Origin of the sequence: Actinotalea soli (assembly GCF_017565425.1) — a bacterium.
In the GTDB taxonomy this organism is placed as follows: domain Bacteria; phylum Actinomycetota; class Actinomycetes; order Actinomycetales; family Cellulomonadaceae; genus Actinotalea; species Actinotalea soli.
Genome location: NZ_JAGEMK010000004.1, coordinates 1 through 57,671 on the forward strand (window position 1 = coordinate 1; position 57,671 = coordinate 57,671).

48 protein-coding genes and 1 tRNA gene are annotated in these 57,671 nt (G+C 73.3%); 15 read left to right on the forward strand and 34 right to left on the reverse strand.

Translation table 11 applies throughout. The features are described from left to right. Positions 1–108: 108 nt before the first annotated feature. The 5 genes from pntB to mfd form a co-directional block, all read right to left on the reverse strand. Positions 109–1,515, reverse strand: coding sequence for a Re/Si-specific NAD(P)(+) transhydrogenase subunit beta (gene pntB / locus J4G33_RS09145; protein ID WP_208055663.1), 1,407 nt, complete (start codon positions 1,513–1,515; stop codon positions 109–111). Position 1,516: 1 nt separating this feature from the next. Beyond that, entirely contained in the window at positions 1,517–3,073 is a 1,557-nt protein-coding gene (locus tag J4G33_RS09150; protein WP_208055664.1) for a Re/Si-specific NAD(P)(+) transhydrogenase subunit alpha, read from the reverse strand. Positions 3,074–3,237: 164 nt separating this feature from the next. Next, positions 3,238–3,948: a nucleoside triphosphate pyrophosphohydrolase gene (gene mazG, locus J4G33_RS09155; RefSeq protein ID WP_307793834.1), complete on the reverse strand. Its 711-nt coding sequence runs from the start codon at positions 3,946–3,948 to the stop codon at positions 3,238–3,240. Positions 3,949–3,951: 3 nt separating this feature from the next. Then, on the reverse strand, positions 3,952–4,470 hold the full coding sequence (locus J4G33_RS09160; RefSeq protein WP_208055665.1) for a hypothetical protein: 519 nt from the start codon (positions 4,468–4,470) through the stop codon (positions 3,952–3,954). A gap of 96 nt (positions 4,471–4,566) precedes the next feature. Continuing rightward, on the reverse strand, positions 4,567–8,265 hold the full coding sequence (gene mfd, locus J4G33_RS09165; RefSeq protein ID WP_208055666.1) for a transcription-repair coupling factor: 3,699 nt from the start codon (positions 8,263–8,265) through the stop codon (positions 4,567–4,569). 129 nt (positions 8,266–8,394) lie between these two features. Here mfd and J4G33_RS09170 point away from each other — a divergent pair, with 129 nt between their 5' ends. Next, on the forward strand, positions 8,395–10,248 hold the full coding sequence (locus tag J4G33_RS09170; RefSeq protein ID WP_208055667.1) for an ABC transporter ATP-binding protein: 1,854 nt from the start codon (positions 8,395–8,397) through the stop codon (positions 10,246–10,248). Positions 10,249–10,269: 21 nt separating this feature from the next. Here J4G33_RS09170 and J4G33_RS09175 read toward each other — a convergent pair whose 3' ends face one another. The 4 genes from J4G33_RS09175 to J4G33_RS09190 all read right to left on the reverse strand — a co-directional run bounded on the left by J4G33_RS09175 (position 10,270) and on the right by J4G33_RS09190 (position 13,254). Continuing rightward, positions 10,270–11,241 carry a phosphoenolpyruvate carboxykinase (ATP) gene (locus tag J4G33_RS09175; protein WP_208055668.1) on the reverse strand — a complete coding sequence of 324 codons (972 nt, stop codon included), beginning with the start codon at positions 11,239–11,241 and terminating at the stop codon, positions 10,270–10,272. Continuing rightward, on the reverse strand, positions 11,238–11,723 hold the full coding sequence (locus J4G33_RS09180; RefSeq protein WP_208055669.1) for a lasso peptide biosynthesis B2 protein: 486 nt from the start codon (positions 11,721–11,723) through the stop codon (positions 11,238–11,240). The genes J4G33_RS09175 and J4G33_RS09180 overlap by 4 nt, the downstream gene beginning before the upstream one ends. Positions 11,724–11,827: 104 nt before the next feature. Continuing rightward, entirely contained in the window at positions 11,828–11,989 is a 162-nt protein-coding gene (locus J4G33_RS09185; protein ID WP_208055670.1) for a lasso RiPP family leader peptide-containing protein, read from the reverse strand. A gap of 101 nt (positions 11,990–12,090) precedes the next feature. Next, on the reverse strand, positions 12,091–13,254 hold the full coding sequence (locus J4G33_RS09190) for a nucleotidyltransferase family protein (protein ID WP_208055671.1): 1,164 nt from the start codon (positions 13,252–13,254) through the stop codon (positions 12,091–12,093). 104 nt (positions 13,255–13,358) lie between these two features. Between J4G33_RS09190 and J4G33_RS09195 the strand changes: the two genes are divergently transcribed. From J4G33_RS09195 to asnB, 3 genes are all read left to right on the forward strand, one after another. Next, positions 13,359–13,610: a PqqD family protein gene (locus J4G33_RS09195; protein ID WP_208055672.1), complete on the forward strand. Its 252-nt coding sequence runs from the start codon at positions 13,359–13,361 to the stop codon at positions 13,608–13,610. A gap of 179 nt (positions 13,611–13,789) precedes the next feature. Beyond that, positions 13,790–15,934: a glycosyltransferase gene (locus J4G33_RS17775; RefSeq protein WP_208055673.1), complete on the forward strand. Its 2,145-nt coding sequence runs from the start codon at positions 13,790–13,792 to the stop codon at positions 15,932–15,934. A gap of 1 nt (position 15,935) precedes the next feature. Further along, positions 15,936–17,888 (forward strand): asparagine synthase (glutamine-hydrolyzing), encoded by a 1,953-nt coding sequence (asnB, locus tag J4G33_RS09205; protein ID WP_208055674.1) that lies wholly within the window; start codon positions 15,936–15,938, stop codon positions 17,886–17,888. Between the two features lie 81 nt (positions 17,889–17,969). On the opposite strand, the gene J4G33_RS09210 is transcribed toward asnB, so the two are convergent. Genes J4G33_RS09210 through J4G33_RS09235 form a run of 6 tightly spaced genes read right to left on the reverse strand, consistent with a single transcriptional unit; the run spans position 17,970 to position 23,059 of the window. Next, positions 17,970–18,506 (reverse strand): acyltransferase, encoded by a 537-nt coding sequence (locus J4G33_RS09210; RefSeq protein ID WP_243758897.1) that lies wholly within the window; start codon positions 18,504–18,506, stop codon positions 17,970–17,972. Continuing rightward, positions 18,503–19,354: a glycosyltransferase family 2 protein gene (locus J4G33_RS09215; RefSeq protein WP_208055675.1), complete on the reverse strand. Its 852-nt coding sequence runs from the start codon at positions 19,352–19,354 to the stop codon at positions 18,503–18,505. Before J4G33_RS09215 ends, J4G33_RS09210 begins: the two co-directional genes overlap by 4 nt. A 45-nt stretch (positions 19,355–19,399) precedes the next feature. After that, the gene (locus tag J4G33_RS09220; RefSeq protein ID WP_243758898.1) at positions 19,400–20,677 is read right to left on the reverse strand and encodes an NAD(P)H-dependent oxidoreductase; all 1,278 of its coding nucleotides are present in this window, start codon (positions 20,675–20,677) and stop codon (positions 19,400–19,402) included. Positions 20,678–20,691: 14 nt separating this feature from the next. Continuing rightward, positions 20,692–21,237 (reverse strand): dTDP-4-dehydrorhamnose 3,5-epimerase, encoded by a 546-nt coding sequence (gene rfbC / locus J4G33_RS09225; RefSeq protein ID WP_208055677.1) that lies wholly within the window; start codon positions 21,235–21,237, stop codon positions 20,692–20,694. Continuing rightward, on the reverse strand, positions 21,234–22,262 hold the full coding sequence (locus J4G33_RS09230) for an NAD-dependent epimerase/dehydratase family protein (protein ID WP_208055678.1): 1,029 nt from the start codon (positions 22,260–22,262) through the stop codon (positions 21,234–21,236). Before J4G33_RS09230 ends, rfbC begins: the two co-directional genes overlap by 4 nt. Positions 22,263–22,264: 2 nt before the next feature. Further along, the gene (locus J4G33_RS09235; protein WP_208055679.1) at positions 22,265–23,059 is read right to left on the reverse strand and encodes a glucose-1-phosphate cytidylyltransferase; all 795 of its coding nucleotides are present in this window, start codon (positions 23,057–23,059) and stop codon (positions 22,265–22,267) included. 229 nt (positions 23,060–23,288) lie between these two features. Here J4G33_RS09235 and J4G33_RS09240 point away from each other — a divergent pair, with 229 nt between their 5' ends. The 3 genes from J4G33_RS09240 to J4G33_RS09250 are packed head-to-tail and all read left to right on the forward strand — an operon-like array spanning position 23,289 to position 26,571. Further along, positions 23,289–24,260, forward strand: coding sequence for a hypothetical protein (locus J4G33_RS09240; RefSeq protein ID WP_208055680.1), 972 nt, complete (start codon positions 23,289–23,291; stop codon positions 24,258–24,260). 8 nt (positions 24,261–24,268) lie between these two features. Continuing rightward, positions 24,269–25,684 carry an O-antigen ligase family protein gene (locus J4G33_RS09245; protein ID WP_208055681.1) on the forward strand — a complete coding sequence of 472 codons (1,416 nt, stop codon included), beginning with the start codon at positions 24,269–24,271 and terminating at the stop codon, positions 25,682–25,684. Further along, positions 25,681–26,571 carry a right-handed parallel beta-helix repeat-containing protein gene (locus J4G33_RS09250; RefSeq protein ID WP_208055682.1) on the forward strand — a complete coding sequence of 297 codons (891 nt, stop codon included), beginning with the start codon at positions 25,681–25,683 and terminating at the stop codon, positions 26,569–26,571. The genes J4G33_RS09245 and J4G33_RS09250 overlap by 4 nt, the downstream gene beginning before the upstream one ends. Before the next feature lie 3 nt (positions 26,572–26,574). Here the strand turns inward: J4G33_RS09250 and J4G33_RS09255 are convergent, their stop codons facing one another. Further along, a complete protein-coding gene (locus J4G33_RS09255; protein ID WP_208055683.1) occupies positions 26,575–27,708 on the reverse strand; it encodes a glycosyltransferase family protein in 1,134 nt (377 codons plus the stop codon). 167 nt (positions 27,709–27,875) lie between these two features. On the opposite strand from J4G33_RS09255, the gene J4G33_RS09260 reads away from it, so the two are divergent. The 4 genes from J4G33_RS09260 (at position 27,876) to J4G33_RS17785 (ending at position 33,207) form a co-directional block, all read left to right on the forward strand. Then, positions 27,876–28,706, forward strand: a complete 831-nt coding sequence (locus J4G33_RS09260; protein ID WP_208055684.1) for a glycosyltransferase family 2 protein — start codon at positions 27,876–27,878, stop codon at positions 28,704–28,706. Further along, positions 28,703–30,169: a lipopolysaccharide biosynthesis protein gene (locus J4G33_RS17780; RefSeq protein ID WP_208055685.1), complete on the forward strand. Its 1,467-nt coding sequence runs from the start codon at positions 28,703–28,705 to the stop codon at positions 30,167–30,169. The genes J4G33_RS09260 and J4G33_RS17780 overlap by 4 nt, the downstream gene beginning before the upstream one ends. A gap of 241 nt (positions 30,170–30,410) precedes the next feature. Beyond that, on the forward strand, positions 30,411–31,502 hold the full coding sequence (locus tag J4G33_RS09270) for a right-handed parallel beta-helix repeat-containing protein (RefSeq protein WP_208055686.1): 1,092 nt from the start codon (positions 30,411–30,413) through the stop codon (positions 31,500–31,502). Positions 31,503–31,758: 256 nt separating this feature from the next. Next, positions 31,759–33,207, forward strand: a complete 1,449-nt coding sequence (locus tag J4G33_RS17785; protein ID WP_208055687.1) for a right-handed parallel beta-helix repeat-containing protein — start codon at positions 31,759–31,761, stop codon at positions 33,205–33,207. Between the two features lie 15 nt (positions 33,208–33,222). On the opposite strand, the gene J4G33_RS09280 is transcribed toward J4G33_RS17785, so the two are convergent. The 8 genes from J4G33_RS09280 to J4G33_RS09315 form a co-directional block, all read right to left on the reverse strand. Further along, complete coding sequence (locus tag J4G33_RS09280) at positions 33,223–34,410, reverse strand: glycosyltransferase family 4 protein (RefSeq protein WP_307793835.1); 1,188 nt, start codon at positions 34,408–34,410, stop codon at positions 33,223–33,225. Further along, entirely contained in the window at positions 34,407–35,516 is a 1,110-nt protein-coding gene (locus J4G33_RS09285; protein WP_208055688.1) for an alpha-hydroxy acid oxidase, read from the reverse strand. The genes J4G33_RS09280 and J4G33_RS09285 overlap by 4 nt, the downstream gene beginning before the upstream one ends. Then, entirely contained in the window at positions 35,506–36,873 is a 1,368-nt protein-coding gene (locus tag J4G33_RS09290) for a sugar transferase (RefSeq protein WP_243758899.1), read from the reverse strand. The genes J4G33_RS09285 and J4G33_RS09290 overlap by 11 nt, the downstream gene beginning before the upstream one ends. A gap of 268 nt (positions 36,874–37,141) precedes the next feature. Then, positions 37,142–37,738, reverse strand: a complete 597-nt coding sequence (pth, locus tag J4G33_RS09295) for an aminoacyl-tRNA hydrolase (protein ID WP_208055690.1) — start codon at positions 37,736–37,738, stop codon at positions 37,142–37,144. Positions 37,739–37,844: 106 nt separating this feature from the next. Beyond that, a complete protein-coding gene (locus tag J4G33_RS09300) occupies positions 37,845–38,468 on the reverse strand; it encodes a 50S ribosomal protein L25/general stress protein Ctc (RefSeq protein WP_208055691.1) in 624 nt (207 codons plus the stop codon). Positions 38,469–38,739: 271 nt separating this feature from the next. After that, positions 38,740–39,723, reverse strand: a complete 984-nt coding sequence (locus tag J4G33_RS09305) for a ribose-phosphate diphosphokinase (protein WP_208055692.1) — start codon at positions 39,721–39,723, stop codon at positions 38,740–38,742. Positions 39,724–39,727: 4 nt separating this feature from the next. Beyond that, on the reverse strand, positions 39,728–41,323 hold the full coding sequence (glmU, locus tag J4G33_RS09310) for a bifunctional UDP-N-acetylglucosamine diphosphorylase/glucosamine-1-phosphate N-acetyltransferase GlmU (RefSeq protein WP_208055693.1): 1,596 nt from the start codon (positions 41,321–41,323) through the stop codon (positions 39,728–39,730). An 88-nt stretch (positions 41,324–41,411) separates the two neighbouring features. Continuing rightward, positions 41,412–41,483 (reverse strand) — tRNA-Gln (locus tag J4G33_RS09315). A gap of 97 nt (positions 41,484–41,580) precedes the next feature. Here J4G33_RS09315 and J4G33_RS09320 point away from each other — a divergent pair. After that, positions 41,581–42,189 (forward strand): TetR/AcrR family transcriptional regulator, encoded by a 609-nt coding sequence (locus J4G33_RS09320; protein WP_208055906.1) that lies wholly within the window; start codon positions 41,581–41,583, stop codon positions 42,187–42,189. Next, positions 42,186–42,674, forward strand: coding sequence for a MarR family winged helix-turn-helix transcriptional regulator (locus J4G33_RS09325; RefSeq protein WP_208055694.1), 489 nt, complete (start codon positions 42,186–42,188; stop codon positions 42,672–42,674). Before J4G33_RS09320 ends, J4G33_RS09325 begins: the two co-directional genes overlap by 4 nt. A gap of 54 nt (positions 42,675–42,728) precedes the next feature. On the opposite strand, the gene J4G33_RS09330 is transcribed toward J4G33_RS09325, so the two are convergent. The 7 genes from J4G33_RS09330 to metG all read right to left on the reverse strand — a co-directional run bounded on the left by J4G33_RS09330 (position 42,729) and on the right by metG (position 51,959). Beyond that, on the reverse strand, positions 42,729–44,630 hold the full coding sequence (locus tag J4G33_RS09330) for an ABC-F family ATP-binding cassette domain-containing protein (RefSeq protein ID WP_208055695.1): 1,902 nt from the start codon (positions 44,628–44,630) through the stop codon (positions 42,729–42,731). Further along, the gene (locus tag J4G33_RS09335) at positions 44,630–45,583 is read right to left on the reverse strand and encodes a 4-(cytidine 5'-diphospho)-2-C-methyl-D-erythritol kinase (protein ID WP_208055696.1); all 954 of its coding nucleotides are present in this window, start codon (positions 45,581–45,583) and stop codon (positions 44,630–44,632) included. Before J4G33_RS09335 ends, J4G33_RS09330 begins: the two co-directional genes overlap by 1 nt. Next, complete coding sequence (gene rsmA / locus J4G33_RS09340) at positions 45,580–46,449, reverse strand: 16S rRNA (adenine(1518)-N(6)/adenine(1519)-N(6))-dimethyltransferase RsmA (protein ID WP_208055697.1); 870 nt, start codon at positions 46,447–46,449, stop codon at positions 45,580–45,582. The genes J4G33_RS09335 and rsmA overlap by 4 nt, the downstream gene beginning before the upstream one ends. A 107-nt stretch (positions 46,450–46,556) precedes the next feature. Further along, a complete protein-coding gene (locus J4G33_RS09345) occupies positions 46,557–47,900 on the reverse strand; it encodes a resuscitation-promoting factor (protein WP_208055698.1) in 1,344 nt (447 codons plus the stop codon). Positions 47,901–48,094: 194 nt separating this feature from the next. Next, positions 48,095–49,228, reverse strand: a complete 1,134-nt coding sequence (locus J4G33_RS17475; protein WP_208055699.1) for a resuscitation-promoting factor — start codon at positions 49,226–49,228, stop codon at positions 48,095–48,097. A 170-nt stretch (positions 49,229–49,398) separates the two neighbouring features. Continuing rightward, positions 49,399–50,340, reverse strand: a complete 942-nt coding sequence (locus J4G33_RS09355; RefSeq protein WP_208055700.1) for a TatD family hydrolase — start codon at positions 50,338–50,340, stop codon at positions 49,399–49,401. After that, positions 50,337–51,959 (reverse strand): methionine--tRNA ligase, encoded by a 1,623-nt coding sequence (metG, locus tag J4G33_RS09360; protein WP_208055701.1) that lies wholly within the window; start codon positions 51,957–51,959, stop codon positions 50,337–50,339. Before metG ends, J4G33_RS09355 begins: the two co-directional genes overlap by 4 nt. A gap of 50 nt (positions 51,960–52,009) precedes the next feature. On the opposite strand from metG, the gene J4G33_RS09365 reads away from it, so the two are divergent. After that, positions 52,010–52,609, forward strand: a complete 600-nt coding sequence (locus tag J4G33_RS09365; RefSeq protein WP_208055702.1) for an isochorismatase family protein — start codon at positions 52,010–52,012, stop codon at positions 52,607–52,609. A 37-nt stretch (positions 52,610–52,646) separates the two neighbouring features. Here the strand turns inward: J4G33_RS09365 and J4G33_RS09370 are convergent, their stop codons facing one another. Further along, entirely contained in the window at positions 52,647–53,840 is a 1,194-nt protein-coding gene (locus tag J4G33_RS09370; RefSeq protein WP_307793837.1) for a PQQ-dependent sugar dehydrogenase, read from the reverse strand. A 66-nt stretch (positions 53,841–53,906) separates the two neighbouring features. After that, the gene (gene rsmI, locus J4G33_RS09375) at positions 53,907–54,749 is read right to left on the reverse strand and encodes a 16S rRNA (cytidine(1402)-2'-O)-methyltransferase (protein ID WP_208055703.1); all 843 of its coding nucleotides are present in this window, start codon (positions 54,747–54,749) and stop codon (positions 53,907–53,909) included. Between the two features lie 41 nt (positions 54,750–54,790). Here rsmI and J4G33_RS09380 point away from each other — a divergent pair, with 41 nt between their 5' ends. After that, positions 54,791–56,359 (forward strand): dolichyl-phosphate-mannose--protein mannosyltransferase, encoded by a 1,569-nt coding sequence (locus tag J4G33_RS09380; RefSeq protein ID WP_208055704.1) that lies wholly within the window; start codon positions 54,791–54,793, stop codon positions 56,357–56,359. 6 nt (positions 56,360–56,365) lie between these two features. Here J4G33_RS09380 and J4G33_RS09385 read toward each other — a convergent pair whose 3' ends face one another. Further along, positions 56,366–57,667, reverse strand: a complete 1,302-nt coding sequence (locus J4G33_RS09385) for a glycoside hydrolase family 20 zincin-like fold domain-containing protein (protein ID WP_208055705.1) — start codon at positions 57,665–57,667, stop codon at positions 56,366–56,368. Positions 57,668–57,671 lie beyond the last annotated feature (4 nt).

Below are 57,671 nucleotides of genomic sequence, written 5' to 3' on the forward strand. Positions count from 1 at the left end.
GGGGGGGGGGGGGGGCCCCCCCCCCCCCCCCCCCCCCCCCCCCCCCCCCCGCTACCGCCCCGGAGGGCTCCCCGAGCGCCGCGAGCGCACCGGACGGACGCCGACGGCTCAGTGCACGGGGACCGCGGCGGCCGTGAGGGCCTGGGTGATCTGCTCGACCTGGTCCTTGGCGTCGCCGAAGAGCATCGCGGTGTTCTCGCGGAAGAACAGCGGGTTCTGCACCCCCGCGTACCCCGTGGCCATCGAGCGCTTGAACACGACCACCTCGCGCGCCTTCCACACCTCGAGCACCGGCATGCCGGCGATCGGCGAGCCCGGGTCCTCGAGGGCCGCCGGGTTGACGGTGTCGTTGGCGCCGATGACGAGCACGACGTCGGTCTCGGCGAGGTCGTCGTTGATCTCGTCCATCTCCAGGACGATGTCGTAGGGCACCTTGGCCTCGGCCAGCAGCACGTTCATGTGCCCGGGGAGCCGCCCCGCGACGGGGTGGACGCCGAACCGCACGTCGACCCCGGTTGCCCGCAGCCTGGCCACGAGCTCGGCCACCGGGTACTGGGCCTTGGCCACGGCCATGCCGTACCCCGGGGTGATGACCACCGTCCGTGCCGACGCGAGGGACTCCGCGACCTCGACCGCCGTCGTCTCGCGGTGCTCGCCCTGCTCGCCGCTCGCGGCCGAGACGGTGCCGCCCTCGGCCCCGAAGCCGCCGAGGATCACCGAGACGAAGGACCGGTTCATCGCCCGGCACATGATGTACGACAGGATCGCGCCCGAGGAGCCGACCAGGGCACCGGTCACGATGAGCAGGTCGTTGCCGAGCATGAACCCGGCGGCAGCCGCGGCCCAGCCCGAGTACGAGTTGAGCATCGAGACGACGACGGGCATGTCCCCACCCCCGATCGAGGCCACCAGGTGCCAGCCGACCAGCAGGGCGATGACCGTCATGACGACCAGCGGCACCAGCGCGTTCTGCGCGACGAACCAGGCCATGAGGCCCAGGGACGCCACGACGGCGACCAGGTTGAGCAGGTGCCGGTGGGGCAGCATCAGCGGCGAGGAGGACATCTTCGCGGAGAGCTTGAGGTACGCCACGACCGAGCCGGTGAAGGTGATCGCGCCGATGAAGACCCCGAGGAAGACCTCGATCTGGTGCACCGTGTCGGGGGCGGCCGTCAGGTAGGAGTTGAAGCCCACCAGCACCGCGGCGAGCCCGACGAAGCTGTGCAGGATCGCGATGAGCTCGGGCATCTGCGTCATCTCGACGCTGCGGGCCCGCCACACGCCGACGCTCGCGCCGATCGCGAAGACCAGGGCGATGAGCACGGCGGTCACCAGCAGCGACCGCTCGGCGTGCTCGAGGGCCAGCACGACGGTCGCCCCGAGGGCCAGCACCATGCCGATCATCCCGAGGAGGTTGCCGCGGCGGGCCGAGGCCTGCGTGGACAGGCCCGCGAGGCTGAGGATGAACAGGACCGCCGCGACGAGGTACACGGCCTGCACGAGGGAGGTGAGCACGTCAGGAGTCCTTCCGGAACATGCCGAGCATCCGGTACGTGACCAGGAACCCGCCGAAGATGTTGATGCTCGCGACGGAGGCCGCCACGAACGCGATGGTCGACACCACGAGGTCGGCCGAGCCGATCTGCAGCAGCGCGCCGACCAGGATGATCCCCGAGATGGCGTTGGTCTGGGCCATCAGCGGGGTGTGCAGCGAGTGGGTCACGTTGAAGATCACGTAGTACCCGATGATCACCGCGAGGCCGAAGACCGTGAGGTGCTGCTGGGTCTCGGCCGGGGAGACCGTGAGCAGCAGCATGGCCAGCACGGCCCCGAGGCCTGCGGTGACCGTGCGGCGGGTCCGACGACGGCGTGCGGCCTCGTGGGCGATCCGGGCCTGCTCGGCCGGGTCGACGTGAGGGACGACCTCCTGCGTGGGGGCCGGGGCCGCCGAGACCTGCACCGGTGGCGGGGGCCAGAGCACCTCCCCCGTGCTGACCACCGTCATGCCGCGCTGGACCGGGTCGGTCAGGTCGAGGGTCAGCTCGCCGTTGCGCTCGGGGGTCAGCAGGGCCATGAGGTGCACGATGTTGGTACCGAAGAGCTGCGAGGTGTGCCGGGGCAGGCGGCTCGTCAGGTCCGTCCAGCCGAGGATCACCACACCGTTCTCGCTGACGACCCGCTCCCCCGGGACGGTGAGCTCGCAGTTGCCGCCCCCCGAGGCCGCGAGGTCGACGATCACGCTGCCCGGGCGCATCGCGGCGACCATGGCCGCCGTGATGGTCGTGGGGGCCGTGCCGCGGACCAGGGCCGTGGTGATCACGACGTCGGCCTGGGCCGTCTCCTGGGAGTACATCTGCTCGGTGAGCCGCTGCTGCTCGGCGGTCAGCTCCCCGGCGTACCCGTCGGCACTGACCTCCTGCTGGGCGGCCGCGGCCTGCACGAACTGCGCACCCATGGACTCGATCTGCTCGCCGACCTCGGGTCGGACGTCGAAGGCCCGGACCTGGGCGCCCAGGCTGCCCGCGGCGCCGATCGCTGCCAGCCCCGCGACCCCGGCGCCGATGACGAAGACCTTGGCCGGCGGGGTCTTGCCCGCCGCCGTGACCTGGCCGGTGAACATGCCGCCGAACTCCTCGGCGGCCTCGATCACCGCGCGGTACCCGGCGACGTTCGACAGGGTGCTCAGCACGTCGATGGACTGCGCACGCGAGATCCGCGGCACGGCGTCCAGCGCGAGGGCCGTCAGCCCGCCGGCGGCCAGGGCCTCGACCCGCTCGGGGTGGGTCGAGGGGGCCATCATCGAGATGAGCGTGGTGCCGGGGGCCAGGGCAGCGACGCGCTCGGCCGGAGCGGCGTCGATGGTGGTGACGACGTCAGCCGCCCACGCCTCGGCCGCCTCGACCACGGTCGCCCCGGCCTCGGCGTAGGCCTGGTCGGGATAGCTCGCGCCGGCACCGGCCCCGGCCTGGACGACGACGTCGTAACCCAGCTTGCGCAGCTGGGTGACGGTTGCGGGGGTGGCGGCGACGAGCCGCTCGCCCGGGCGGGACTCCCGGGGCACACCGATCTTCATCAGGTCTCTCCTCGTTGATCGCGCCGGGGCCAGGAACCCGGTGCACGCTTCGACGGTAGTCCCGGAAAGCGCTTTCTAGGAGGACGTAGGTCTCAGTCCACCTGATGGACAGGCAGGATGACGGGCCGGGGGCGGGCGGTGGTGCCCTGGGGCCTCGAGGCGGCTCAGGCCTGCTCGGCCCGGCGCAGCTCGCCCTCGAGCCGGCGGACGGCCCCGCGCAGGGCACCCTCGGCATCAAGACCACGCTCGTGAGCCTCGGCGACCAGGGCGAGGATCCGCGCACCGAGCTCGGCCTCACCCTGGTCGCCCGCGTCCGCGACCACGGCCCCGCCCGGTACCTCTCGTCCCGGGCCGCCCGTCTCGAGCCCCGCGCGGCTGGCCCGGCTGAGCACCTTCTGCGCACGGGCCAGGGCCGGGAGCCCGGCGGGGATGCCGTCGAGCACCGAGGCGCGGTTCTTCTCGGTCTTCTTGATGCGTTCCCAGCGGGCGTGCTGGTCCTCGCTGCCGGCCGGGGCGTCCCCCGAGCCACCCTCGCGGGCCTCGCCGACCTCGAAGACGTGGGGGTGCCGGCGCCGGAGCTTGGCGGTGATCCCCGCAGCCACCTCGGCGATGCCGAACGGCTCCTCGGGGTGCTCCTTGGCCACGCGGGCGTGGAAGACCACCTGGAGGAGCAGGTCACCGAGCTCCTCGCGCAGGTCCTCCCGGTCCCCGCTCTCGATCGCCTCGACGACCTCGTGGACCTCTTCGATCGCGTACGGCACCAGCGAGGCGTGGGTCTGCGCGGCGTCCCACGGGCAGCCACCGGGCGAGCGCAGCAGGTCCATCACGGCGACGAGCTCTCTCAGCTCGGCCGTCCCGTCACCGGTCGACGGCACGGGTCACTCCCCGACGTGGAGCCAGGGCAGGGTCTCGGCGGTGATCTGGCCGGTCTCGGGGTCCAGCTCGCCGTACCGCGGGTTGATCGTGACGTCCGCCTCGAAGATCTCCGCCTCGACCTCGCTGATGATCGCGGGGGCGTCCTCGAGCTGCTGCAGGCTCTGGGAGGCCAGCGAGAAGCGGAGCACCTCGAGGGCACCCTCGCTCAGCTCGGGCAGCTCCTGGCCGCTCTCGGCGAGCCCCTGGTTGACGACCTCGACGGCCTGCTCCTCCGAGACCGCCACGCCGTTCTCCGCGGCCGCCTCGAGGAAGTACGGGGCGACGATGAGCCCGACGAGCACCGTGCGCGCGTCGACCCCCTGGAAGATCGGCGCGAGGTCCTGCTGGGCCGCGTCGAGGGTGGACTGGGTGATCGTGCGCCCCTCGACCACGGCCGCCGCGCCCGGGGTCGTCGAGCACCCCGCCACGAGCATCGCCGTCGTCGTCGCTGCTGCGACCGCTGCTGCCGTCCGCACCCTCACGTGCACGCCTCCCTCGTCAGGGCACCTGGCGGCACCCGCGCCGAACATCGTAGGCGACCCGGGCCCCGCGCCGGGCGCGCCGGTCCGTGGTGGACCTCAGAACCCCTCGGCCGCCCGCGTCCCGACGGCGGCGGCCGCCGCGACGTCGCCCCCGAGGACGGCCTCGATGAGCTCGGTCGCCCAGGCCAGGACCTCCGCACCCGCGAGCGGACGTCCGCCGATGCGCGCCGTCGTCGGGAAGGGCACCAGGGCGGTGCGCACCGCGGGCTTGAGCACGGTGCCGGGGTACAGCCGCTTGAGCCGCAGGGTCGCGGACTCGGCGAGCTCGACCGGCGCGAACCGCACGAACTTGCCCTGGGCGGTGACGTCGGTGAGGCCTGCCTCGCGGGCCCGGTTGCGGAAGGCAGCCACTGCGAAGAGGTTCTCGACGGGCGCGGGGGGCGTGCCGTACCGGTCCGTCAGCTCGGCGCGCACGGCCTCGATCTTCTCGGCCGTCGTCGCGTCGGCGACCTTGCGGTAGGCCTCGAGCCGGAGCCGCTCGTGGGCGATGTAGTCGTGCGGCACGTGGGCGTCGACCGGCAGCTCGAGGGTCACGTCGGCCGGACGCTCCTCGGCCTCGCCGCGGTAGGCAGCGACGGCCTCGCCCACCATGCGGACGTAGAGGTCGAACCCGACCCCCTGGATGTGCCCCGACTGCTCGCCGCCCAGCAGGTTGCCCGCCCCACGGATCTCGAGGTCCTTGAGGGCGATCTGCATGCCCGCACCCAGGTCCGTGTTGGCGGCCATGGTCGCCAGCCGGTCGTGGGCCGTCTCGGTGAGCGGCCGCTCGGGCGGGTACATGAAGTAGGCGTAGGCCCGCTCGCGCCCACGGCCCACACGGCCACGCAGCTGGTGCAGCTGGGACAGGCCGAGCAGGTCGGCCCGCTCGAGGATCAGGGTGTTGGCGTTGGAGATGTCCAGGCCGGTCTCGACGATCGTCGTGCAGACCAGGACGTCGAACCTCTTCTCCCAGAAGTCGACGATCACCTGCTCGAGACGGTGCTCGCCCATCTTGCCGTGGGCCGTGGCGATCCTGGCCTCGGGGACCAGCTCGGCCAGCCGCGAGGCGGTGCGGTCGATCGAGTCGACCTTGTTGTGGATGTAGAAGACCTGCCCCTCGCGCAGCAGCTCACGCCGGATCGCCGCGGTGACCTGCTTCTCGTCGAAGGCCCCGACGAAGGTCAGCACGGGGTGCCGCTCCTCGGGCGGGGTGGCCAGGGTCGACATCTCACGGATGCCCGTCACGGCCATCTCGAGGGTGCGCGGGATGGGGGTCGCGCTCATCGCGAGCACGTCGACGTTGGTGCGCAGCTGCTTGAGGGTCTCCTTGTGCTCGACGCCGAACCGCTGCTCCTCGTCGACGATCACCAGGCCGAGGTCCTTGAACCGCACCGAGCCCGTGATGAGGCGGTGCGTGCCGATGACCAGGTCGACCGAGCCGTCGGCCAGCCCCTCGACCACCTCGCGGGACTCGGACTCGGTCTGGAACCGGGACAGCGCCTTGACGGTCACCGGGAACGGCGCGTAGCGCTCGGCGAAGGTGTCCAGGTGCTGCTGGACCAGCAGGGTCGTGGGGACCAGCACCGCGACCTGCTTGCCGTCCTGGATGGCCTTGAAGGCCGCGCGGACGGCGATCTCGGTCTTGCCGTAGCCGACGTCGCCGCACACCAGGCGGTCCATCGGCACGGTCTTCTCCATGTCGGACTTGACCTCCTCGATGGTGACGAGCTGGTCGGGGGTCTCGACGTGGGCGAAGGCGTCCTCGAGCTCGGCCTGCCACGGGGTGTCCGGCCCGAAGGCGTGCCCCTGCGTGGCCATCCGTGCCGAGTACAGGCGGATGAGCTCGCCGGCGATCTCCTTGACGGCCTTGCGGGCCCGGCCCTTGGTCTTGGCCCAGTCCGAGCCGCCCATCTTGTTGAGGCTGGGCGACTCGCCACCGGTGTACTTGGTGACCTGGTCGAGCTGGTCGGTCGGCACGTACAACCGGTCCCCCGGCTGCCCGCGCTTGGAGGCCGCGTACTCGATGACGAGGTACTCGCGGCGCCCCGCCGTCGGGCCGCTGCCGATGGTGCGCTGGACGAGCTCGACGAACCTGCCGACGCCGTGCTGCTCGTGGACCACGAAGTCCCCCGGGCGCAGGGCCAGGGGGTCGACCGTGTTGCGGCGCCGCGAGGGCATGGTCCGCATGTCCCGCGTCGAGGTGCCGGCCCGCCCGGTCAGGTCCGCCTCGGAGAAGACGGCGAGCCGCAGCCCGTCCGCGACGAAGCCCCGGCCGACGGGGGCAGGGGTCACCAGGACCACGCCGCTCGCGGGCGCCTCGGTGATCTCACCGACCAGGCGGGCCGGGACCTCGAGGGAGCCGAGCTGCTCGACCATGCGCTGGGCCGGGCCGTGCCCCTCGGTGGTGAGCACCAGGCTCCAGCCCTCGCGCTGCAGCCTCTGCAGGTCGGCGACCGCACGCTGCACGTCGCCCTGGTACCCGCGGACGTCCCGCGCCCCGACCACCAGGCTCGTCGCCTCGCCGTCGGGCCCCACGCCAGGACTCGTGTCAGAACCTGGGGTACCTGGGGCACCCTCAGCCTCTGACACGAGCTCGTCGGTGGCGAGGGTGAAGCTGCTCAGCGTCCACCAGCCCAGACCCCGCTGGAGGGCGAGCTCACGGGTCTCGGCGTACCCCGCGAAGGAGGCCGCGCGCAGGTCGATCGGGGTGCTGCCCCCGGCGGCGGCCGCGGTCCACGCGGCGTCGAGGAACTCCTGGGTCGTGGCCATCAGGTCGTGGGCCCGGCGGCGCACCCGCTCGGGGTCGGCGACCACCAGCAGGGCCCCGGCCGGGACCAGGTCCAGCAGGGGCACCATCTCCTCGACCAGGGCCGGGGCGAGGGACTCCATGCCCTCGACGGCGATGCCCTCGGCGAGCTTCTCGAGCATCTCGGCGGCCCCCGGCAGCTGCTCGACCAGGGCTGCCGCCCGCGCCCGGACCGGCTCGGTCAGCAGGATCTCGCGGCAGGGCGGGGCCCACAGGCCGTCCACCGCGACCTCGAGGCTGCGCTGGTCGGCGACCGCGAACCAGCGGATCTCCTCGACCGTGTCCCCCCAGAACTCGACCCGCTGGGGGTGGTCGTCGGTCGGCGGGAAGATGTCGAGGATCCCGCCGCGCACCGCGAACTCCCCGCGACGCTCGACCATGTCCACCCGGGTGTACGCGGCTGCCACCAGGCGCTCGACGACGTCCTCGAGGTCGGCCTGGGCCCCGGCCTGCAGGGCCACCGGCTCGAGCTCGCCGAGGCCGGCGACCACCGGCTGCAGCAACGCCCGGACAGGGACCACGAGCACCCGCACCGGGCCGCCCTGCACGCTGCTCTCGTCGGGGTGGGCCAGACGACGGAAGACCGCGAGACGCCTGGCCACGGTGTCGCTGCGCGGCGAGAGCCGCTCGTGCGGCAGGGTCTCCCAGGACGGCAGCACGGCGACGTCGTCGGCGGGGAGGTAGCAGCGCAGGGCAGCCGCGAGGTCGTCGCCCTCGCGGCCGGTCGCGGTCACCGCGACGACGCAGCCCGAGCGTGCGGGGTCCCCCGTGCCCGCCTCGGCCTGCGCGACCGCGTCGAGGACCGTCGCCACGATCGGCGCCCGGGCCCCCGCCGGGGTGACCAGGTCCAGCACGGGGGTGCGGGTCAGGGCCGAGGCCCCGGCCAGCTCGCGGGCCGTGGCGACGGCGGGGTCGGCGAGCAGGGCGGGCAGCAGGCCGGTGAGGTTCATCTGTCCTTCTCGGGGCACGACGCAGGCCCGGACGCAGGGGTGCGCCCGGGGATGGTGCGAGTCTATGGTCCGCCCGACCGCCCGTTCGGCGCACGCGCGATGACCACTTTGTGGTGTTCTGTAGTCCCCATGAGTGATGTCGACCCGCTCGAGGTCCTTGCCGCACGGGCGGGCGGCCCCCGGTCGGCGCGTCGGCTGACCCGTCTGCTCGTCCGGTCGACCCAGCAGGTGTGGCGGGCCGGGCCTCGCGTGCTCCTCGCGGTGCTGGGCCTGCAGGTGCTCGCCGCGGCAGCCCTCGCGGCGCAGATCCTCGTCGTCGAGCGGGTGCTCACGGTGATCCTCGACGTCGCCGACGACCCCGACGCCCTGCCCCGGCTGTGGCTGCCGGTCGCGCTGCTCGCCCTGGTCACCGCGATCACGAGCCTCTCCGGGGCCGTGCAGCAGAACGTCGAGCGGCTGCTGGGCGAGAAGGTCGCGGCCGCCATGTGGCGCGACGTGCTGCGCACCGCGACCGGCGTGAGCCTGCGCAACTTCGAGGAGCCGACCTTCTTCGACCGCCTGCAGCGGGTCGAGACCAACGCGCTGTTCCGCCCCTACCAGGTCACCCAGGGGCTGGTGATCATGCTCGGGGCGGTCTTCGGCAGCCTCGGCGTGGGCACCGTGCTCGTGACCCTGCACCCCGCGCTGCTCCCCCTGCTCGTGCTCGGTGGGGCGCCGCTCGTGCTGACCAGCCGCCGCGAGAGCCGCCTCGAGTTCGACTTCGCGGTCGAGCAGACCCCGGCGCTACGGCTGCGCGAGTACCTCATCGGCCTGCAGACCGGGCGGGACGAGGCCGCCGAGGTGCGCGCCTTCGCCCTGGCCCGTGAGCTCGGCCGACGGATCGACCTCCTGTACGGCACCTACCTCAAGGCCCTGCGCGGGCACATCCTGCGCCGCTCGCGGCTCAGCGCCCTGGGCAACCTCGGGGCCGCCGTGGCCCTGGCCGCCACCCTCGTCGTGATGGTGTGGTTGGTGGCGGAGGGAGAGATCACCGTCGCCTCGGCCGGGGCCGCGATCGTCGCGATCCGCATGCTCGCCCACCAGGTGCAGGCCCTGAGCAACGGCATCCGTCTGGTCTTCGAGTCCGGCCTGTTCCTGGACGACGTCGACGCCTTCCTCACCATGGACCCGGGCCAGGGCGAGCGGGTCGAGGGCCAGCCCGACCCGCCGTCGACCTTCGAGCTGCTCGAGGCCGAGGACCTCGCCTTCACCTACCCGGGCAGCGAGGCACCCGCCCTCGACGGCGTCACGGTCCGGCTGTGTCGCGGGGAGGTCGTGGCCCTGGTCGGGGAGAACGGCTCGGGCAAGACGACCCTGGCCAAGGTGCTCGCGGGCCTGTACCAGCCCACCGGTGGGCAGGTGCTGTGGGACGGGGTCGACGCCCGGCAGTACCGCAGCGCGGGCCTGCGCGAGCGCATCACGGTGATCTTCCAGGACTTCGTCGAGTACGGCCTGAGCGCGACCGACAACATCGCGATCGGCCGGCCCGACGACGAGCCCGACCCCGAGCGTGTGCGGCGGGCAGCGGCCGACGCGGGGATCGCCCGGGCCATCGAGTCCCTCCCCGCGGGCTACGACACGATCCTCTCGCGCGAGTTCCCGGGCGGCCGCGACCTCTCGGGCGGGCAGTGGCAGCGCGTGGCCCTGGCCCGGGCCTTCTACCGCGACGCACCGCTGGTCATCCTCGACGAGCCGACCGCCGCCATGGACCCCCGCGCCGAGCACGAGCTCTTCGCCTCGCTGCGCTCGATGCTCGCGGGCCGCAGCGCGCTCGTGGTCTCCCACCGGTTCTCGACCGTGCGCACCGCCGACCACATCTACGTCATGGACTCGGGGCGGGTCGCCGAGCACGGCACCCACACCGAGCTCATGGCCGCCGACGGCGTGTACGCCGACCTGTTCCGGCTCCAGGCCGCCGCCTACATGCCCGACGCCGAGGCCTGAGGCCCCGCAGCCGAGGGTCCCTCAGACCGGGGTGGGGACGGGCGCGAGCTCGGGGATCCGGGACCGCAGGGCCGCGGCGATGCTCGGGTCGAAGGGCGGCCCCCACGGCACGTGCGCGTGGTAGACGGGCACCTGGGCGACGACGGCCGCGAGGTGAGCGAGGTGGCCGCGCTGGACGGCAGGGTCCTTCCAGCCGAGCAGTCGCGGGAAGGACAGCAGGTCGAGCAGCGCCTCCCGGGGCTCCTGCCGCACGACCTTGACGTGCTTGCGTCGGCGGTCCGGGTACGGCACGACGATCGCCGCGAGCGGCAGGTCGTCCTCGACCTCGGTGCTCAGGCTGAGGATCTGGCGCTGGTCGGCGCTCGTCCGACGCCCCGGGGCGCCGGTGGAGAACAGCTCGACCAGGGTGTCGGCCCCCTTGCGCAGCCGGAGCTCGGTCGCGCCGAGGCGGACCGTCGGGCGACCGGCACCGGTCTCGACGCACAGCACGTCGTCCGTCACGAGGGAGGCGCCGTCGGCGCACATCAGGGTCGCCATGGTCGACTTGCCGCCCCCGGAGGGCCCGACGAAGGCCAGGGCCCGCCCGTCGACCTCGACCGCGCTGGCGTGCAGCACGGCCCGGCCGCGGCGGTACAGCTGGAAGGCCAGCATCGCCCCGGTCGTGAGCACCACGGCCACCCCCGGGTCGGCCCCCTCGACCACGTGGACCGTGACCTCGGCGAGGTCGGCCGAGACCTCGAACTCGCAGGTGCCCGTGAACCGCAGCAGCACGGTGCCGTCGGGGCGCTCGTAGAAGGCGTAGGAGACGACGTCGTCCCACTCGAGCTCGAGGAGCACGGTCCCGTCGACCGGCTCCGCCTGCTCGGCGCGGGAGCGGGGAGCACCCCACCGGACGGTCACGTCGGGCCGGGTGCCGTGCGGCACCGGGCGGCTCTGGTGGAGCGGGAACTCCGAGGAGACGACGAGGCCGTAGAGCCGTTGCAGGTCGGTCATGCCGCACCTCCGGGGACAGGGGACGCAAGGACGTGGAACTCGGACCGGGTGGGGTCCAGGCTCGCGCCGTCGACCTCGATCCAGGCGTGGGCCTGGACCGCTCCGTCGATCTTGGCCACGCCCACCCGCAGCACGGGGTCGCGGTGGCGCAGCAGGTGGGCGAGGAGCAGGGACTGACGCAGGCAGGTGCCGTTGAAGGGGCCGCGGTCCAGGACGCGCAGGGCCAGGTCGCACCGTTCGGCGTCGCGCGGGCTGAGGAGGTCCCAGCCGTCGGTGTCCTCGGGGACTGCCCCGTCGAGCCCTGGCACCACCGAGGTGGGGGCCTCGGCATCGAGGCGCAGGGCTGCTCCGGCGAGCCGGCTGGCCGTCGGGAGCCGCAGGGTGCGGATCGCGAGCTCGGCAGCGGTCGCCGCGAGCGCGGCGTGCAGCAGGACGGCCCAGCGGCGCGGCCCGAGGCCGACGACGGTGCGCAGCGTGCTCATGCGGGCCCCTCTCGGCCGGGTGCGGGACGTCCGAGGCGCCCCGGGGTCCCGGGGCGCCTCGGGGGACCGATGCCGGGATCAGGTCCCGGCACCGGCCCGCGGCATCAGGAGATGCCGCCGCCGTGGCCGGGCTTCGGGCCCTTGCCCTTGCCCTTGCCGCGACCGTGGAGCGTCAGGTCGGCGACCGAACCGACCTTGGTGATCGAAGGCTTCTCGTACCCCATGTTGGACTCCCATTCGACGTGCGACGCCTCTGTACGCCGCATGGTCGGATGCTAGGGCGATACCGCCGGGTTCTGTGTCAAAGCGGACATTTTTCACCCGATCGGTCTTCGCCCGGTCTCGACGCCGACCTCTCCGCCTGCGTCTACTGCCGGGCGACCGCCTCGAGGTACGCGCGACGGGCTCGAAGGTCACCGTCCGCCTCGTGCAGCGGGTTGGGCAGGTCGTCCTCGGGGCGCCTCGTGTCCCGGCGCTCCCGGAGATGGCCGGCTGCCTCGACGATCAGGGCCCAGGCGCTCGACGCCGTCCCCGTCCGCACGCTCGTGAAGCGGGTGCGGCCGGTGCGCCCGTCGACGCCCCGCGGCGGCACGCTCCCCCACCGGTCCAGGAGACGCAGCGCCGCGCGCCACAGAGCGCCGCGCCGCGACCGCCACGGCAGCGCCGGGCACCGGTCCGACCCGAGCACGAGCGACGCCCGGTCGAGGGCGACCCGCACCAGCATGTCCACCCGCGCCGCCTCCGCCCGTCGAACGACCTCCTCGACGTCCTCGACCGCCGCCCAGGCGCACTCGACGTCCTTGAGCCACAGCAGCCGGTAGGCCCCGGAGTGGGTCGCGTGGTAGGCCAGGTGGAGCAGCGTGTCGACCCGGTCGAGGGTCGGCACCGTCACCGACCCGACCCGCACCGGTCGGCGGCGGGCGAGGACCTCATGGGTGCTCCAGCGGAGCCGACGGCGCAGGGTCGCGTCGTTCACGAGGTGCCAGTGGAGGTCGAGGACCGTTCCCCGCGGGAGGAAGAACGTCAGCTCGGCTCGCTCCTGGCGGTTGATCAGGTCCCAGTTGAGGTCGATCTGCTCGGCGCCCAGCCCGTGCAGCAGGTCGATGACGTCAGCGAGACGGTGCGGGTCGACGAGCAGGTCGAGGTCCAGGTAGCCCCTCATGTCGGGGGACGGCCACAGGTCCGCGGCGACCACCGGGCCCTTGACCACGGCCCACGCGACGCCAGCCCGGTCGAGGGCCGCAGCCAGAGGTCCGAGCTCGGCCAAGGTCGCGAGGTGGCGCACCATCTGCTCGGTGCGCTGGGCCCCCAGGGCCGCAGCGAGCTCGCGTGGTGGCTCCTCGAGCGCGCCGAGGTAGCGCGCCACCGCCGGGGCCAGGCGATGGGCGTCCACCACCTCGAGGACCTCCTCGGCCGGCAGCGACCGGACCGCTGCGTCGAGGAGGGGCGCCGCCCCGGCCGCGAGGTCGTGCAGCCCGACGGCCGCCACGAGGGTCTGCACGACGGGATCCTTGGGTGGTCGAGCGGTCACCGGTCCTCCTCAGGCCAGCCCCCGGACGACGTCAGCGGGCAGGGTCAGCCTAGGAGTGCCGCAGGGCAGCGGACAGGGTGAAACCGAACCGCTACGCTCCGGCCATGAAGCTCCGTACCGAGGACGTGACGTGGCAGGAGATCGACGGCGAGCTCGTCATCCTGGACCTCGCCCAGTCCAGCTACCTCACCACCAACAAGACCGGCGCCTACCTCGCGAACCTGCTCCTCGAGGAGCAGACCGAGGAGAGCCTCACCGCAGCACTGGCGGCCGAGTACGAGCTGTCGACCGAGAGTGCCGCGACGGACGTCCGGGCGTTCCTCGAGCAGCTCCGTGAGCAGGCCCTCCTCGCCTGAGCACGCCTCCTCCTGCCGAGCTTCGCCCCCCGCCTCGGCCGGCCAGGTCCTCGATCGCGTCGGTGCGGACGTCCGGCGGCCAGACGGGTGATTTTGCCACTTTGAGCCCAAAGGTCCGTTTTCGGCGCCTACGCTGTTCCTCGCGGCCCACCGGTCGCACCTGACCGCGAGGAGACGCAGTGCACGCTCGGACCAGGGGGCCCGCGGCCACGGGCCAGCCGGACACGGACAGCGCAACCGGTGCGACGACGGACGGCGCCGCGCAGGCCCCGCTCCACGTCGTGGTCGTGACGTACAACAGCACCGCCCCTCTCGCCGGGCTCCTGCCGACGCTGGACGCAGGCCTGGTGGGCACGCGATGGCGGATGACCGTGGTCGACAACGCCTCCGCCGACGGCACCGTGGACATGGTGCGTGCGGCCCGCCCTGAGGCGCAGGTCATCGAGATGGGGCGCAACGCGGGCTACTCCGCCGCGATCAACGCCGCAGCAGCGACCGCCACCCCCGACGAGCACCTTCTCGTCCTCAACCCCGACGTCCGGCTGCTCCCCGGCTGCGGGGAGGCGCTCCTCGCGACCCTGGACGACCCCGCCGTCGGCGTCGCCGTCCCGCGACTGCTCGACGCAGCCGGACGGACGTGGCCCTCGCTGCGGCACGCGCCGTCCGTCACCCGTGCCTGGGCAGAGGCCCTGCTCGGCGGGAACCGCGCCGCACGTCACGGGCTGAGCGAGCTCATCCCCGACGGGCCGACCTACGCCTCGCCCGCGGACGTCGACTGGGCCACGGGAGCCGTGCTGGCCATCTCGGCCCGGTGCCGCGCTGCGGTCGGCGACTGGGACGAGTCCTTCTTCCTGTACTCCGAGGAGGTCGACTACTGCGCTCGGGTGCGCGACCACGGCTTCGTCGTGCGCTACGAGCCCGCGGCCGTCGCCGAGCACGACAGCGGGCCCTACGGCCCGAACCTCACCCTCTGGCGCCTCGTGGTCCGCAACCGCATCGTGCACTTCGCTCGACGCCACCCGGGCCTCCGGGCCCATGCCTTCCGTGCGGGGACCTTCGTCGGGCAGGCGTTGCGGGCCCCCCGGAGCGCGGCCGGCCGCGCCGGGGCCGCGGAGGCGTGGTCGACCTCGCTGCGCGAGGTCCGCGAACCCGGCGTGATCTGGTTCGCCGCCCAGGACTGGTGGTACCACAACCGTGCCCACTCCGACTTCCAGCTCATGCAGGAGGTGGCGCGCGGGCGCCCCGTCCTGCTGGTCAACAGCCTGGGTCTCCGGATGCCCCGGCGCGGGGTCAGCAGCAACCCCGGCCGCCGCATCAGCCGCAAGCTGCGGAGCATGGCCAAGCTCGTACGGCGTCCCGTCCCGGGCCTGCCGCAGTACCACGTGATGACGCCCGTGATGATCCCGGCCTACGGGTCCGGGATCGCCGCGCGCCTCAACGCCTGGTCGGTGCGTCAGCAGGTCCGGATCGTCTCCCGCCTGATCGGGGTCGGACAGCGGCCCTACGTCGCCGCGACGATCCCCACCGCGTGGCCCGTGCTGCGCCCGCTGCGGCGGAGCGCCCTCGTCTACAACCGGTCGGACCAGCACTCCGCCTTCCCGGAGGCCGATCAGCAGCGGATCGCCGAGCTCGAGCACGCCCTGATGCGGCACGCCGACCGGGTGCTGTACGTGAGCCACGAGCTGATGCGTGCGGACGGCGACGCCGTGGGCGACCGAGGCGTCTTCTTGGGCCACGGTGTCGACCTGGACCACTTCTCGCGCGGACCCGGCGCGGGCGGCAGCCACGGAGCCAGGCCCGCCGAGCTGGCCGACGTACCCGGCCCGATCATGGGGTTCTTCGGCGGCATCGACGACTACGTGGTCGATCTGGAGCTCCTGGCGAGCACCGCGCGCGCCCTGCCGGAGGTCAGCATGGTGCTGGTCGGTGACGCGACCTGCCCCCTCGACGACCTCCTCGCCCTGCCCAACGTGCACTGGCTCGGGTTCCAGCCGTACAGCCGCATCCCCGAGCTCGGACGGACCTTCGACGTCGCCCTGATGCCGTGGCTCGACAACGAGTGGATCCGGTTCGCCAACCCGATCAAGCTCAAGGAGTACCTGGCCCTGGGGCTCCCCGTCGTCTCGACGCACTACCCCGAGGTCGAGCACGAGGACGGCACGGTCGCCGTCGCCAGGACACCCGAGGAGTTCGCCGCGCTGGTTCGCGAAGCCCTCGACGACCCGCCCGACCCCGCCGCGCTGCGCGCGGCGGTGGAGTCCTCGTCGTGGAGCTCTCGGGCCCAGGACCTCATGAACATCGCGACCACGGCCCGGAGGGCATGACATGTGCGGCATCGCCGGAGTACGGCACCTCGACGGACGACCCACCTCGGCCGCGGGCCTCGAAGCCATGGCTGCGACCCTGGTCCACCGCGGCCCGGACGCCGTGGGGTACTGGCAGGGCGACGGGGTGGGCTTCGCCCACACCCGTCTGTCGATCATCGACCTGCCCAGCTCGGCCCAGCCCATGGCCTCCCCCGACGGGCGGTGGCAGCTCGTCTTCAACGGCGAGATCTTCAACTACCGCGAGCTGCGCGAGGAGCTCGGTGGTGCACTGCGCACGCAGGGCGACACCGAGGTCGTGCTGACGGGTGTCGCGCGGCACGGCATCGGCTACGTCGACCGGCTCCGCGGCCAGTTCGCCTTCGTCGCCCACGACACCGTCGACGGGACGACCTACATGGTCAGGGACCGCCTCGGGGTGCTGCCGCTCTTCTACAGCTTCGCCGGAGGCACCCTGGCCTTCGCCTCGGAGCCCAAGGCCATCTTCGCCGGCACCGACCTCGAGCCCGAGGTGGACCACGCGAGCCTCGGCGCCTACCTCCGCGGTCGGTCGGTCCCCGCACCGCACACGCTCTTCGCGGGGGTGCACAAGCTCCTGCCCGGACACTGGGCACGGCTCGACAGGGACGGGACCCTGACCCACCACCAGTACTGGTCCCTCCCTGCCCCGGACCCCGTCCGCGACTGGACTCCCGCGACCGCGGTGGACGCCGTCGAGCAGGCCGTGCGTGCCGGAGTCTCCTCAGCCCTCGTCGCCGACGTCCCCGTCGGTGCCTACCTCAGCGGCGGTGTCGACAGCAGCCTCATCGCCGCGGTGGTGTCGGACCTGCGGCACGGCGGGGAGGTCTCGACCTTCTCCGCCGGCTTCGGCGACCCGCGCTACGACGAGCTGCCCTGGGCCCGGCGGGTCAGCGCGGAGCTCGGCACCACCCATCACGAGGTCGAGGTCCGCCCGGACGACTTCGAGGGCCTGTGGAAGACGTTGACCTGGCACCGTGACGCCCCGGTGTCCGAGCCCGCCGACATCGCCGTCTTCCGGCTCGCACAGCTGGCGCGCACCAAGGTCAAGGTGGTGCTCTCGGGCGAGGGCGGGGACGAGCTGTTCGCGGGCTACCCGAAGTACCGCATGGCCCGCGCGCTGCAGGCCACCGACGTGGTCCCGGGGGCGTTGCGGGCCCAGGCGGCTGCCCTCCTCGAACGCCGGATCCCCGGCGCGGGCGCCCGGGCTCGGATCGCCCTGCGGGCGGCGGGGGCGCGCACCGAGGCCGAGCGCTTCGCCACGTGGTTCGCCCCCTTCACGACGGCCGACCGTGCCGCCCTGCTCCAGGGGACCGTCGAGCACCCCGACCACCTCCTGCCCGGGCACCAGCGCGACGTCATCGGGCGGATGCTCGCGGCGGACGTGCGCAGCTGGTTGCCGGACAACCTGCTCGAGCGTGGGGACCGGATGTCGATGGCAGCCTCGCTCGAGCTGCGGCCACCTCTCCTCGACCACCGTCTCGTGGAGCTGGCCTTCCGGCTGCCGTCCTCGGTGAAGATGCGCGGGGGCACGACGAAGTGGGCCCTCAAGGAGGTGGCTCGGCGCTACCTCCCCGACGAGGTCGTCGACCGGAAGAAGGTCGGCTTCCGCGTCCCCCTCGACTCCTGGTTCCGGACCGGGTTGCGCGAGTCGGTCTGGGACCGTCTGACCGGACCGGAGTCCTTCGTCTCCCAGGCCCTCGACAAGGACGAGGTGCGCGCCCTGCTCGAGCGGCACGAGTCCGGCCGGTTCAACGAGGAGTCGAAGATCTGGACCCTCATGTCCCTCGAGGTCTGGCACGAGACGTTCTTCCGGCCGACCGTGGTGCCGACCGACCACCCGGACACCATCACCACGGCAGGCACGCGGAGCGCGACCCGGGCGACGTCCGAGGCGCTTCCCCCGGGCACCGCGGCTGACCAGCAGAGCAGCTGAGACAGCGGGGAACCGGCATCCTGCTGGGTGGCTGACCTCCGCGGAGGTCAGCCACCCAGCAGCGGGGAACGGCGTGAGGGCTCAGCGCGCGTCGTCGTGGTGCCCGTCCAGGCCTGCCCGCCACCCCACCACGCGTGCCGGGCTTCCGACAGCGATGCATCCCGCAGGGAGCGACCGGGAGACCACCGAGCCGGCCCCGACCACAGCCCCGTCACCGACGGTGACCCCCGGCAGGACGACGACGCGCGCGCCGAGCCACACGTCCGAGCCGATCACCACGTCCCGCTCGACCTTCGGCTGGTCCATGATCGGCACGCCGTGCCTGGTCCCGTAGTTGCTGGCCGTGATGAAGACCTCCGGCGCGAGCAGCGCGTTGTCCCCCAGCACGATCCGGCCCGTCGAGTCCCCCGCCCACAGGCAGGACCGCTCACCGACGTGGACGTCGTGACCGAGGCTGATCCGCTCGCCGTTGCGCAGGCTCGCCGTGGGCGACATCCGCAGGCCCGGACCAGCGCTCATGCGGCGCCTGGGCTCGACGTGGGCGTAGGAGTAGAAGCGGGCGACCTTGAGCAGGTGGACGAGCAGGCGCGGGCGGAGCACCGCCGGGAGCCGACTCATCCGGGGACCCGTGAGGTCCGGTCGGCCGCCCAGGACCGGTCACCCGTGGCGCGACGTCGCGCGGCCAGCACCCGGCTGGCGACGGTCACCACCACGAAGGCGAGCAGATCGGCCAGGCTGATGACACGCGCCCGGGCCAACCTCAGCAGGTCCTGCAGCCCGTGGTCGGACTCGGGCGGCCGCAGCTGGTCGAGCTCGCGGTTGCCGTTGACGATGCGCGCGCGGCGAGCCACGAGGGCGGACACCGTCCGTGCTGCGTGAGCGACGAACTCACCGCTCACGACCACCCGCTGACTCACCGGGAACTGCCGCAGGACCCACCCGTCGTCGTTCGTGACGTCGGGCAGCGCACCGATGTCGGCGAGGGCTGCGGCGTTGAGCGCGAAGACGCCGGAGCCGACCATCGAGGAGCTCACGTACGGCAGAGCGGTCCAGGCCCGGTAGTAGCGGCGCACCCACCACGAGGAACGAGAGGCGTCCACCCGGAGCCGCGCCGAGGCCAGGACGGGCTCCGCCCGCCCCAGGACACGGCACACGGCGAGGGCCGTGGACGTCGGCAGCTCGATGTCCGCGTCCAGGACCACGACCGGCCCACCCGCAGCGTGATCGATGCCCTCACGGATCGCCGCGATCTTGGACGGGCGGTCGAGGTCGATCACGACGACCGGGAAGCGCAGCCTGTCGGCCGCGGCCCGTGCCCTCGCCACCGTGCCGTCGCTGGAGCCGTTGCTCACGACCACCACGTCGAAGTCGTCGGGCCGCGCGCCGGCGAGCAAGACCTCGAGACAGCGCTCGATCACGGACTCTTCGTCGTGCGCAGGGATGACGATCGTCGCTCGATCAGCCACGGATGCCCTCCTGCTCGACGACTCGCGCGGCGGACCCGTGCGGCGTCATGGCACCAGGTCCACCATGGCCGCCTGCGCCGCCCGCAGCTGGTCCACGAGCCGTCCCTGCGGCAGCTCGACGTCGGCGTAGGTCAGGGCGCCGTCCTTCGGGACGTCCCTCAGCAGCCGGCACCCCTCGGCCACACCGACCGGCAGCAGCGCGTCGCGCGCGGTGACGTCCGCCCGCTCGGCCTCGCCGTAGTAGTGGTAGCCACCGAGGGCGTCGAGCACGGTCCCTGCCGCCAGGTCGGTCTTGGCCGTCGTGACGGCCTCGACCGTGGGGGCGCCGACCGGGACGATCGTGGCCTCACCGAGCAGGGCGGCACGGGCGATCGTGTTGGGCACCTCGAAGTGGCACAGGTGGTACGGCGTGTAGAAGCTGTAGAGCGGTCCGGTACCCAGCTTGTAGAGCTCGAGGTAGTGCCGCTGCTTGGGGTCGTCATGGGTCGCGAAGACGTAGACGCCCGGTCCGGGCTGCGCGCCGACGACGTAGTCCACGGCGCCGCCCAGGGCACGAAGCTCGTCGACGTCGTACCGAGCCGTGAGCGTGTCGATGTGCTCGGGGTGGTCCCGGCCGAGCATCCCGCGCCGGTGCACCGACATGCCGGTCGCGTTGGCCACGACGGCCTGCTCGATGCTGATCTTGGTCCCGTCCGCGAAACTCGTGACCATGTGGGGGTCCTGCCCCCAGCGGCGTGCGAAGCCCTCCTGCGTCGTGGGGTTGCGGTAGGGGTCCTGCAGACCCTTGATGTTGCCGCAGACGAGGGGCTCGAGCCCCATCCCCTTGACGAAGCGGTACAGGTTCATCTGCACCCCCGGCTGGTCCCCGTCGCAGCCCGTGTAGACGACCCCGGCCGAGGCTGCCCGGCGAGCGAGCTCGGGCCCGACCGTCGCGTCGACCTCGGCGTTCATCAGGACGAGGTGCTTGCCGTGCTCGAAGCAGGACAGGGCGATGCGCGCGCCCAGCTCGACGGCTCCGGTCACGTCGACCACCACGTCCACCCCGTCGGCGCGGGTGACCGCCTCCATGTCCGGGGTGACGGCCGGCGTCCCGGCCAGGACGGCGCGGTCCAGCGCCGCGGCGTCGTCCACGTGCACGACCTTCTCGACCCCGGCCTCGGTGAAGGCCCGCTCGCCCTGCTCGGGGCGACGCGCCGCGATGGCCACGACCTCCATGCCCGGGACCGAGTTGACGATCTGGTTGACCAGCCCCCGGCCCATGAACCCTGCACCCACCAGGGCGACGCGGATCGGGCGGGAGTCCCGCTGGCGCTCGGCGAGCATCCTGTCGACGATGATCACTGGTCGGCCCCCAGGCTCGCGACCAGGGGCCACGAGGCGTCCTTGTCGGAGATGAGGGTCACCTCGTGCGGCCAGGAGATGCCGAAGGCGGGGTCGTCGTAGCGGTACCCCTGCTCGCCCCCGGGCACGTACGGGCCACTGACCTGGTAGGTCACCTCGGTGCCGTCGACGAGGGTCTGGTAGCCGTGGGCCACGTAGGCGGGGATGAACAGCGCCCGCCGGTTCTCGGCCGTGAGCTCGACCATGACGTGCTGGCCGTAGGTCGGGGACTCGGGACGGACGTCGACCGCCACGTCCACGATCGCCCCCGCGGTGCACCGGACGAGCTTGCCCTCGGCGTGCGGGGGCACCTGCCGGTGCAGACCGCGCAGGGTGCCTGCCTTGTGGTTGTACGACAGGTTGCACTGGGCGACGCCGACGTCGATGCCGTGGGCGGCGAACTCCTCGGCGTCGAAGGTCCGCGCGAACAGCCCACGGTCGTCGGAGAAGGGGTCCAGGTCGACGATGATCGCACCGTCGACGGCCGTGGTCGTGTACCTCATGGCTGCACCGTCCAGAAGAGCTTCTCGTCCACCTGGCCGGTGGCCATGAGGTGCTGGATCTGCTTCAGGCGCGTGTGGCCCCGGCCCTGGAAGGTGGGGGCGTCGAGGTCGATGCGCTCGAAGACCTCGCGCAGCTGCACGGCGCCCTTCTTGACGTCCCACTCGCACTCGAAGCCCGGGAGCACCCGGCGGATCTTGTCGAAGGCCACCTGGTAGCTGCGGTTGTCGGCGCTCGGCGGGCCGAACGTCACCTCGCAGCCCGGGAACTCGGCCGCGACCGTCTCGGCGATCTCACGGACGGTGCGGTTGTTCTCCTCGCTGCCCACGTTCAGGACCTGGGCGTGCACGTCGGCACGGGGGGCGGCGAGCACCATCCGGATCGCGCGGGCGATGTCCAGGCCGTGCACCAGCGGCCGCCAGGGCGTGCCGTCGCTCGTCATCGCGATGCTCTTCTCCGTCCAGGCCAGCCCGGCGAGGTTGTTGAGCACGATGTCGAAGCGCATGCGCGGGGAGGCGCCGAAGGCCGTCGCGTTGCGCAGGAAGGTCGGCGAGAAGGAGTCGTCGGCGAGCGGGGTCACGTCGCGCTCGACCAGTGCCTTGCAGCGCGCGTACGCGGTCTGCGGGTTGGTCGGGCTCGTCTCGTCGACCACGCCGTCGGCCACGCCGTACACGCTGCACGAGGACATGTAGACGAAGCGCGAGACCCCGGCCTCCTTGGCCAGGGTCGCGAGGCGCACCGAGCCGTGGTGGTTGATGTCGTACGTGACGTCACCGATGAGGTCACCGATGGGGTCGTTGCTGAGCTCGGCCATGTGGACGACCGCGTCGAACCCCTCGAGGTCGGCGACCGTGATGTCGCGGATGTCCTTGGAGACGGTCCGGGGCACCTCGGGCGAGCCGTGGTAGAGCCAGCCGTGACGGTAGTAGCCCGTGTCGACGCCCACGACGTCGTGCCCCTCCGCGAGGAGGGTGGGGGCGAGCAGGGAGCCGAGGTACCCCTCGGTACCGGTGACGAGAACGCGCACGATCAGTCCTTCCAGATCTTCCACGGGGCGGTGCCGGAGTCCCAGAGCTTGTTGAGCTCGGTCCAGTCCCGGAAGGTGTCCATCCCCATCCAGAAGCCCTGGTGCTCGAAGACCGACAGCTGCCGGTCGCGGGCGAGGGTCTGCAGGGGGGCGGACTCGAGCATCATGTCGACGTCGTCCGGGATGTACTTCTCGACGAACTCCCGCTCGAAGAGGAAGAAGCCGCCGTTGACCCAGCCCTCGGCGAGGGTGGGCTTCTCGTTGAACTCGGTGACGGTCGAGCCGTCGACGTGCATCTCGCCGTAGCGGCTGCTCGGGTGGACCCCCGTGAGGGTGCCCAGGAGTCCCGAGCGCTCGTGGTGCTCGACGAGCGAGGTGATGTCGACGTCGCCGATGCCGTCGCCGTAGGTCAGGGCGAAGCGCGGGGCGTCGAGGTGCTGGGCGAGCCGGGCGACCCGCGCGCCGGTACCCGTGGTGAGCCCGGTCTCGACGAAGGTGATCTCCCAGTCCTCACGACCGACCTCGTTGTGGAACACGGGCTCGTCGCCGTTGCCCAGGTGCAGCGTGAAGTCCGAGGTGAGGTGCCGGTAGTCCAGGAAGTACTGCTTGATCAGGTCGGACTTGTAGCCGAGCGCCAGCACGAACTTGCGGAACCCGTGCTCGCTGTACGTCTTCATGACGTGCCACAGGATCGGCCGACCGCCGATGTCCACGAGCGGCTTGGGCAGCTTCTCGCTCGCCTCGCGCAGCCGTGTCCCCATGCCACCGCACAGGATCACCACCGGAATGTCACTCACGTCGTGGGCCATGTCGCCCCTCCCCCAGGTCGTCGAGTCGCCGGCGCTCCCGGGACGAGTGACCCGACGCACCGCGTCCTTGCAGGCCCAACGATACGGGTACGGAGGGGAGCAATTCGGACAGATCGTGTGAAAATCACCCGTTTGCGTCAGGGTCGGGCGTCCGTCGTGGGGCACTATGGACGAGGGCTCGTCGGTGCGCCCTCCCCACACCCCTTGGATGGAGCTCATGGACGTCTGGACCCTTCTCCGCACGACCCTACGACGCTGGTACGTCTTCGTACCCGTCCTCGTCGTCGCCCTCGCCCTCGGCTACACGGCGGCCCGCGACCTCCCCCCGGTCTACGTGACGCAGAGCTCGGCCATCCTCACGGGCCCGGCGCTCATCCCCGGCGACGAGGAGGGCGAGATCGACGAGATCAACCCCTTCCTGAGCCTGGGCGGCTCGCTCACGACGACCACCGCGGCCATGGTCGTGCTGATGGACAGCGAGCCCACCCGCTACGAGCTCGACGAGGCCGGCCTGGAGACCGAGTACGAGGTCGACCGGGTCGACGCGGTGCTCTACTTCGACGTCGAGGGGCTCGACGAGGTCGCCGTGACCGAGACGGCCAACGAGCTCGTCCGGATCGCCGACGTCAAGCTCGCGGAGCTGCAGGAAGCAGCCGACAGCGACCCGGACACCCGCATCCAGGTGGTCCCGCTGACCTCCCCCCAGGTCGCCCTCGAGGGCTCGACCGGAGGCGTGCAGCTCATCGCGGTCGCGGGCGTCGTCGGGCTCGTGCTCGGCTCCGGCCTGGCGGTCGCCCTGGACGGCTTCCTCACCTGGCGGCGGCGGCGCGCGGAGGAGGCCACCCTGGCCTCCGAGAGCGTCAGCGCCGTCGGATGGTCGCCCGCCGACGAGAGGGACCCGGTCGAGGGCGACCCGGTCGAGGGCGGCCAGGTCGAGGGCGGCCAGGTCGAGGGTGGCCAGGTCGGGGGCGACGTCGTCGAGCTCCCCGAGGCGCCGACGTGGGCCGCAGCCGAGGAGCCGAGGGACGAGGACGCCCCGGCGACCGAGCCCGACGCGACCGAGCGTGCACGCCACGTCGCGCCGGAGAGCCCCGAGGCCACCGACGCGACGCACGACCAGGCCGATGCCGAGCCCTCCGAGCACGACCACCTGGCGTCGAGCGGCAGACGGACGACCGAGCACGGCTGAGGGCACCCATGAGCAGCCCCGTGGACCCTCCGCAGCGACTCCTGCGCGACCCTCTCCTCGTCGTCCACCTGGTCCTGATCCTGTCCCTGGCGATCCCGGGGCGCCTCATCGTCGAACCGTTGGGGGCCCTCGGAGCCCCCGCGACCATCCTCACGATCGGCGCGGTCGCCCTCTACGTGATCGCCCGGATGATCCCGGGTTACCTCGCCGACGGGTACCAGCCGATGCGGGTCCCGCTGATCCTCTTCTGGGTCGTGATGCTGGTCAGCTACGGCGCGGGCAAGGTGCAGGTCCTCAGCGTCCTGGAGACGAACGCGAGCGACCGTGCCCTGATCGTCCAGACCGGGTACGTGGCCCTCGCGCTCCTCGTCGCCGACGGCACGCGTACCCGGCGAGACCTCGACCGGCTGCTGCGCCTGGTCGTGGTCATGGCCTCGGCACTGGCGGTCTACGGCATCGTGCAGTTCGTCACGGACATCGCCCCCGACATGTACATCCACGTGCCGGGCCTCACCCTGCAGGCCGCCGAGGTCTCGGCCGAACGCTCGATCTTCACCCGGGTGCAGGGCACGGCGCTCCACCCCATCGAGTTCGGTGTGGTGCTCGCCATCGCCCTGCCCGTCGCGCTGCACTACATGCTCCACGGCACCGCCGACGGCCGCCGCTCGCACTGGTGGAAGGTCGCTGTGGTGACCATGGTCGTCGCGTCACCGATGGCCGTCTCGCGATCCTCGGTGCTGGGGATCGGGGTCGGGGTCGGGGTGCTCGCCCTGACGTGGACCAACCGCCAACGTCTCATCGGGGCCGTGGCCGGGATGGTCCTCCTCGTCGCGATGCGCTCCACCTTCCCCGGCCTGCTCGGCACCCTGCGCGCCATGTTCGTCTTCGCCGGGGACGACCCGAGCATCGAGGGCCGCACCCAGGACTTCCCGCGCGTCATGGCCTTCTTCCAGGAGAACCCGTGGCTGGGACGTGGCCTCGGGACGTTGGTACCCGCCGAGCACTTCTTCCTCGACAACCAGTACCTGGGTGAGCTGATCACCGGGGGGCTCGTGGCCCTGGCGATGCTCATCGCACTGTTCCTGGCGGCGATCGGCGTGGGCCGCGGCGTGTTCCACCACGCGCAGGGCCCCGACGCGCGCGCCCTGGGCCAGGCCCTGGTCGCCGCCTCGGCGGTGAGCCTCGTGACCTGGGTCACCTATGACGGGATGGGCTTCCGCACCAACGCCGCGCTGGCGTTCATCGTCTTCGGCGCGACGGGCGCCCTCTGGCGGCTCGAGGTCGGGCGTCGGCACTGGGGGCGCGGGCTCAACAAGCGCCCGCCAGCCGTCGAGCGCCCCGAGCCCGGGCCTGTCGAGACGCGCACCGCGCAGACGACGGCGGGCCAGGTCGCCGAACCTGCAGCCCTCGGAGGGCCCTCATGACTCGCCGCCCCCGCCCCCTCGACCGCGCCCTGGGGCTGGGCCTGGGCGTGGCCGTCGCCGGCCTGCTGGCGGCGTGCAGCCCGCCCTCCCCCGACCCGGGAGCGGCGGCCACACCCTCCGCGACCAGCGACCCGACCTCGCCCGAGGACCAGAGTCCCGTCCCTCCGGACCGCGCAGACTGGCCCGACGACGCGTCCACCGGGGTCACCGAGGGCGTCGATCTCCGTGAGCGGACCCCGGGCACCTGGGACGCCTCGAGCACCGCGTACGAGGGGGTCCTGGTCCCGGGGGACGTCACGCTCACCGGGGACGACGTCGTGCTCCGCGACGTCCGCGTCGAGGGGCACCTCCTCGTCACGGGCGACTCCGTGGTGCTCGAGAACGCGGAGGTCGCCACCCTGTCGATCTCCGGGGCGACGAACGTGACCGTGCGCAGCACCGAGGTCTTCGGGCTCGAGGGCGAGGACGGCATCCACCTCACCTCGGACCGCGGTCGGGTGGCCGACATCGTGATCGAGGACAGCTGGATCCACTCGCCGAAGGTGACGGAGTCGAGCCACTACGACGGGATCCAGGTCCGAGGCGTCGACCGCCTCACGTTCCGGGGCAACGCCGTCGAGCTGGGACCGCACACCCCCGAGCTCAATGCCGCGGTCTTCCTCGAGCAGGCCAACGGCGACAACTTCGACGTCGTCATCGAGGACAACTGGCTCGACGGAGGCGGGTTCCCGCTCTACCTCAGCGGCACGGGCGTGACGGTCGCGGGCAACGTCATCGGGCCGGCCCGCGGCTACGGTCTGGTCTACCCGGACGCAGAGCCCCAGGACCTCGTTCAGGACGGGAACGTCCTCGGCGAGGACGGTGCGGCGGCCACCCTGGAGTGGTGACCCTCACCCGGGGATGAGCAACGGCGCGCTCTCGTGCTCTCGAGCCCGGGCCTCGAGGTGCTCGAGCCTGCCGGTGAGCCCTGGCCCCGGCTCGAGCCCCACCGCACTCAGCACCTCGGCCCAGCGATGGGCCCAGTCGTGCCGACGCAAGGACTCGACCACCCCGGCACGGCTGGCCCGCGCCACCCGGAGCGGGTCCCCGTCCAGCTCGCCGATCACGTCCACGACCCTCGGCTCGGGCGCAGCGATCTCGACGAGGGCGTCCGGCCAGTCGAAGCACCGCGCGAAGTCGGCGACAGCCGGAGCCGAGCCGAGCAGCACGGCACCGGCCGCGAGCGACTCGAAGTAGCGGTTGGTGAGCGACTCCTCGCCCGCTGTCCGACCGACCCGTCCCGGCTCGTCGTTGTTCTTGTAGACCACGCTGTACCGGCTGCGCTGGAGCGACCGCGCGAGCGCAGCCCGGTGCTCGCGAGGGCCGGTGACGTCGAACGGGCCTCTGACGGTGTCGTACTGGTAGTGGAGGCTCCCGGCCGCCGCGGCGGCGAGGAGCGCCTCGTGGGTGCCGTCGAGCCGCCGTCCGTAGCTCATCACATCCGTCCCCCGCACCGGCGCCGGCACCGGGGGGGCGAAGAGGTCGACATCGACCGCGGTGGGCAGGTAGGTGCACGGCACCCCGCTGATCGCCTCCACCGCGGCGGCCGCGTCCCGGCTGAAGAGGAACACGTGGTCGAAGCCGCGCAGCAGACGCAGGTAGTCCTCGACCTGGGGGACCTGCGGGGTCCACAGCTCGACGATGAACGCGACCTTGGCCGCCGACCGCTCGAGCTGCGGACGCACGAGAGGCAGAGCGCCGAGCTCGTGCGCGGCGGCGAAGACGCCGAAGAAGAGATCCGTCTCGACGGCCTCGTCGACCCGCACCATCGGCGCTCGGCGCGAACGCCCCACCCTGCGGCCGACGCGGTTCACCGCCCCGTGGACCAGAGCCCCCGCGCCGCTCGCCCGGCGACCGCCCGGGGCCAGGAGCGTGGCGTCCTCGACCGCACAGATGACATCCTCGAGCTCGTACTGCGAGGCCTGCCAGACCTTCTGCTCGAGGGCCCGTCGGGAGAGGACGACGGCACGGCTGCGCGATGACATGGCGGTCACGATAGCGACCCGGACGACCAGCGACGCGGCCCCGTCACCCGAACGGCCCACGCCGGGTTCGTCATTGCTTGTCCGATATGTACCATCGAAACCACTCGCACCGGAGCGGGCCCGAGCCCCGCCGTCCGGCGGGCTGATGACCGACGAGGGGCGCACCCATGGCACGAGGCCGAGCAGTCCAACGCGTGGCCGACGCGCTCCGTACGACCGTCGGCATCTGGGCCCTGTTCGAGGCGCGCAACAAGGCCCTCGGCTGGCCCGCGGCCCTGCGCTGGCGGCTGCGCGAGCGAGCCGAGCTGCGGCGCCTGCGTGCGACCGTCACCGTCCCGCCGGCCAGCGTCACCACCGTGGTCCCCACCTACCGGCGGCCCGAGCTCGTCGTCGCCGCGGTCCGCAGCGCCCTCGCCCAGGACGTCGCCGACCACACCGTGATCGTGGTCGACGACGGTGCCGGCCTCCCGCCGCTGCCCGAGGACGACCGCCTGGTCGCGGTCTCGCTGAGCTCGAACACGGGCGTGCTCGGGCTCGTCCGCAACGTCGGGCTGGGGCTGGCCCGGTCCCCGGTCGCCGCCTTCCTCGACGACGACAACACCTGGCACCCCCACCACCTGTCGACCGCCCTCGCGGCGATCGAGGCAGGGGCCGAGGGCGTCTACACGGCAGTCGAGCGGGTCCACCCCGACGGCACCGAGCTCGACGTCCTCTCGACCCCCTTCGACCGGCGTCGCCTGTCGGACGACTCCTTCATCGACGCCAACAGCATCGTCGTCCGGCTGGGACGGGGCGTGCGGTTCAGCACCCTCCCACGTCGACGGGCCACGCTGCCCAAGGAGGACTGGGAGTTCCTCTGGCGCTTCAGCCGCCGCCGCCGCGTGGTGCACGTGCCCACGGTGACCGTGCGGTACACGGTCAACCCGGAGAGCTACTACACGTCGTGGTCCTCCCCGGACTCCCCGCCCGTGACGGCGCCGACGGAGCGCACGCCGTGACCCAGGAGACCGAGAGCCCGGTCAGCGCCCAGGGTCTCGCCTCGGGGACACGCTGGATGGTGATGGGACGCCTGGTGACCCAGGTCTCCCGGTTCGTGGTCTCGATCCTCCTCGCCCGCCTGCTGACCCCCGAGGCCTTCGGCCTCGTCGCCGTGGCGATGACGACGATCCTCGCCCTCGAGGTCTTCAAGGACCTCGGGACGGGGGCAGCCGTCATCCAGCGCCCCGAGGTCGACCAGGCCCTGCTCAGCAGCGTCTTCTACTTCAACGTCCTCGCGGGGGTCGTGTGCGCAGCGGCCATGTTCTTCGGCGCCCCGCTCATCGCGACGGCCTTCGGCACCCCTGACGCGACCTCGGTGGTGCGCGCCCTGTCGGTCATCATGGTGCTGAGTGGGCTCACCCAGACCCACCACGCCGTCCTGCGGCGCTCGATGCGCTTCAGCGGGGTCGCGGCGGTCGAGATGGCCGGAGCCCTGGTGAACGGGGCCGTGAGCATCACGCTCGCCCTGCTCGGCGCGGGGGTCTGGGCCATGGTGTGGGGCAACATCGCCGGCGTCCTGGCCGGGTCGGTCATCGCGTGGATCCGCTCCGGGTGGAAGCCGTCGGCCGTGCTCCGCGCCGCGCCGCTCCGTTCGATCGCCGGCTTCAGCCTGAACACCGCAGCCTTCAACGCGACGACCTTCGCCCTGATGAACGCTGACAAGATCCTGGTGAGCCGGTCGCTGGGGGCACCGGCGCTCGGCGTCTACTCCCTCGCGCAGCGGACGATCAACTACCCGATGGAGTCGGTCGCGCACGTCCTCATGACGGTGCTCTTCCCCGCCTTCTCCCGCATCCAGGACGACAACGCCGCGCTGCGTCGCGGGTACACGCGGGCCCTCGGCGCGATCGCCTTCCTGACCTTGCCCCTCATGGTCGGCGCGGCCACCGTGGCCCGACCCCTGGTCGAGGTCGTGCTCGGCGAGGAGTGGACCGACCTGATCCCCCTCCTGTGGTTCATGGCCCCCGCCGGCGCACTGGCAGCCCTGCTCAGCGCCGTGAACACCCTGTACTCGGCCAAGGGTCGGGCGGACTGGATGTTCCGGTGGGGACTCGCGAGCGGTGCGTTCACCCTCGTCGGCTTCGTCGTGGGCCTCCGCTGGGGCTTGGTCGGGCTCGCGGTCGCCTACCTGGCCGTGACCCTGATCCAGACGCCGGTGGGGCTGTGGATCGTGCTCCGGCTGATCGACATGCGCCTCAGCACGCTGCTGCGCAGCCTGCTGCCCTACGTCGCCATGACCGCCGCGATGGCCGCCGCGACGAGCGGGGTGGTCGCGGCGACGGCCGGAGCCGGGGCGGCTCCCTGGGTGCAGCTCGCCGTGGGGGTCCTGACCGGGGCCGTCGTCTACGGGGGGCTCGCCGCCTGGGTGCACCCGCCGGCGGTGGCGGACTCCTTGACGCTGATCCGGCGCGGCGAGAGGTAGGGCGGCCCGCGCCCCGGACCGGGCACGGCGAAGATCTTTATCACAGATCAGGCCCGTCGTCACGATCAACATGTCCGCACTGCGAGACCTCAGCCCGACGAAAAGGGTCACGGCGGCACAGAGCAGGGCCAATCGTCGGCAGCACCTTGCGAAGTTCACCCGTTCGGGCGGTACGGTGGTCACGAACCGATAACGATGCGCCGAAGACGTCGCGCCCCCTACCCCCCAAGGACGCCCCTTCATGCCCCGTGCCCACACACACCTCGTGCGTGCTGCGGCGGTCTCGGCCGTCGTGGCCCTGAGCGCCGCAGGATGCTCCGCCGCCGACCCCGAGAACGACCCGTGGGAGCAGGTGGACGGCGGTGCGGTCGAGGCCCTCGAGCCCGACCCCACGACGGCCCCCACCTCCCCGAGCCCTGCCCCCAGCCCGACCGACGAGCCCGAGCTGGTCGAGGAGCCCGCGCCCGTCGACCCCACGGTCGAGCAGCCCGCCGTCGAGCCGGTCAGCGAGGCAGACCCCGAGCCCCGCGAGGACGACTCCCCGTCCCGCGGCGGGACCCGTGACCCGGAGCCCAGCGCCCCGGAGCCGACCACGCCCGCCCCGACCACCCCCGGCGGCGGCTCGCCGACCACCGGGCCCGGGGTCGATGCCGGGCTGACCGACCCGGGCGCGCTGCGCACCGTGCCCGCGAGCGGCCTCAAGGACGGCGAGGTGCTCCAGAACGCGCGGATCACCGGTGACATGGTCGTGACCGGCAAGGACGTCACGCTGAAGAACGTCCAGGTCGACGGCGAGATCATCCTCCGGGGATCGGGCGCGACGGTGACCGACTCCAAGGTCGGAGCGCTCAGCGTCTCGGGGGCCGCCGGTGTCACCATCTCCCGCGTCGAGATCTCCGGCGCCTCGGGCAAGGACGGCATCCACGTCACCTCGGACACCGGGCGGGTCACCGACCTGGTCATCGAGGACTCCCGCATCCACTCGCCGGCCGTGACCGCCAACAGCCACTACGACGGCATCCAGGTGCGCGGCGTGGACGGCCTCACCCTGCGCGGGAACTCCTTCGAGCTCGGCCCGCACAAGCCGCAGCTCAATGCCGCGATCTTCCTCCAGGAGGCCAACGGCGGGAACACGAACGTGACGATCGACGACAACTACGTCGACGGCGGTGGGTTCACCCTCTACCTCGCTGGCAAGAACGTCGCGATCACGAACAACACCTTCGGCCCGAACGGCCGTTGGGGCCTGGTCTACCCGAAGTCGGACACCTCCTCGGTCGCCTTCCGCGGCAACGTGTGGGCCGAGTCCGGCTCGAAGGCCTCCCTGGGCTGAGCTCGCACCTCAGCGACGGAAGCCATCACCCGTCGTCGAGGGTCAGGACGGGGCGGGACGCGAGAGCGTCCCGCCCCGTCCTTCGTCGTTCCCGCCACCAGCACGAGGCAACCCCTCAGGACCCTCCCGACCCTGCCGATGACTCCGACGACCGACAGCTGTCGGCCCGTCCCTCCGCTGAGGACCCGTCATCGTGCCCCTGCCTCGTGCCCCCAGGACCAGCAGCCCACGACCGCCGCGCGCCCGGCGTGGGTCCGTGCGGCTTCTCCTCCTCCCCCTGCTCCTGACCGCCCTGGTCTCGACCGGCCTCGCGAGCGCGGCTCCGGCCGCCGAGGCGGCCACCCCTCGACTGACGATCGCGCTGACCGTGACCGGTCCGACCACGATCACCCAGGGGGCCTCCACCTCGATCCGCACGACCTACCGCAAGCACGGCTCCCCCGTCGCGTCCGCGAACCTGACCCTGCAGCGACGCACCGACGGGCGGTGGGTGGACGTGCGCGGTCCCGTCGCCATCCGCAAGGGCATCGGTACGCGCGGCCTCACCCCGTCGACCAGCGGGACCTTCCGCCTGCGGAACCACGACAGCAGCGCCCACAGCCGCACCTTCACGGTGACGGTGCGCAAGCCCGCCGTCTCGGCCACGGTGAGCACGACGAACGTCACCGCGGGGCAGTCCGCCACCGTCACGGCCAGCTACACCACGGCAGGGATCGCCCCGGCGCGAGCGACCCTCGTCCTGCAGCGCAAGAGCGGCAGCGCCTGGGTCGACGCCGGCTCCTTCGTGGCTCAGCACGGTGCCGGGACGCGCACCGTGACGCCGACCGCGACGACGACCTACCGGGTCCGCAACCACTACCGGTCGGCGACGACCGCGCCCTTCACGGTGACGGTCGCGCCCCCCGCCGCACCCGAACCGGTGGTCCCGCCGGCGGTCCCGCCGGCTGCCCCGCCCGCCGCGGGAGGATCCGGGGGCGGCCAGACCTGGACGACCGTCTCCCGGCTCCCTGACAACACCCTGACCGGCGTCCGCTCCGGCACCACCCTCACCACCTCGAGCAAGACGTCGCTCTCGGCCACGGCCCAGACCGTCGAGGGTGTGCGGTTCACCGGGGACCTCGTCGTGACGGGGAACGACCTCGTCCTGCGTGACGTCGTCGTCGACGGGGAGCTCATCGTGCGCGGATCGCAGCGCGTGACCCTCGAGCACTCGACGGTCGGGGCCTTCAGCATCTCCGGCTCGACGCGGGTGACGGCGCGCCGTCTCGACGTGCGTGGGCGCAGCGGCAAGGACGGGGTGCACGTCACCTCGGACACCGGGCGGGTGGCCGACGTGCTCATCCAGGACTCGCGCATCCACTCCCCCGCGGTGACCGCGACCAGCCACTACGACGGCATCCAGGTGCGCGGTGCCGATCGCCTGACCCTGCGCGGGAACTCCTTCGAGCTCGGCCCGCACAAGCCGCAGTACAACGCCGCGATCTTCCTCCAGGAGGCCAACGGCGGGAACACCGCGGTGACCATCGAGGACAACTGGATCGACGGTGGTGGCTACGTGCTCTACCTCGCCGGCCGGCACGTCACGCTCACCAGGAACACCTTCGGCCCGAACGGTCGGTGGGGTCTGGTGTTCCCGGCCTCGGACCTGTCCTCGGTCACCTTCGAGGGGAACACCTGGGGCACAGGAGCTGCCGCGACCCTCTAACGGCCCCCGCCGCACTCACGAGAGTGCGCGGAAGACCCCCACGTAGGCCTCGGCCTGGGTGCTCCACCGCAGGTGCTCCTCGATGCGCTTGCGCCCCAGGGCGCCCATCTCGTGGCGGCGCTCGGGGTCGTCGAGCAGGGTCGCGATGCCACGGGCCAGGGCGCCGTCGTCGTCCTCGTGGACCACGAGCCCGGCTGCGCCGGCCGAGCGGCGGTTCTCGGTGAGGTCGAAGCCCACCACGGGCAGCTCGTAGGCCATGTACTCCATGGTCTTGTTCATCGTGGACTTGTCGTTGAAGTCGTTGACCGGGTCGGGGGTGACGCCCAGGTCGGCGCTCGACAGCCAGCGGCTGATCTCGGCCGGGCCCACCTTGCCGGTGAAGGTCACGTACTCGTCGAGCCCCAGGCGGGTGCTCTGGGCGCGCAGGTCCTCGAGGCAGTCGCCGAACCCCATCAGACCGAAGTGGGTGTCGGTACGCCCGAGGACGTTCACGTAGTGGTCGATCGCACCGAGGAGCCGGTCGACGCCGTCCTGCGGCCCCATGATGCCGAGGTAGCACACGAGGTGCTCACGGCCGTGGCGCAGGGCCGGGTCGGGCTCCTCGCTGCGCATCCGGTCCGGGTCGGGGGCGCTCATCACGATCGTCGAGCGCTCGAGGGGGACCTTGCCGCGGGTGCTCGCGATCTCACGGTAGGACTCGTTGGTCGAGATCACGTGGTCGGCCGTGGCGTAGGTCGCGCGCTCGAGCAGCAGGAGCCCGCGGTGGAGCAGCCCGCGGCGACCGAACCTGGCCTCGAAGACCTCGGGGCACAGGTCGTGCTGGTCGTAGACGAACGCCTTCCGGCCGACGAGCTTGTGCAGCCGAGCGAGCAGCCAGTACGTGTCCGGCGGGTTGCAGGCCTGCAGGACGTCGAAGCCCTCGTTCCGTCGCACGTGGACCGACAGGACCGCGGTACGCAGCCACGCGTAGACGAACTCGATGAAGTAGCCGAGGATCCCCGACCGAGCCTTGGCAGGCGGGTAGGTGTGGATCCGGACGCCGTCCAGCGTGCGGTGCGCAGGCTGGCCGACCTCGCGCGGGCAGATCACCGAGACCTGGTGACCCGCCGCGACGAGGGCCTGGCACTCGAGCCACACCCTGCGGTCGAGGGGGACGGAGAGGTTCTGCACGACGACGAGCACGCGCGCGGGGGGTCGGGTCACAGGGGGCTCCAGATCGAGGTCGCGGTCACGAGGGACCGGTCGAGGTCGGCAAGGGATGCAGCCCCCGTGAGGGCCATGACGTGGGTCAGGTCGGCACGCAGGGCCTCGAGGGCCTCGACCACACCGGCCTCGCCCCCTGCGGCGAGGCCCCAGACCACAGGACGGCCGACCATCACGGCCGAGGCACCGAGGGCGAGGGCGACGAGGCAGTCGAGGCCGGAGCGGATGCCGCCGTCGACCAGGACGGGCGCCCGACCGGCGACGGCGTCGACGACCTCGGGCAGGGCGATCGCGCTGGGCACGGCCCGGTCGAGCTGACGACCACCGTGGTTGGAGACCACGACCCCCGCAGCACCCGCATCGAGGCAGGCGACAGCCTCGTCCCCGCGGAGCACACCCTTGACGAGCACGGGCAGGCCGCTGGCCTCAGCAAGCCACGAGATGGCTTCGAGAGTGATCGTCGGGTCCTGCTCGGCGGCGCGGCGGGCGTCGGCCCGCCCGGGGTCGAGGTGCTGCTGCAGGTTCACCAGGAAGTGGTCGTCCGGGATCGCGATCCTGGTGCCGGTCACGCGCCGCTTGATGCCCACGTAGGGGGTGTCCCCGGTGAGCACGAGGGCCCGGGCGCCGGCGCTGACGGCGCGCTCGACCAGGCGGAGGGTCAGGTCGCGGTCCCGCATCGCGTAGACCTGGAACCACCACGGCGCGGACCCCGCCGCGGCGACCTCCTCGAGCGGGGTCGAGGAGCGCGTCGACAGCGCGAGCAGGCTCCCGGTCGCGGCCGCGGCACGGGCCGTGGCCCGCTCCCCCTCGGCGTGGGCCAGGCCCTGGAAGGCCGTGGGGGCCAGCACCACGGGCGAGGAGACCTCGGCGCCGAGGAGCGAGGTGGGCAGGTCGACCCGGCCGACGTCGCGCAGCACCCGAGGGCGGACACGGTAGTGCTCCCAGGCCGTCCGGGACTCGTGGAGGGTGGTCTCGGCCCCGGCCCCGGCGGCGAAGTAGTCGTAGACCTCCGCGGGGAGCAGGGCTGCGGCCTTGTCCTCGTGCTCCGCCAGGGCGGTGAGGGTCATCGAGGTGCGGTCGACCGGACCGCGGCCATCAGTAGGCACCTGCGCCACCGATCACTGCGCGTCCTGTCTTCCACAGGATCATCAGGTCCATCATCACCGACCAGTTGTCCACGTAGCGCAGGTCGAGGCGCACCGACTCCTCCCAGTCCAGGTCGGCCCGGCCGCTGACCTGCCACAGGCCGGTCAGGCCCGGCCGCACGTGCAGCCGGCGGTGCACGGCGTCGTGGTACTGCTCGACCTCGGAGACGAGCGGCGGGCGCGGCCCGACGAGGGACATGTCCCCCTTGACGATGTTGAACAGCTGCGGCAGCTCGTCGAGGGAGTACTTGCGCAGGAACCGGCCGACCGGCGTGATCCGAGGGTCCGCGTGCATCTTGAACATGGGGCCGTCGCGGTCGCTGCTGGCCAGGAGCTCGTCCCGGCGCCGGTCGGCGTCGACGTACATGCTGCGCAGCTTGTACATCGTGAACTCGCGACCGTCGATGCCGACCCTGGTCTGCCGGAAGAAGGCCTCGCCCGGCGAGGTCACGCGCACCGCGACGGCAGCCGCACCGATCAGCGGCAGGGCCACGAGGGCGAGGGCGGTGCCCAGGACCCGGTCCAGGGTCGCCTTGGCGAGCATCCGGCGTCGCGAGGCGCCGACCTCGACCTTGAGCAGCGAGAGCGTGGTGGTCGGCTTGAGGGACAGACGCGGTCCCAGGACCTCGACGAGGTCGGGCGCGACGAGCAGCTCGGCGCGCGCCTTGCCCAGGGCCCAGGACAGCCGCCGCAGCGCGTCGCCCCGGAGCACGGACCCCGCCACGACCACCGCGTCGACGACGTGGTCGACGACCACCTGGGGCACGTCGGCGATCGCCCCGAGCACCTCGACGTGCTGCTCCTCGGGGGACAGCGTCACGTCGAGGGAGGGGGTGCACGCACCGACCACCTGGTAGCCGTGGTACGCCGAGCCCGAGAGCTCCTCGGTCAGCCGCGCGACCTGGGTCGGATCACCGACCACGAGGGTGCGGATCGTCCCCACCCCGCGACGGCGCCGGTGGTGCAGCACCCTGCGCTGCGCGTAACGGGAGAGGCAGGAGACGACCACCACGACCGGGACGGCGACGAAGACCAACCGACGGGGCACCGCGACCTGGGTGGTGTAGGCCGCAGCCATGAGGGCCGCGGCGAGGAGCAGCCCACCCTGCACGACCGACTGGAACTCGGCGGGGCCGTCGCCCAGGGCGCTCAGGTCGTAGCCGCGCATCACGGCGACCGCGAGGGCGAACCCCAGCCCCGTGACGACCCCGGCGGCGACGGTGACCTGGTCGAGGCCGACGATCGTCGTCAGCACGGTGACGCTGACGAGGCTGCCGAGGACGATGTCGGCCACCACCGCGAGGAGCATGTACCGCATCGCGGCCCGCTCCCAGCCGATCCGGCGATGCTCCTCGAGGTCCTGGAGGCTGCGCTGCGGGGGGTCGAAGGGCTGCTGCGAGGCCCAGGACCGTCGAGGCCCCGAAGTCCGACCCCGTCGCTCACCCCGCGCCGAGCGATCGATGTCGCGATGCGCAGTTACCGTCACAGGTCCACCCCCAAGTCCGTCGTCGGACTTGAGGGTATACCGACCGATACGTCCCGAAGGCGTTAAGTGTCCGATTTCACCCGGTTGCCGGAGTGGCTCCTCAGGCGGGCGCGTGGAAGCGCTGCTGGGCCGCGGTCAGCCCGTCGCGGACCACCATCTCGACCGCGTCGGCGGCGGCGTCGAGGAGCCACGGCAGCTCCTTGCGCTCAGCAGCCGAGAAGTCCTTGAGGACGTAGTCCGCGGCGTCCATCCGCCCCGGCGGCCGCCCCACCCCGACCCGGACCCGGAGGTAGTCGCGGGTCCCCAGGGCCGAGGAGATGCTCCGCAGGCCGTTGTGACCTCCCTCCCCGCCGCCGGACTTGAGGCGGACCTGCAGGTACGGGATGTCGAGCTCGTCGTGGACCACCAGCACACGCTCCGGCGGGACCTGGAGGTACTGCGCGAGGGCCCCCACGGGGCCTCCCGAGGTGTTCATGTACGTGGTGGGCCGCGCGATCACCACGCGGGGGCCCGGCGCGCCGCCGGGCAGGACCCCCAGGCGCACGTCGGCGACCTGGGCACGGCTGCGGTGCGAGACGAGGCTCGCCCCGCAGCGGCCGAGCATCTCGTCGAGGACCATGTGGCCCACGTTGTGACGGTTGCCGGCGTACCCCGGGCCCGGGTTGCCGAGGCCCACGACCAGCCAGGGTTCGCTCACGGTCGACGTCACCGCCTTCGTCCGGGTGCGCGCGACGCCCGGCCCCCTCGGGACCGGGCGTCGTCACGCACGGAGGATCAGACCACGCCCCCGACGGGGCGGTGGCTCAGGACTCGTCTGCTGCGGCGGAGGCGGCGGACTGGGCCGAGGCCTCCTCGGCGATGGCCACCTCGAGGGCCTCGTCCTCGGCCGAGGCGCGCGGGGTCGAGATCGCGATGATGAGGTCCTCGGGGTCGCCCTGGTAGGAGGCACCCTCGGGGAGCACGAGGTCGCCACCGCGCACCGAGGCGCCGTCCTCGAGGCCCTCGATCGACACCTCGACCCACTCGGGGAGGTTCGTGGCCTCGGCCTCGAGCTGGACGGCCTGGGTCTCGACGACGTGGATCGTGCCGGGGGCCGACTCGCCCACGACGTGCACGTTCACCTCGACGGTGACCTTCTCGCCCTTGCGGACCTCGAGCAGGTCGATGTGCTCGATGAAGCCCTTGATGGGGTCGCGCTGGACGTCCTTGGCGATCGCGAGGGTCTTCTTGCCGTCGAGCTCGACGGAGTAGAGCGCGTTCGAGTGCTTGAGGGCGAGCATCGTGGAGTGGCCGGGCAGCGTGATGTGCACGGGCTTCTCGCCGTGGCCGTACAGGACGGCGGGGACCTGGTCGGCGCGACGGATACGGCGGGCGGCGCCCTTGCCGAACTCGGTGCGGGCGGTGGCGAGCAGCTTGACCTCGGACACGGGGAACTCCTGGAGTCGGTGGGTACTGGACGTCGGTGGCTGGCCGGCTGCACGAGCAGGTACCAGCGGGGCGGCGGCCTCGGCGCGGGACACAGGACGGACGCGCGCGCACGACCGCCGCGTCGATCACGGAGCCGTACCGGGTGTCGCGGGAAGTCCCCGCACCGGCCGTCCGACGTCCCTCGCCGAGGCAACCAGGGGAGTCTACCCGTTCCCGGCGGCGGGGACGACCCGCCTGGTCAGGAGGGGCCGCGCCGCGGCGGGCGAGGCCTCAGGCGGCGCCGTCGAAGAGGGAGGTCACCGATCCGTCGTCGAAGACCTCGCGGATCGCGCGGGCGAGGAGCGGCGCGATGGACAGCACCGTGAGCTTGTCGAACTGCCGGTCCTCGGAGATCGGCAGGGTGTCGGTCACGATGACCTCGCGCGCCCCGGACTCGGACAGCCGTCGGGCCGCCGGGTGGGACAGCACGCCGTGGGTCGCCGCCACGATGACGTCCTTGGCCCCGGCCGCGAGGACGACCCGAACAGCCTCCGAGATGGTGCCACCGGTGTCGATGAGGTCGTCGGTGAGGATCGCGGTGCGCCCCTCGACGTCGCCCACCACGCGGTTCGCGACGGCACGGTTGGGCTTGGTGACGTCACGGGTCTTGTGGATGAAGGCCAGGGGGCAGCCGCCGAGCTTCTCGGCCCACTGCTCGGCGACCCGGATCCGCCCGGCGTCGGGCGAGACGACGGCCACGTTGCTCTGGTCGACCCTGGTCCGCACGTAGTCCACGAGCAGGGGCATCGCCCAGAGGTGGTCCACGGGGCCGTCGAAGAACCCCTGGGTCTGAGCCGCGTGCAGGTCCACGCTCATGAGGCGGTCGGCCCCGGCCGTCTTGAACAGGTCGGCCATGAGCCGGGCCGAGATCGGCTCGCGGCCCCGGTGCTTCTTGTCCTGGCGCGAGTAGCCGTAGAACGGCTGGACCACGGTGATCGTCTTGGCCGAGGCCCGCTTGAGGGCGTCGACCATGATGAGCTGCTCCATGATCCACTCGTTGATCGGCGCCGTGTGGCTCTGGAGCACGAAGGCGTCGGCCCCGCGCACGCTCTCGCCGTACCGGACGTAGATCTCGCCGTTGGCGAAGTCGTAGGCCGTGGTCGGCACGAGCTCGACGTCGAGCCCTCGGGCGACGTCCTCGGCGAGCTCGGGGTGTGCTCGGCCCGAGACGAGGACGAGACGCTTGGCGCCGTCGGCGGAGGTGATCCCGGTCATCGCGTCAGTGCCCTTCGGTGGTGTGGCCTGCATCGGGGGCGCCCCCTGCCCCATGCTGCTCCCGCTCGGCTCGCGCCTGGGAGGAGAGTCCCTCGTCGCCGTCCCCCTCGCCCAGGGCCGAGGCCGCGGCCTCGGCGGACGGGGTGCCGGCCCGGCGGCGCAGCACCCAGCGGTCGACGCTGCGCTGCGGTGCGGTGTTCAGGCCCAGGGACCCCGGGGCGACGTCGTGCCGGATGACCGAGCCCGCGCCCGTGTAGGCGCCGTCCCCGATGGTGAGCGGGGCGACCAGCGCGTTGTCCGAGCCGATCCGCACGTGCGACCCGACGGTGGTGCGGTGCTTGTTCACGCCGTCGTAGTTGACGAAGATCGTCGCGGCACCGATGTTGCTGTGCTCACCGATCGCGGCGTCCCCGACGTAGGACAGGTGGGGCACCTTCGAGTGGGCGCCGATCGTGGCGTTCTTGGTCTCGACGAAGGCACCGATCTTGCCCTCGGTGCCGAGGTCGGTCCCGGGCCGCAGGAACGAGTAGGGCCCGACGCTCGCCCCGGCTCCGACACGCGCCCCCGTGCCGTGGCTGCGGATCACCTCGGCCCCCGCACCGACCTCGACGTCGGTCAGCGTGGTGTCGGGCCCGATGGTCGCCCCGGCGGCCACGCGGGTCGTGCCGTGCAGCTGGGTGCCGGGCAGCAGGGTCACGTCCTGGGCGAGCTCGACGTCGACGTCGACCCAGGTCGTCGCAGGGTCCACGACGGTCACGCCTGCCGCCATCCAGTCCGCCAGGACGCGCCGGTTCTGCTCGGCGCGCAGGACAGCCATCTGTGCGCGGTCGTTGACGCCCTCGACCAGCACCGGGTCGTCGACCTGCACGGCGCGCACCGCCCCGCCGTCGGACCGGGCGATCGCGAGCACGTCCGTCAGGTACACCTCGCCCTGGGCGTTGTCTCGCCCCAGCCGGCCGAGGGCCCCGCGGAGCACCGCGGCGTCGAAGACGTAGACCGAGGAGTTGATCTCGGCGATCTCCCGCTGCTCGGCGGTCGCGTCCTTGTGCTCGACGATCCCGGTGACCTCGCCGGTCGAGCCGTCGCGCAGGATGCGGCCGTAGCCCGTGGGATCGGGGACCTGGGTGGTCAGGACCGTGACCGCGTTGCCGTCGGCGACGTGGGCCGCCAGGAGCTCGGCGAGGGTGCCGCCGTCGAGCAGCGGGATGTCGCCTGCGAGGACCACCACGGGGCCCTCGACCTGCCCCTGGACCGGGCCGTCCTGGTCGCTCGCGGCGTGGTCCTGGGCCAGGTCGGCCTGGGCGGCCGCGTCCAGCACACCCAGGGCGCACTGGACCGCCCGGCCCGTGCCCGGCACGGCGTCCTGGTCGGCGATGAGGGCGCGGGGGTCGAGCTCGAGGGCGTGGGCGGCGACCCGGTCGCGCTCGTGGCGCACGACCACGGCGACGCGACGGGGGTCGAGCGAGCGGGCCGCGGTCATCGCGTGGCCGAGCATCGAACGTCCGCCGAGGGTGTGCAGGACCTTGGGGGTGGCCGAGCGCATCCGGGTGCCCTCACCTGCGGCAAGGACGACGACGGCGGCGGGGCGGGGGGTGGTCACGCGGGGCTCCCGTCGGAGGTGCAGCTGGTCATGCCGGGCGAGCGGCTGCGCCGGGGGTCCGGGCGCCCGGTCACTCTACCGTCGCAAGCTCCGCCCCCAGGACTCGAACCTGGACTGCACGGCTCCAAAGGCCGGCGTGCTGCCATTACACCAGGGCGGACCGTGGCCGGCGGCCGCGGACGGTCCCCCAGTCTGCCAGGGGTTCACGGCATGATGGGTCGGTGGCCTCCTCGAGCAAACGCCCCGCGCGGGCCCGGATGACCGGCACCCAGCGGCGGGAGCAGCTGCTCGACGTCAGCCGCCAGCTCTTCGCCGAGAAGGGCTTCGAGGGCACCAGCGTCGAGGAGATCGCCGCCCGCGCGCAGGTCTCCAAGCCCGTGGTGTACGAGCACTTCGGCGGCAAGGAGGGGGTCTACGCGGTGGTCGTCGACCGCGAGATCCAGGCCCTGACGGGGGCCCTGACCGGGGCCCTGGAGGCCGGCGGCCACCCCCAGGTGCTCGTCGAGCGCACCGCCCTCGCGCTGCTGGACTACATCGAGTCCTCGACCGACGGCTTCCGGATCCTGGTCCGGGACTCGCCCGTGGCCCAGACCACCGGCACCTTCTCGAGCCTCATCGGTGACGTCGCGATGCAGGTCGAGCACCTGCTCGCCGACCAGTTCACGCGGCGCGGCCTCGACCCGCGCACGGCCCCGATCTACGCGCAGATGCTCGTCGGCATGGTCGCGCTGACCGGCCAGTACTGGCTCGACGCCCGGAACCCCGACAAGTCCGAGGTCGCGGCCCACCTGGTCAACCTGGCCTGGTTCGGGCTCTCGGGGCTCCAGCGCCGACCGACCCTGCGCGGCGACCAGGACGACGCATGACCGACGAGGTCGACCGCATCGTCGAGTCCTGGCGCCGCGAGCGCCCCGACCTCGACGTCACCCCCCTCGCGGTGCTGTCCCGGGTCAGCCGCCTCGCACGACACCTGGACCTCGCCAGGCGCGGTGCCTTCGCGCGGCACGAGCTCGAGCTGTGGGAGTTCGACGTCCTCTCGGCCCTGCGCCGCGCGGGCGAGCCCTACCAGCTCTCCCCCGGCACCCTCGTGACCCAGACGCTGGTCACGAGCGGCACCATGACCAACCGGATCGACCGGCTCGCGGCCCGCGGGCTGGTCGAGCGCCTGCCCGCCCCGAGCGACCGGCGCGGCGTCCTGGTGCGCCTGACCCCCACCGGCCGGACCCGCGTGGACTCGGCTCTCGAGGACCTGCTGCGCGTCGAGCACACCCTGCTCGCCGGCCTGCCCGAGGCCGACCGGGACACCCTGGTAGACCTCCTCCGGGTGCTCGTGGCCCCCTTCGACGGCTGAGGGCCGTCCCCCGCGGCGCGGCTCCGGGCGCCCGGCGCCGATCAGCCCTCGACCTCAGCCGGCGATCTCCGCCGCGGTCATCCACTGCTCCTCGAGCTCGTCCTTGAGGGCCGTCAGCTCACGCAGCTCGGCGTCGAGGGCGGTCACGGCTGCGTGGTCGGTCGCTGCCTCGGCCATCCGCGCGTGCAGCTTCGCCTCACGCTCGGCGATCTTGCCGAGCTGCCGGTCGATCCGGGTGATCTCCTTGCGGGCGGCCCGCACCGCCGCCGCGTCCGGGACGGCCTCGGCCCCGGGCAGCGACCTGGCCGCGGCGTCCTCGGCCAGGTCGCTGCTCTCGGCCGACCCGGCGGTCCCCAGGGCCGCGTTCGAGGCTCCTCTGCCGGGGGCCCCGCGGCGCAGCTCGAGGTACTGCTCGACCCCGCCCGGCAGGTCCCGCAGCATGCCGTCGCCCAGCAGGGCCACCTGGCGGTCGCAGACCCGCTCGAGCAGGTACCTGTCGTGCGAGACGACGACGAGGGTGCCCGGCCAGCCGTCGAGCAGGTCCTCGAGGGCCGCGAGGGTGTCGGTGTCGAGGTCGTTGGTGGGCTCGTCCAGGAGCAGCACGTTGGGCTCCCCCACGAGCAGGCGCAGCAGCTGCAGCCGCCGTCGCTCGCCGCCCGAGAGATCCCGCACCAGGGTCTGCGACCGCTCGCGGGTGAAGCCCAGACGTTCGACCAGCTGGGCGGCCGTGAGCTCCTTGCCCCCCACCGCCACGGTGCGCCGCTCGCCCTCGACCACCTCGACGACCCGGAGGTGCGCGAGCTCGTCGAGCTCGGAGACGTCCTGCGAGAGGGTCGCGACGACGGCGGTCTTGCCGCGCCGCACCCGACCCGCGTCGGGGGTCGCCGTCCCGGCCAGGAGCCGCAGCAGGGTCGTCTTGCCCGCACCGTTGACGCCGACCAGGCCGTACCGGTCCCCCGGGCCCAGCCGCCAGGTGACCTCCTCGAGCAGGACGGTGCGTCCGCCCTCGGCAGCGGGGAAGGCGACCGAGACCTCCTCGACGTCGAGCACGTCCTTGCCCTGGCGGGCCGTGGCCAGCCGGGTCAGCTCGAGGGGGTCGCGCGGAGCGGGCTCGTCGGCGATGAGGCTGGCGGCCGCGTCGAGCCGGAACTTGGGCTTGCTCGTGCGGGCCGGTGCCCCGCGCCGCAGCCAGGCGAGCTCCTTGCGCAGCAGGTTGTCCCGCTTGGCGGCCGAGACCGCTCCGGACCGCTCGCGCTCGGCCCGGGCCAGGACGTAGGCCGCGTAGCCACCCTCGTAGGCGTGCACGGTCCCGCCGACGGCGTCGCCGGACTGGCTGCCGGTGACCTCCCACAGCCGCGTGCAGACGGCGTCGAGGAACCAGCGGTCGTGGGTCACGACCACGAGGGCCCCCCGGGCGTCGGCCCGCGAACCGCCCCCGCCGTCGGCCCCGAAGCGCGCGCTGAGGTGCTCGGCGAGCCAGGCCACCCCCTCGACGTCGAGGTGGTTGGTGGGCTCGTCGAGCATCAGGACGTCGTGGTCGCCGACGAGCAGGGCCGCGAGGGCCACCCGGCGGCGCTGGCCACCCGAGAGGGTCTCGACGTCAGCCTCGAGGTCGAGGTCGGACAGGAGCCCGGCGTGCACCTGGCGGATCCCGGCGTCCCCGGCCCACGTGTGCTCGGCGTCCTGCCCGTGGACCACGTCGCGCACCGTGCTCCCGGCCGGGAGCTCGTCACGCTGGTCCAGGAGCCCGACCCGCAGGCTGCCGGCGTGGGTGACCCGCCCGGCGTCGGGGTCCTGCCGACGGGCGAGCAGGCGCAGCACCGTCGACTTGCCCGCTCCGTTGGGCCCGACGACGCCGATCCGCTGCCCGTCGTCCACGCCGAGGCTCACCCCGTCGAGGAGGGTGCGGGTCCCGACCGTGAGCGAGATGGTGTCGGCGCCCAGCAGGTGCGCCATCAGCGCTCGTCCTGGCTCAGGGGCTCGCGCGCCGCGGTCCGGGTGACCAGTCGTGCGCCCGTCACGGGCCCGGACACGGTCCGGACACCGTCGGCCACGCCCGAGGCGGTCATGGCCGCCGCGATCGCGAGGGAGTGCTGGCCCGAGCGGGCCAGGGCCGCGACGGTCGGGCCCGATCCGCTCACCACGACCCCCAGGGCCCCGGCGTCCTCGGCGACGGCGAGGGTCTCGGCGAGCTGGGGGGCGAGCTCGAGGGCCGCAGCCTGCAGGTCGTTCGTGAGGGCCTGCCCCAGGGCCACGGGGTCGCCCGCGCTCAGGGCCTGCAGCAGCGCCCGGTCCGGCTCGGGGTCCTCCTCGCTGCCGCCGATGAGCTCGTCGAAGGCGCCGAAGACCTGCGGGGTGGACAGGCCCGAGGTGCGCAGACCCAGGGCCCAGTGGTACTCGCCGCGGCTGAGGGCCGGGGTCAGCAGGTCTCCCCGGCCGCGCCCGACGGCGGTCTGGCCCAGCAGCGCGAAGGGCACGTCCGAGCCGAGCTCGGCGGCCAGCTCGTGCAGCTGCTCGCGCGACAGGCCCGTGCCCCACAGCGCGTCGCAGGCGAGCAGGGCGGCTGCGGCGTCGGCCGACCCCCCGGCCATGCCGCCCGCGACGGGAACCCCCTTGTCCAGGTGCAGGTGCACACCAGGGTCGACGCCGGTCGCCTCGGCGAGGAGGTGCGCGGCGCGCAGGGCGAGGTTGCTCGCGTCGGTGGGGACGAGGTCGGCCTGCTCGCCGGAGACGCTCAGGGAGGTCGTCTCGGCCTCACGCGCCGTGACCTCCTCGTAGGCCGAGACGGCCTGGAAGACGGTCGCGAGGGGGTGGTAGCCGTCGTCCTGACGGCGCCCGACGGCGAGGGCGAGGTTGATCTTGCCGGGTGCGCGGACGCGCACCTCGCGGGCCGTGGTCGAGGTGGTCACCGGTCCACTCTTGCACGGGTGGGCAGGTGCTCGGCGACGCGGGCGAAGGCCTCGATGCCCAGACGTTCCCCCCGGTCCCCGGGATCGACCCCGGCCGCCCGCAGGGCCTGCTCGGCAGCAGCCGGCGAGCCCGCGAGCCCGGCGAGGGCCGCCCGGAGGGTCTTGCGCCGCTGGGCGAACGCGGCGTCCACGACGGCGAAGACGTGCTCACGGGGGGCCGTGGTCGTCGGGTGGTCGCGGCGCTCGAGGGCGACCAGGGCCGAGTCGACCCGCGGCACCGGCCAGAAGACCGAGCGGCCGATCGAGCCCGCGCGCCGGGCGGAGGTGTACCAGGCGGCCTTGGCCGAGGGGATGCCGTAGGTGCGGGACCCCGGAGGGGCCACGAGGCGGTCGGCGACCTCGGCCTGCACCATGACCAGCACGCGGTCCAGGGAGGGGAACCGCTCGAGGAAGGTCAGCAGCACCGGCACCGCGACGTTGTAGGGCAGGTTCGCCACCAGTGCCCGCGGCGCGGGCTCGGGCAGCTCGGTGATGGTCAGCGCGTCGGCCGCCAGGACCGTCAGCCGCTCGGCGGCCTCGGGGTGGCGCTCGGCGACGGTGCTGGGCAGCTGCCGGGCCAGCACCGGGTCGATCTCGACGGCGACCACGCTGGCCCCGACCTCGAGCAGCCCCAGGGTCAGCGAGCCGAGACCGGGCCCGACCTCGACCACCGCGTCCCCTGCCCCGACCCCCGCCACGCGGACGATGCGGCGCACCGTCCCGGGGTCGACCACGAAGTTCTGCCCCCAGGTCTTGGTGGGGCGGACACCAAGACGCCCTGCCAGGTCCCGGATCTGGGCGGGGCCGAGCAGGGCGTCGTGGGTCATGCCGAGAGCCTACGGCTCTCGCGGAAGAGCGCGGTGCCGAAGCTCTCGCGGAAGAGCGCGGTGCCGAAGCTCTCGCGGAAGAGCGCGGTGCCGAGGCTCTCGCGCGGTCAGCGCAGGCCGAGCTTGGTCGAGCAGGCGGGCCACTGGCCCCATCCCGACCGGGCCTGCAGGGCCTGGGCCCGCTCGGTCTGCTCGGCGGGCGAGGCCTCCGAGGGCAGACCGGCGCCACCCACGGACTGCCAGGTCGAGACGCTGAACTGGTAGAGGCCGTGGTACAGCCCGTTCGAGGACACGATCGTCGGGTTGCCGCCCGACTCGCACTGCGCGAGCTGCGCCCAGACGTCCCCGTTGACGACCGGAGCCGCCGGTGCGGGCGCGGGTGCGGCTGCGGGGGCAGGGGCCCCGGGGGTGGCGGCCGGGACCGGGACCGGCTCGGGCTCAGGGGCCGGGCGCTCGGTGGTCCCGACGCGCACGACCTCCTCGACGGGGGCGATCGTGACGATGTCGGAGAGCTCGAGGCGCGACTCCTCCTCGCCGTCGACCGTGATGACGCGGTGCACCGTGGTGCGCTCGCCCTCCTGGCCCTCGACCGCGACCTCGGTCTCGTCGGTGTAGAGGTCGGCAGTCTCCTCGGTGGTGCTGCCGAACTCGATCGCGTGGGTCGTGGTGACCTCCTCGGCGACGACCCGCTCGACGCGGACGATCACGCGCCCGGTCTCCTCGTCGAGCTCGACCGAGACGCGGTCCAGGTCTCCGACGGTGATGTCGAGGTCCACGAGCACCTGCTCGAGGCCCACCGAGCCGTCAGCGACCTCGTGGGTCTCCCCGTCGGCGACGACGTCGACGGGCCCCTCGCCCGCGAGCAGCACGGCGAGGTCGGCGCGCCCCTCGCCCGAGGAGCGTGAGGCCATGAGGCGCACGTCGTCGCCCCGGCCCGCGAAGGCCTGGAGGGCGTCGTCGGCCGTGAGGGCCGTCGTCCACACGCGGGCCTCCTCGCCGTCGGCGAGCACGATCACCTGACGTGCGTGACGCACGACGATCTCGTCGCCGTCCCGGAGGGCCGAGTCGACCGCAGGGGCGACGAGGTCACGGTCGCCCACGGTGACGGCCTCGTTCTCGAGGAGGCCGTCGATGCTTCCCGCGAAGGTCGACACCTCGACGGCCTCGCCGTTGACGTCGAGGGTCACGGTCTTGTGCGCCGCGGCGACGGCGAAGGAGCCGCCACCGAGCACGAGCACCGCGGCCAGGGCCCCGATGCCCAGGGCGCGGCCTCGCCGCGGGGTCGGGCTCGTCGAGCTGGGGGACTCGTGCGCCGTGGTGCGGCGCAGGGAGGGCTTGAAGGTCACAGGCTTCCAGACGTCGGGCTTGTCCGGGCACAGGCCTGGCCGGGCGTGCGCGGGGGCGCTGCTCGAGACCAACCTGATCCGGCCGTCATGACCGACCCTGCTCATCGGGGTGCGGCCGCCGCCGTGCACCGGGTTCCGGTGCGCCCGGGACTAGTTCCGGTGCGCCCGGGACTACCGGGAGGGGGAGCACTAGCAGAACAGTGGGTGCAGCCCCGTGGCGACATGCGACCGTAACCTATTCGTGACCTTCTGTCACGCGATCCCGGCGGGCCGGTGTGCTATGTCCCGATCCGTCTGGGTCAGCGCAGGCCGAGGACCGACGAGCAGTGCGGCCACTGACCCCACCCCGACCGGGCCTGGAGCGCCATGGCCCGCTCGGTCTGCTCGGCAGGCGAGGCCTGGGACGGCAGACCGGCTCCACCCACGGACTGCCACGTCCCCACCGAGAACTGGTAGAGCCCGTGGTACAGCCCGTTCGAGGAGACGATGCTGGGGTTCCCCCCCGACTCGCACTGCGCGAGAGCCCCCCACACGCCCTCGCCCGTGACGGTCGGGGTCGGCGCGGTGCGCGTCCCGACCCGGACCACCTGGTCCACCGCCTCGGCCAGGACGATCTCGCCGAGCACGGTGCGGGCGACCTCGACGCCCCCGGCCTCGTACGCGACGTAGGTGACGACCCTGCTGCCCTCGCTGCCCCGCACGCTCACGACCTCGGTGCCCTCGTCGAGCCCGGGGTCGTCGGTGCGGAGCGTCTCGAAGGGCTCGGTGCTCGTCTCGGACCGCGTCACCGGGACGGCGCGGGTGATCATGACGGCGAGACCGTCGGCGAGCGGGGTGTCCAGGGGGACCGACAGCTGGTCGTACGGGCCCAGCACGGTCCCGGCCTCGCGGAGGGCCTCGCCGACGGTGAGGGCCGCGGTGGACAGCTCGCTGGTCTCGCCGTCGACGACGAGGTGCACGGCCTTGGGGGTCGAGAGCTGGAGCATCGCCGCATCGGTCGGGACGCCGTCGCGGCCCAGCGGGGCCGAGCGCGAGGCCGAGGCGCGCACGCCGTCGTCGCGCAGACCGAGCTCGGCGAGCACCTCCCCGACGGTGAGCGCGGTCGACCACACCGTCCGCTCCTCGCCGTCCACCTCGACGACGACCTCGCGGGCGTGCCGGACGAGGACCTCCTCGGCGCCGACCAGGCTCGCGTCGACCGCCGGGACCACGAGGTCACGGTCGCCGACCTCGACCCCCTCGGCGGCGAGCACGTCAGCGACGGTCCGCCCGAAGGTCGAGACGGTCGTCCGCTCGCCGTCCACCTCGAGGACCACGGTCTGGTGCAGCACCGCGAAGGCACTCGTCCCGGCCACGACGAGTCCCAGCACCAGCGCCTGCGCCACCAGACGCAGACGCCCGGGCAGGGCACGCTCGCCAGGGGTCGGGATCACGAGGTCCTCAGGGGCACGGCGTCGTCCGTCCGTCGGGGGCAGGGGCACAGGTCGGGTGCTGCTGGAGGTGCTGGTGCGTGCGCTGCTGCCCAACGGTCGCCCGGGTCGGCCGCACGCGCCCCCCGACGGTAACGGAACGGACACGGTCGCGGGTAGTCCCGAGGTCCCCGTCAGGGCTCGTCGGCCCAGCTCCCGTAGAGGTGCTCGGCGTTCGCGCTCACCTGGTCGCACAGCGCGGCGAGGTCGACCTCGAGCTCCTCGGCGACCCGGCGGGCGGTCCCTGCGAGGAGGTAGGGCGCGTTGGGTCGGCCGCGGAAGGGGTGCGGCGTCAGGTAGGGCGCGTCCGTCTCCAGGAGCACCCGGCTCAGCGGCGTGACGTGCAGCGCGGCCCGCAGCTCGTGGCTGCTGGCGAAGGTCACCGGCCCCGCGAAGGACAGGTACCAGCCACGGTCCACGCACAGCCGCGCCATCGCGGCGTCCCCCGAGAAGCAGTGGAAGACGGTGCGCTCAGGGGCGCCGTCGGCCAGCAGCAGGTCGATCACCTCGGCGTGGGCGTCGCGGTCGTGGATCTGCAGCGCCAGGCCCAGCTCCTTGGCCAGGGCCACGTGCGCCCGGAAGGACTCGCGCTGCACCGCACGCCCGCGCTCCCCGGTCCGGAAGTGGTCCAGACCGGTCTCGCCGATCACCCGGATGCGGTCGTTGCCCCGCGCGATCTCGGCGATCGCGGAGATCGCGTCGTCGAGGGAGACGTCGTGGCGGGCCTCCCGCGCGGGCTCGAGGCCGTCGGGGCCCACCTCGAGGACGCCGGCGTGCAGCGGAGCCTCGTTGGGGTGGATCGCGACCCCGCCGAGCAGGGCTCGGTGCTGCCGGACGGCCGAGTCCGTCCAGCGTGCGGCCGGCAGGTCGCAGCCGATCTGGACCATGCGGGTGACCCCCACGGCGGCCGCACGCTCGAGCTGCTCGAGGACCGCGGGTGGTTCAGCCCCACCGTCGAAGCCCCCCGCACCGGGGGCCGCGTGGTCGAGGTGGGTGTGGTCGTCGACCAGCGGTGCGGGCAGGGGCTCGGGCAGCGCGGGCCAGGAGCGGTCCCGCTCTCGTCCCCGTGGGCTCACGAGGCCGCCTGCTCCTCGATCCGTGGGAAGAGGGACGGCCCCTTGGTCACGACGGTGCCGGGGACGAGCCGGCCGAAGGTCGCCGCCTCGGCGACCTGCTGGTCCGCGAGCGCCCCGAGGGTCGGTTCGGCCCCCAGGGAGTCCCACAGCGCCGCGGCCGCCCGGGGGGTCACCGGGTGGAGCAGCACGGCCAGGGTGCGCAGGGCCTCGGCGGCGGTCACGAGCGTCGTGGCGAGGCGACCACCCTGGGGGTGGGTGCCGTCCGCGTCGACCTCGGTCTTGGCGACCGCCCAGGGGGCCTGCTCCGTCACGTAGCCGTTCGTCGCGTCGACCAGGGTCCACACCGCGGCGAGGGCCTCGTGCAGGGCGAGCCGGTCGACCGCGCTCTCGGCGTCGGCGACGGCCTGCGCCGCCACCTCGGCGAGGCGCTCCTCCCCCGGGCCGGCGGGGCCCGACCCGGGCAGCACGCCGCCGTAGTACTTGCCGACCATCGCTGCGACCCGCGAGGCCAGGTTGCCCAGCCCGTTGGCGAGCTCGGCCGTGTACCGGGCGTGCAGGTCCTCCCAGGAGAAGGAGCCGTCCTGGCCGAAGGCGATCGCCCGCAGGAAGTAGTAGCGGAAGGCGTCCGAGCCGAAGGTGTCGATGATCTGCGCGGGGGCGATCCCGGTGAGCTTGGACTTGCTCATCTTCTCGCCGCCCACCAGCAGCCAGCCGTGCGCGAAGACCTGCTTCGGCAGGGGCAGGCCCGCGGCCATGAGCATGGCCGGCCAGATCGCGGCGTGGAACCGCAGGATGTCCTTGCCCACGAGGTGCACGTCGGCGGGCCACACGGTCTCGAAGAGGGCCTGGTCCGCGGCGTCCTCCGACCCGTAGCCCACGGCGGTCGCGTAGTTGAGCAGGGCGTCGATCCACACGTAGAGGACGTGCTCGGAGTCCCACGGGATGGGGATGCCCCAGTCGAAGGTCGACCGCGAGATCGACAGGTCCTGCAGGCCGCGGCGGACGAAGGCGATCACCTCGTTGCGCGCCGACTCGGGCTGCACGAAGGTCGGGTTGGCCTCGTAGAGCTCGAGCAGGCGCTCCGCGTAGGCGCTCATCCGGAAGAAGTAGTTGTTCTCCGCCAGCATCTCGACAGGTCGGCCGTGGATCGGGCAGAGCTGCTGGCCCTCGAGCTCGCCCGTGCCGGGGACGAGGTCCCCGGGGAGCTTGTACTCCTCGCACCCCACGCAGTAGGGCCCCTCGTAGGAGCCCTGGTAGACCTCGCCGCGCTCGTGCAGGGCGGACCAGAACCGCTGGACCCGCTCCTTGTGCCGCGGCTCCGTGGTCCGGATGAAGTCGTCGTTGGAGACGTCGAGGGTCTCGAGGACGGGCTTCCAGGCGGTGTCGACCAGCCGGTCCACCCACTCCTGCGGCCCGACGCCGTGCGCCTCGGCCGTGCGCAGCACCTTCTGGCCGTGCTCGTCGGTGCCCGTGAGGAACCGCACGGGCTCCTGCCGCTGCCGGTGCCACCGCGCGAGGACGTCCGCAGCGACCGTCGTGTACGCGTGCCCGATGTGGGGGGCGTCGTTGACGTAGTAGATCGGGGTGGTGACGTAGAACGTCTGACAGTCGGCGGGCATGCCCGCCATCGTAGGCGTGCGCGAGCCGTGTCCGTGCCTAGGGTGGAGGCATGAGCACCGACACCACACAGCCCCGCGCCCTGCTGGTCGTCGACGTCCAGCCGACCTTCTGCGAGGGCGGTGCGCTCGGGGTCGACGGCGGCGACGCCGTGGCCGAGCGGGTCGCCACCTTCGCCGCCGACCACCGCGACGGCTACGCCCTGGTCGTCACCACCCAGGACTGGCACATCGCCCCCGGCGCGCACTTCAGCGACGAGCCCGACTTCGTCGACAGCTGGCCGCCGCACGGCCTCGCCGAGACGGCCGAGGCCCAGCTCCACCCGGCCCTCGCCGGGCTCCTCGCCGACGTCAGCATCAAGAAGGGGCAGTACGACGCGGGCTACTCGGGTTTCGACGGGCGCGACGCGGCCGGCCGCGAGCTCGGGGCCGTCCTCGACGACGCCGGGGTGCGTGCCGTCGACGTGGTCGGCATCGCCGAGTCCCACTGCGTCCGGGCGACGGCCCTGGACGCCGTGCGCCACGGCTACGTGACCCGGGTCCTGACCGACCTCACCGTGCCGGTGACCCCCGAGCTGGGAGCCGCGGCGCGGGCCGAGATGCAGACCGCGGGGGTCGAGCTGCTCCCCTCGGCCGAGGCCGTGCGCGACTGAGCCCGGCGATCCGGCCGGGGACGGTGGCGGGGCTGGGTCAGGGCGGCGTCAGCCGCACGAGACGGTCGTCCCCCGCCCGCGGGTCGCCCCGCCCGTCGGTGTTGTTGGTGAGCACCCACAGCGCGCCGTCGGGCCCTGCCACGACGTCACGCAGCCGACCGAGCTCACCCTCGAGGGTGGCGACGGGCTCGAGGGCCGGGGCGTCGAGGTCGACCGACCAGAGCCGAGCGCCCCGCAGCGCGGCGAGGTGGACCGTCGAGCCCGTGACCGCGATGCCGCTCGGTGAGGCCTCCGAGGTCGGCCAGGTGACGAGCGGGTCGGTGAAGCCCGGCCCGCCGCCGGTGCCCTCGACCTCGGGCCACCCGTAGTTGGAGCCGGGCTCGACGAGGTTGAGCTCGTCGACCTCGCTCTGGCCGAACTCGCTCGCGACCATGCGGCCGTCCTCGTGCCAGGCGATGCCCTGGACGTTGCGGTGACCTCGGCTCCACACGGGGCTGGCGGGGTCGGGGTTGCCCGGCGCCGGGTCGCCGTCGACGGTGACCCGCAGGACCGCCCCCGCGAGGGAGCCGGGCTGCTGGGCGCTGCCCGGCTCGGCGGCGTCGCCGGTGGTGACGTAGAGGTGGCCGTCGGGGCCGAAGGCCAGCCTCCCGCCGTTGTGGGTGCTGGCCGCCGGGATCCCGTCGAGCACCACCTCGAGCGGCCCGAGCCTGGGTCTCACGGGGTCGGTGAGGTCGAGGGCGCCACGCACCACCTCGTTCCCGGTCGCCGTGGTCCGGTAGAGCAGCAGCGGCGGCCTCCCGCCGTCCTGCGTGCCGACGTCGGGCGGGACGGCGACCCCCAGCAGGCCGCCCTCGCCGTCGGTGAGCGTGCCCTCGACGAGCTCCTCGGCCCCGGGGCCGGCCAGGTGCGCCGGCCCCGCCTCGGTCACGAGCAGCACCCGGGCCGCATCCCGCTCGGTCACCAGCAGCGCACCTCCGGGGAGGAAGGCGAGCGACCACGGGGCGTCGAGGCCCGTGAGGACGTCCTGCGGCTGCTCGGTCGCCGCGGGGAGCGTGGGGCCCGCCGGGAGCGCGGGTCCGGCGTCGTCCGCCCCGGACGGCTGCGTGGATCCGTCGCCCGGCGTGGGACCCACCAGGCTCGGGCCCGCGGACTCCTCGGAGGGCTGCGCGCCGCACGCCGCGGTCAGGGCGAGGCCCAGGACGGCGACGGCTGCTGCTCGAGGTCCTCGCACGCCTGGCTCCTGCCCTCGGTTCCTCGGTGCCCTCCAGTCTGCGGCGCGGGGTCGGCCCGCGCCCGTTCAGCGTCCGCGTGCCGCGATGGCCGCCGCGTAGAGCTCGCGCTTGGGGGTGCCGGCCGCGAGCGCGACCTCGGCGACAGCCTCCTTGAGCCGCTCGCCGCCGTCGGCCCGGGAGAGCACCTCGGCCACGAGGTCGGCCATGGCCGGGGCCGCGGCCTGGGGGGCACCGCCGACCACCACGCAGATCTCCCCACGGGGCCCGGCCTCCTCGGCCCAGCCGGCGAGCTCGCCGAGGGGGCCGCGGACGACCTCCTCGTAGGTCTTGGTCAGCTCACGGCACACGGCTGCCGGACGGTCCGTGCCGAGCACCTCGGCCATGGTCGCCAGGGTCTCGGCGACGCGGTGCGGGGACTCGAAGAAGACCATGGTGCGTCGTTCGGTGGCGAGCTGTCCGAGGGCGCGGGTGCGGTCACCCGGTCGGCGCGGCAGGAATCCCTCGAAGCAGAACCTGTCGGTCGGCAGCCCCGAGACCGCGAGGGCGGCGAGCACCGCGCTCGGGCCGGGGGCCGTGGTCACCGGCAGCCCGGCCTCGACCGCGGCCCGGACCAGGGTGAAGCCGGGGTCCGAGACCGTCGGCATCCCCGCGTCGGAGACGACGAGCACCGTACCCCCGGCGCGCACGACGTCGAGCAGCTCGGCGACCCGGGCCCCCTCGTTGTGCTCGTGGTGGCTCAGCAGCCGGCCTCCGGGACGCACACCGAGGCGCTGGGCGAGGCCGAGCAGGCGCCGGGTGTCCTCCGCCGCGACCACCTCGGCGGTCTCCAGGAGCCGCCGCAGCCGGGGCGAGGCGTCCTCCGCGTCGCCGATCGGCGTGGCCGCCAGCACGATCCGCCCGCTGCTCATGGCGGCCAGGCTACGCGGCTGCCCGGCCCTACGATGACGGCGTGACCAGCACCCTCCCGGCGGGCCGCGCGGCGAGCGACCGCAGGCGGGCACCCACCGGGCCCCGGGGCGGGCCGGGCGGGGAGGCCCTGTGGGGCTGGGTGACCGCCCTCGCGGTCACGGCCCTGGCCGCCGCGCTGCGGCTGCGGGACCTAGGGCGTCCCGCGGTCCTCGTCTTCGACGAGACGTACTACGTCAAGGATGCCTGGACGCTGCTGCAGCTCGGGTACGAGGGCCGGTGGCCCGACGACCCCGACCCGGCCTTCGAGTCCGGTCAGGTGGACGGCTACTCGAGCGATCCCGCCTACGTGGTGCACCCACCGGTGGGCAAGTGGGTCATCGCGCTGGGGATGCGGCTGCTGGGCGCGCAGGACCCGGCCGGGTGGCGGCTCGGCTCCGCCGTGGCCGGGGTGCTCGCGGTGCTGCTGCTCACCCGCATCGCCACGCGCCTGTTCCGCTCGGCTGGCCTCGGCGCGATCGCCGGGCTGCTCCTCGCGGTCGACGGCGCCGCGATCGTGCACTCCCGTACGGCCCTGCTCGACGGGATCCTCATGGTCCTGCTGCTCGCGGCCTTCGGCGCCCTGCTGCTCGACCGTGACCGCACCGGGGAACGCCTCGCCCGGCAGACGGGTCCTCCGTGGGCGCCCCCGGGCTGGGGGCCGGGCCTGGGCCTGCGCCCGTGGCGCGTCACCGCGGGCCTCCTGCTCGGCCTCGCGGTGGGCACCAAGTGGTCGGCCCTGTGGTTCGTCGCGGTCTTCGGCCTGCTGACGGTCGGCTGGGACCTTCTCGCCCGTCACCGGTCCGGGGCCTCACGCTGGTGGCAGACGGCGCTGCTGCGGGACGGGCCGCTGGCCTTCGTGAGCGTCGTGGGGACGGCCGCGGTGAGCTACGTCGCGGGGTGGGCCGGGTGGTTCGCCACCCGCGGCGGGTACGCGCGCACCTGGGCGGCCGACCACCCGGGCGAGGGCATCACCTGGCTGCCGGAGGCACTGCGCTCCTGGGTGCACTACCACCAGGAGATGTGGCGCTTCCACACCTCCCTGACCACGGAGCACGGCTACGCCTCCCACCCGGCGGGCTGGCTGCTGCAGGTGCGACCCACCTCCTTCTTCTTCGAGTCCGCCGAACCGGCCCTGCAGGTGTGCGGGGCCGAGCGCTGCGCGCAGACCGTGACGTCGCTGGGCAACCCGCTGCTGTGGTGGCTCGCGAGCGCGGCCGTGCTGGCCTGCGCCTGGTGGGTGGTCCGACGTCGCGACGGGGTCGCCCTCGCGGCGCTCTCGGGGCTTGCCGCGGGCTGGCTGCCGTGGTTCGCGTACTCCCACCGCACGATCTTCGCGTTCTACGCGATCGTCGTCCTGCCCTGGATGGTGCTGTGCCTGACCTGGGCGATCGGGCGGCTCCTCGCGTGGGGCGAGGCCGAGCCGTGGCGCCGGACGGTGGTGCGCGGCGTCGCCGTCGTCGGGCTCGTGCTGGTGCTCCTGACCACGGCGTGGTTCCTCCCGGTGTGGACCGGGCAGGTCACCACCTTCCGCGAGTGGCAGCTGCGTCAGTGGTGGCGCGGCTGGGTCTGACCCCGCTCAGCCCTGCGGGTCCAGGTCGAGGAGCCCGAGGGAGCGCCACCTCTCGACGAGGGCCGGGAGGCGGGCCGCGAGCGGGCGCTGGCGGTCGGGCACGGCCCACGCCACCTCGGCCAGCGTCGCGATCTGGGCGAGCCGGGTCAGCCCCCGGGGCTCAGGGTCGACCAGCCACCCCGAGGGCAGCACGGCCTCGAGCCCGGCGATCCCCGCGGACGGTTCTGGCCCCGCGACGGGAGGCTCGTCGAGCGGGGCACCGGCCCGAGCCAGGACCAGCCCCGCTCCTCGGCCCACGGCGGCCTCCTCCTGCGCGGTGAGACGCCCGTCGCCGAGGTGGCGGAGCACCGTCCCCTGCCCCGCGGCCTCCCCCAGCAGCGCCGCGGAGCCGACGACGAGCTTGCCGGCCCCGTGCACCTCCTCCGCAGCTCGGGCGACCAGCGCAGCCGTCGGCCCCGCCCCGGCCGTGCTGGGGTCTGCGGCAGGGCCGGGGCCGGGCTGCGCGCCGCGCAGGGCGAGCCGGACCGCAGGCCCGGGGGTCGTGGCGAGGACCCTGCCCAGCACCTCCTGCATCCAGCTCTCGTCCCAGCCGTCGTGCCCTCCCGCGGAGCCGGCGCGCCGCCCGAGGGCGGGGAGCCGCACCTCGGGCACCACGGTCACGTGCCGGGCGACGGCGTAGGTGAGGATCTCGGCGTAGTCCTCGACGTCGTACTCACCGCCCCCCTCACCCACCCGCAGGTGCAGCACGTCGAGCTTGAGGTCGGTCATGACGGCGACCACCCGCTTGACGCCCGCGACGTCCACCGCCGCGGGGCGCAGACCGAGGTCGAGACCGCGCCACAGGAACCGCGGGTGGTCGACGACCTCGACCGCGGGGAAGCTGAGGGCCGCAGGACGGTCGCGGGTGCCGCGGTCCTCGGGCAGGCGATGGCCCATCTGGTGCAGGGTGGTCGCCCCGCGCAGGAGCCCGGGGGCGGCGAGGGCGGTGATCTCGGCACGGTCCCGGCTCACCGTGAGGCGGTACGCCTCACGCAGCCGCGGGGCCTCGAGGGCATCGACCAGGCCCAGCTCACGGGGGTCACGGGCGAGGGTGAGGACGATCGCAGGGCCGGCGGTCGGCTCCTCGTGGGTCACCGAGACCGGGACGCCGCTGATCTCGCCGATGCGCCCCGCGGCGAGGACCGCCGTGCCCACCGCGGACGGGTCCGTCCCGGCGACCACCCGCATGCCCGGCCGCAGGTCGAAGGGGGCCCCGGGACGCAGCTCGACCGAGCGCGGGGTGGGCAGGACCTCACGACCGTCCCTCACCGGC

Bases quoted from the DNA above. Each gene is read 5' to 3' on its own strand.
- J4G33_RS09150 (WP_208055664.1), bottom strand. From the start codon at position 3,073: ATGAAGATCGGTGTGCCCCGGGAGTCCCGCCCGGGCGAGCGGCTCGTC.
- mfd (WP_208055666.1), bottom strand. From the start codon at position 8,265: ATGAACCTCACCGGCCTGCTGCCCGCCCTGCTCGCCGACCCCGCCGTC.
- J4G33_RS09170 (WP_208055667.1), top strand. From the start codon at position 8,395: ATGAGTGATGTCGACCCGCTCGAGGTCCTTGCCGCACGGGCGGGCGGC.
- J4G33_RS09175 (WP_208055668.1), bottom strand. From the start codon at position 11,241: ATGACCGACCTGCAACGGCTCTACGGCCTCGTCGTCTCCTCGGAGTTC.
- J4G33_RS09180 (WP_208055669.1), bottom strand. From the start codon at position 11,723: ATGAGCACGCTGCGCACCGTCGTCGGCCTCGGGCCGCGCCGCTGGGCC.
- J4G33_RS09185 (WP_208055670.1), bottom strand. From the start codon at position 11,989: ATGCGGCGTACAGAGGCGTCGCACGTCGAATGGGAGTCCAACATGGGG.
- J4G33_RS09195 (WP_208055672.1), top strand. From the start codon at position 13,359: ATGAAGCTCCGTACCGAGGACGTGACGTGGCAGGAGATCGACGGCGAG.
- asnB (WP_208055674.1), top strand. From the start codon at position 15,936: ATGTGCGGCATCGCCGGAGTACGGCACCTCGACGGACGACCCACCTCG.
- J4G33_RS09210 (WP_243758897.1), bottom strand. From the start codon at position 18,506: ATGAGTCGGCTCCCGGCGGTGCTCCGCCCGCGCCTGCTCGTCCACCTG.
- J4G33_RS09220 (WP_243758898.1), bottom strand. From the start codon at position 20,677: ATGCTCGCCGAGCGCCAGCGGGACTCCCGCCCGATCCGCGTCGCCCTG.
- rfbC (WP_208055677.1), bottom strand. From the start codon at position 21,237: ATGAGGTACACGACCACGGCCGTCGACGGTGCGATCATCGTCGACCTG.
- J4G33_RS09240 (WP_208055680.1), top strand. From the start codon at position 23,289: ATGGACGTCTGGACCCTTCTCCGCACGACCCTACGACGCTGGTACGTC.
- J4G33_RS09245 (WP_208055681.1), top strand. From the start codon at position 24,269: ATGAGCAGCCCCGTGGACCCTCCGCAGCGACTCCTGCGCGACCCTCTC.
- J4G33_RS09250 (WP_208055682.1), top strand. From the start codon at position 25,681: ATGACTCGCCGCCCCCGCCCCCTCGACCGCGCCCTGGGGCTGGGCCTG.
- J4G33_RS09255 (WP_208055683.1), bottom strand. From the start codon at position 27,708: ATGTCATCGCGCAGCCGTGCCGTCGTCCTCTCCCGACGGGCCCTCGAG.
- J4G33_RS09260 (WP_208055684.1), top strand. From the start codon at position 27,876: ATGGCACGAGGCCGAGCAGTCCAACGCGTGGCCGACGCGCTCCGTACG.
- J4G33_RS09270 (WP_208055686.1), top strand. From the start codon at position 30,411: ATGCCCCGTGCCCACACACACCTCGTGCGTGCTGCGGCGGTCTCGGCC.
- J4G33_RS09290 (WP_243758899.1), bottom strand. From the start codon at position 36,873: ATGCGGTACATGCTCCTCGCGGTGGTGGCCGACATCGTCCTCGGCAGC.
- J4G33_RS09305 (WP_208055692.1), bottom strand. From the start codon at position 39,723: ATGACCGGGATCACCTCCGCCGACGGCGCCAAGCGTCTCGTCCTCGTC.
- J4G33_RS09320 (WP_208055906.1), top strand. From the start codon at position 41,581: ATGACCGGCACCCAGCGGCGGGAGCAGCTGCTCGACGTCAGCCGCCAG.
- J4G33_RS09325 (WP_208055694.1), top strand. From the start codon at position 42,186: ATGACCGACGAGGTCGACCGCATCGTCGAGTCCTGGCGCCGCGAGCGC.
- J4G33_RS09330 (WP_208055695.1), bottom strand. From the start codon at position 44,630: ATGGCGCACCTGCTGGGCGCCGACACCATCTCGCTCACGGTCGGGACC.
- rsmA (WP_208055697.1), bottom strand. From the start codon at position 46,449: ATGACCCACGACGCCCTGCTCGGCCCCGCCCAGATCCGGGACCTGGCA.
- J4G33_RS09345 (WP_208055698.1), bottom strand. From the start codon at position 47,900: ATGAGCAGGGTCGGTCATGACGGCCGGATCAGGTTGGTCTCGAGCAGC.
- metG (WP_208055701.1), bottom strand. From the start codon at position 51,959: ATGCCCGCCGACTGTCAGACGTTCTACGTCACCACCCCGATCTACTAC.
- J4G33_RS09365 (WP_208055702.1), top strand. From the start codon at position 52,010: ATGAGCACCGACACCACACAGCCCCGCGCCCTGCTGGTCGTCGACGTC.
- rsmI (WP_208055703.1), bottom strand. From the start codon at position 54,749: ATGAGCAGCGGGCGGATCGTGCTGGCGGCCACGCCGATCGGCGACGCG.